General features: G+C 70.8%; 39 protein-coding genes, 3 pseudogenes and 1 riboswitch. Of the genes and pseudogenes, 17 read left to right on the top strand and 25 right to left on the bottom strand.

Annotated elements, in window-relative coordinates; genetic code table 11:
- Positions 1-91: 91 nt before the first annotated feature.
- The 4 genes from ACZ4LX_RS33345 to ACZ4LX_RS33330 all read right to left on the bottom strand — a co-directional run bounded on the left by ACZ4LX_RS33345 (position 92) and on the right by ACZ4LX_RS33330 (position 4,393).
- The gene (locus tag ACZ4LX_RS33345; protein ID WP_467650748.1) at positions 92-1,756 is read right to left on the bottom strand and encodes a peptidoglycan-binding domain-containing protein; all 1,665 of its coding nucleotides are present in this window, start codon (positions 1,754-1,756) and stop codon (positions 92-94) included.
- 54 nt (positions 1,757-1,810) lie between these two features.
- Complete coding sequence (locus tag ACZ4LX_RS33340; protein ID WP_467650747.1) at positions 1,811-3,064, bottom strand: hypothetical protein; 1,254 nt, start codon at positions 3,062-3,064, stop codon at positions 1,811-1,813.
- Positions 3,061-4,152 carry a HesA/MoeB/ThiF family protein gene (locus tag ACZ4LX_RS33335; RefSeq protein WP_467650746.1) on the bottom strand — a complete coding sequence of 364 codons (1,092 nt, stop codon included), beginning with the start codon at positions 4,150-4,152 and terminating at the stop codon, positions 3,061-3,063. Before ACZ4LX_RS33335 ends, ACZ4LX_RS33340 begins: the two co-directional genes overlap by 4 nt.
- 94 nt (positions 4,153-4,246) lie before the next feature.
- Entirely contained in the window at positions 4,247-4,393 is a 147-nt protein-coding gene (locus ACZ4LX_RS33330) for a hypothetical protein (protein ID WP_467650745.1), read from the bottom strand.
- 1,186 nt (positions 4,394-5,579) lie between these two features.
- Between ACZ4LX_RS33330 and ACZ4LX_RS33325 the strand changes: the two genes are divergently transcribed.
- Entirely contained in the window at positions 5,580-6,803 is a 1,224-nt protein-coding gene (locus ACZ4LX_RS33325) for an oxygenase MpaB family protein (protein WP_467650744.1), read from the top strand.
- Positions 6,804-7,118: 315 nt separating this feature from the next.
- Here the strand turns inward: ACZ4LX_RS33325 and ACZ4LX_RS33320 are convergent, their stop codons facing one another.
- Positions 7,119-8,084, bottom strand: coding sequence for a pirin family protein (locus ACZ4LX_RS33320; protein ID WP_467650743.1), 966 nt, complete (start codon positions 8,082-8,084; stop codon positions 7,119-7,121).
- A gap of 141 nt (positions 8,085-8,225) precedes the next feature.
- On the opposite strand from ACZ4LX_RS33320, the gene ACZ4LX_RS33315 reads away from it, so the two are divergent.
- Both ACZ4LX_RS33315 and ACZ4LX_RS33310 read left to right on the top strand, forming a co-directional pair.
- Entirely contained in the window at positions 8,226-8,582 is a 357-nt protein-coding gene (locus tag ACZ4LX_RS33315; RefSeq protein ID WP_467650742.1) for a tetratricopeptide repeat protein, read from the top strand.
- 81 nt (positions 8,583-8,663) lie between these two features.
- Entirely contained in the window at positions 8,664-9,173 is a 510-nt protein-coding gene (locus tag ACZ4LX_RS33310; RefSeq protein WP_467650741.1) for a GNAT family N-acetyltransferase, read from the top strand.
- Between the two features lie 140 nt (positions 9,174-9,313).
- On the opposite strand, the gene ACZ4LX_RS33305 is transcribed toward ACZ4LX_RS33310, so the two are convergent.
- Entirely contained in the window at positions 9,314-10,081 is a 768-nt protein-coding gene (locus tag ACZ4LX_RS33305) for a CbtA family protein (RefSeq protein ID WP_467650740.1), read from the bottom strand.
- 29 nt (positions 10,082-10,110) lie between these two features.
- Positions 10,111-10,326 (bottom strand): CbtB domain-containing protein, encoded by a 216-nt coding sequence (locus ACZ4LX_RS33300; RefSeq protein WP_467650739.1) that lies wholly within the window; start codon positions 10,324-10,326, stop codon positions 10,111-10,113.
- A gap of 45 nt (positions 10,327-10,371) precedes the next feature.
- A riboswitch (adenosylcobalamin (AdoCbl) riboswitch) is annotated at positions 10,372-10,465 on the bottom strand.
- A gap of 123 nt (positions 10,466-10,588) precedes the next feature.
- Here ACZ4LX_RS33300 and ACZ4LX_RS33295 point away from each other — a divergent pair.
- The 3 genes from ACZ4LX_RS33295 to ACZ4LX_RS33285 all read left to right on the top strand — a co-directional run bounded on the left by ACZ4LX_RS33295 (position 10,589) and on the right by ACZ4LX_RS33285 (position 13,047).
- Positions 10,589-11,173, top strand: a complete 585-nt coding sequence (locus ACZ4LX_RS33295) for a histidine phosphatase family protein (protein WP_467650750.1) — start codon at positions 10,589-10,591, stop codon at positions 11,171-11,173.
- Between the two features lie 123 nt (positions 11,174-11,296).
- Positions 11,297-12,556 (top strand): DUF6357 family protein, encoded by a 1,260-nt coding sequence (locus ACZ4LX_RS33290; protein ID WP_467650738.1) that lies wholly within the window; start codon positions 11,297-11,299, stop codon positions 12,554-12,556.
- A 137-nt stretch (positions 12,557-12,693) separates the two neighbouring features.
- Positions 12,694-13,047, top strand: a complete 354-nt coding sequence (locus tag ACZ4LX_RS33285; RefSeq protein ID WP_467650737.1) for an antibiotic biosynthesis monooxygenase family protein — start codon at positions 12,694-12,696, stop codon at positions 13,045-13,047.
- 54 nt (positions 13,048-13,101) lie between these two features.
- Here ACZ4LX_RS33285 and ACZ4LX_RS33280 read toward each other — a convergent pair whose 3' ends face one another.
- From ACZ4LX_RS33280 to ACZ4LX_RS33265, 4 genes are all read right to left on the bottom strand, one after another.
- Positions 13,102-13,626, bottom strand: coding sequence for a GNAT family N-acetyltransferase (locus ACZ4LX_RS33280; protein ID WP_467650736.1), 525 nt, complete (start codon positions 13,624-13,626; stop codon positions 13,102-13,104).
- Positions 13,620-14,105, bottom strand: coding sequence for a rhodanese-like domain-containing protein (locus ACZ4LX_RS33275; RefSeq protein WP_467650735.1), 486 nt, complete (start codon positions 14,103-14,105; stop codon positions 13,620-13,622). The genes ACZ4LX_RS33280 and ACZ4LX_RS33275 overlap by 7 nt, the downstream gene beginning before the upstream one ends.
- Positions 14,106-14,268: 163 nt before the next feature.
- Entirely contained in the window at positions 14,269-15,249 is a 981-nt protein-coding gene (locus tag ACZ4LX_RS33270) for a helix-turn-helix domain-containing protein (protein ID WP_467650734.1), read from the bottom strand.
- A gap of 271 nt (positions 15,250-15,520) precedes the next feature.
- A complete protein-coding gene (locus tag ACZ4LX_RS33265; RefSeq protein WP_467650733.1) occupies positions 15,521-15,709 on the bottom strand; it encodes a hypothetical protein in 189 nt (62 codons plus the stop codon).
- A gap of 138 nt (positions 15,710-15,847) precedes the next feature.
- Between ACZ4LX_RS33265 and ACZ4LX_RS33260 the strand changes: the two are divergent.
- From ACZ4LX_RS33260 to katG, 9 genes and pseudogenes are all read left to right on the top strand, one after another.
- Positions 15,848-16,920, top strand: a pseudogene (locus ACZ4LX_RS33260) (acyl-CoA dehydrogenase family protein).
- 483 nt (positions 16,921-17,403) lie between these two features.
- Entirely contained in the window at positions 17,404-17,913 is a 510-nt protein-coding gene (locus ACZ4LX_RS33255) for an AfsA-related hotdog domain-containing protein (RefSeq protein ID WP_467650732.1), read from the top strand.
- A gap of 502 nt (positions 17,914-18,415) precedes the next feature.
- Complete coding sequence (locus tag ACZ4LX_RS33250; protein WP_467650731.1) at positions 18,416-19,651, top strand: cytochrome P450 family protein; 1,236 nt, start codon at positions 18,416-18,418, stop codon at positions 19,649-19,651.
- Between the two features lie 130 nt (positions 19,652-19,781).
- Positions 19,782-19,928, top strand: coding sequence for a hypothetical protein (locus ACZ4LX_RS33245; RefSeq protein WP_467650730.1), 147 nt, complete (start codon positions 19,782-19,784; stop codon positions 19,926-19,928).
- Positions 19,929-20,582: 654 nt separating this feature from the next.
- Complete coding sequence (locus tag ACZ4LX_RS33240; protein WP_467650729.1) at positions 20,583-21,410, top strand: alpha/beta fold hydrolase; 828 nt, start codon at positions 20,583-20,585, stop codon at positions 21,408-21,410.
- A gap of 228 nt (positions 21,411-21,638) precedes the next feature.
- On the top strand, positions 21,639-22,238 hold the full coding sequence (locus ACZ4LX_RS33235; protein WP_467650728.1) for a sulfite oxidase-like oxidoreductase: 600 nt from the start codon (positions 21,639-21,641) through the stop codon (positions 22,236-22,238).
- 3 nt (positions 22,239-22,241) lie between these two features.
- Positions 22,242-22,950: pseudogene (locus ACZ4LX_RS33230) on the top strand (ferredoxin reductase).
- A 48-nt stretch (positions 22,951-22,998) separates the two neighbouring features.
- Positions 22,999-23,268: a DUF6510 family protein gene (locus ACZ4LX_RS33225; RefSeq protein ID WP_467650727.1), complete on the top strand. Its 270-nt coding sequence runs from the start codon at positions 22,999-23,001 to the stop codon at positions 23,266-23,268.
- 255 nt (positions 23,269-23,523) lie between these two features.
- Positions 23,524-25,749 carry a catalase/peroxidase HPI gene (katG, locus tag ACZ4LX_RS33220; RefSeq protein WP_467650749.1) on the top strand — a complete coding sequence of 742 codons (2,226 nt, stop codon included), beginning with the start codon at positions 23,524-23,526 and terminating at the stop codon, positions 25,747-25,749.
- Positions 25,750-26,129: 380 nt separating this feature from the next.
- Here the strand turns inward: katG and ACZ4LX_RS33215 are convergent.
- From ACZ4LX_RS33215 to ACZ4LX_RS33200, 4 genes and pseudogenes are all read right to left on the bottom strand, one after another.
- A pseudogene (locus ACZ4LX_RS33215) lies at positions 26,130-26,288 on the bottom strand (transposase); the annotation flags it as partial.
- An 84-nt stretch (positions 26,289-26,372) separates the two neighbouring features.
- Positions 26,373-27,641, bottom strand: coding sequence for an MFS transporter (locus tag ACZ4LX_RS33210; RefSeq protein ID WP_467650726.1), 1,269 nt, complete (start codon positions 27,639-27,641; stop codon positions 26,373-26,375).
- 162 nt (positions 27,642-27,803) lie between these two features.
- Complete coding sequence (locus ACZ4LX_RS33205) at positions 27,804-30,608, bottom strand: AAA family ATPase (protein ID WP_467650725.1); 2,805 nt, start codon at positions 30,606-30,608, stop codon at positions 27,804-27,806.
- Positions 30,609-30,732: 124 nt separating this feature from the next.
- A complete protein-coding gene (locus tag ACZ4LX_RS33200) occupies positions 30,733-31,392 on the bottom strand; it encodes a TetR/AcrR family transcriptional regulator (protein WP_467650724.1) in 660 nt (219 codons plus the stop codon).
- A gap of 64 nt (positions 31,393-31,456) precedes the next feature.
- On the opposite strand from ACZ4LX_RS33200, the gene ACZ4LX_RS33195 reads away from it, so the two are divergent.
- A complete protein-coding gene (locus ACZ4LX_RS33195) occupies positions 31,457-32,908 on the top strand; it encodes an MFS transporter (protein WP_467650723.1) in 1,452 nt (483 codons plus the stop codon).
- Between the two features lie 251 nt (positions 32,909-33,159).
- Here the strand turns inward: ACZ4LX_RS33195 and ACZ4LX_RS33190 are convergent, their stop codons facing one another.
- The 10 genes from ACZ4LX_RS33190 to ACZ4LX_RS33145 form a co-directional block, all read right to left on the bottom strand.
- Positions 33,160-33,900 carry a class I SAM-dependent methyltransferase gene (locus ACZ4LX_RS33190; RefSeq protein WP_467650722.1) on the bottom strand — a complete coding sequence of 247 codons (741 nt, stop codon included), beginning with the start codon at positions 33,898-33,900 and terminating at the stop codon, positions 33,160-33,162.
- A complete protein-coding gene (locus tag ACZ4LX_RS33185; RefSeq protein WP_467650721.1) occupies positions 33,897-35,264 on the bottom strand; it encodes a flavodoxin family protein in 1,368 nt (455 codons plus the stop codon). Before ACZ4LX_RS33185 ends, ACZ4LX_RS33190 begins: the two co-directional genes overlap by 4 nt.
- Positions 35,243-35,596 carry a dihydrofolate reductase family protein gene (locus tag ACZ4LX_RS33180; RefSeq protein ID WP_467650720.1) on the bottom strand — a complete coding sequence of 118 codons (354 nt, stop codon included), beginning with the start codon at positions 35,594-35,596 and terminating at the stop codon, positions 35,243-35,245. Before ACZ4LX_RS33180 ends, ACZ4LX_RS33185 begins: the two co-directional genes overlap by 22 nt.
- Positions 35,597-35,853: 257 nt before the next feature.
- Positions 35,854-36,087, bottom strand: a complete 234-nt coding sequence (locus ACZ4LX_RS33175; protein WP_467650719.1) for a hypothetical protein — start codon at positions 36,085-36,087, stop codon at positions 35,854-35,856.
- On the bottom strand, positions 36,084-37,067 hold the full coding sequence (locus ACZ4LX_RS33170; protein WP_467650718.1) for a formylglycine-generating enzyme family protein: 984 nt from the start codon (positions 37,065-37,067) through the stop codon (positions 36,084-36,086). The genes ACZ4LX_RS33175 and ACZ4LX_RS33170 overlap by 4 nt, the downstream gene beginning before the upstream one ends.
- Entirely contained in the window at positions 37,064-38,398 is a 1,335-nt protein-coding gene (locus ACZ4LX_RS33165; protein ID WP_467650717.1) for an SGNH/GDSL hydrolase family protein, read from the bottom strand. The genes ACZ4LX_RS33170 and ACZ4LX_RS33165 overlap by 4 nt, the downstream gene beginning before the upstream one ends.
- Positions 38,395-39,138, bottom strand: coding sequence for an SAM-dependent methyltransferase (locus tag ACZ4LX_RS33160; protein WP_467650716.1), 744 nt, complete (start codon positions 39,136-39,138; stop codon positions 38,395-38,397). The genes ACZ4LX_RS33165 and ACZ4LX_RS33160 overlap by 4 nt, the downstream gene beginning before the upstream one ends.
- Positions 39,139-39,333: 195 nt before the next feature.
- Positions 39,334-41,019: a WD40 repeat domain-containing protein gene (locus ACZ4LX_RS33155; RefSeq protein ID WP_467650715.1), complete on the bottom strand. Its 1,686-nt coding sequence runs from the start codon at positions 41,017-41,019 to the stop codon at positions 39,334-39,336.
- The gene (locus tag ACZ4LX_RS33150; protein WP_467650714.1) at positions 41,016-41,681 is read right to left on the bottom strand and encodes a GTP cyclohydrolase II; all 666 of its coding nucleotides are present in this window, start codon (positions 41,679-41,681) and stop codon (positions 41,016-41,018) included. The genes ACZ4LX_RS33155 and ACZ4LX_RS33150 overlap by 4 nt, the downstream gene beginning before the upstream one ends.
- Positions 41,682-42,466: 785 nt before the next feature.
- Positions 42,467-43,912: a dihydrolipoyl dehydrogenase family protein gene (locus tag ACZ4LX_RS33145; RefSeq protein WP_467650713.1), complete on the bottom strand. Its 1,446-nt coding sequence runs from the start codon at positions 43,910-43,912 to the stop codon at positions 42,467-42,469.
- A gap of 116 nt (positions 43,913-44,028) precedes the next feature.
- Between ACZ4LX_RS33145 and trxA the strand changes: the two genes are divergently transcribed.
- Positions 44,029-44,400, top strand: coding sequence for a thioredoxin (gene trxA, locus ACZ4LX_RS33140; RefSeq protein ID WP_467650712.1), 372 nt, complete (start codon positions 44,029-44,031; stop codon positions 44,398-44,400).
- Positions 44,401-44,539: the final 139 nt, after the last annotated feature.

Genomic DNA, 44,539 nt, shown 5'->3' with positions numbered 1-44,539 from the left:
GGCTCCACACCTACAATCACCACCGCGGACACACCGCGCTCAAGGGCCAACCACCCGCCAGCCGTGTCCCCAACCTCACGGGTCAGTACACCTAGACGTTGTCTCGCACGTCCTGCAGGTACTGCTGGACGAAGGCGTTGAACGCCACTTGCTGGTCCGTCTCCTCCGCCAGGTCGGGGTCGACACCGTCCGGGTCCTCCCGGAAGACGAACTCGGCAAGGCCGTCCGGCTGCATTTCGCCCAGATCCGCCGCGGCGAAGACGTTGTTCAGGTGGGTCATCTCCAGCGCCGTCGCGGTCGCGTCACCCGGCGTCACACTTCCCGCCGTGTCCTCCAGACCGGTGGCGGCCTGGAACTCCGTCAGCGCGCCCGCCATCTCCTCGCTGAACGCCCCGTCGACGGTGATGAGCGGGCCGCCCGTGCTGTCCCGCCAGTCGTCGATCAGGGCCTGGAGGTAGCGCACGTCCTGGTGATCGTTGTCCCCGTCCGGGCCCACGGAGCCCCCCATGGGCGAGTTGAAGACGAGCAGGGCGGGCGCGAGGACGGCGCCGAACAGCTCGGCGGCGATGAGGGCCAGCGCGACGAGGGCGGCGAGGACCGCCGACACGATGATCGCCTTGGCGAACGCCTCCAGCAGCTCTCCGTCGACCTCGACGCAGATCTCGTAGACGACGAGCCCCTTCGCGATCTCCGGTTCGGTGGCACGGCGGTAATGGAGCGCGACGCTGCACGGGACGATGCCGAGGTAGTTCCGCCGGTAGAAGACGATGGACCGGTCGGGATCGAACTGCGTTCCCATTTCGTACTTCACGAAATTGGGGTCCGTCTCGGCCAGGAAGTCCGTCAAGGACAGAAACGTCTCGATCTTGGTCCGGCCGGCCCGCCTCCCGGAGTCGGAGTTGGGCTTGATCTCGTAGAACTCCATGCGTACGCCGGGCTGATGGCTGATGATGTCCGGCACCGCGAACCGCTCGTTCTCGTCGTCCTCCGGATCGACCGGCTTCTTCCGCGTCTCGCAGCTGCCGGAGATGAAGGATCCGTCGAGCGACGGTGTGTGCGTGGCCAGGAAGCTCGCCAGGAAGCGGCAGCGCGTCGTGTCGGACTGCTCGTCGAAGAAGTCCGTCCCGGTGTTGCCCCGGGCGAACTCGTCGCAGCCGCCCTTGCTGAAGCAGTAGTCCAGCTTGACGATCCACTCGACGATCCGGGCGACCTTCGCGGCCGCCCATCGAGGCGCACCGGCCTCACGCGGGGTCCGGCAGACCTTGGCCATGGCAGTCACCTCTCCGTGTCTGCGCTGCCGCCGTCCGTGGCCGACGGCACCCCCGGGACGCGTGAGAATCCACCTCTTTCCACCATATGCGTCCTGCCGCGCACCGACCTCCGGAACCGTCGGAGGCCGGTGCGGGAGGGTGGAGTTGCTGTTCTGGCCGTGGACGACGCCCTTGGCGTCGGAGTCGGCGCCCCGGTCTCCGCGGAGCGAAACGTAGCCGCTGGGCTCCAGGGCGCGGGTGGCGTCAAAGGTGAACCTGTTGCCAGTGGCGTCGTTGACGGCGTAGCCCTTGCGGTCGGCCTCGCGGCCCAGCCCCGACTGCGAACCGCACGCCCGCACCCGAGGGCACATCCACGCCTCACGGGAAATGCCGCTACGGCCGACACGGCCGAGGCCGGACTGACTGTCTCCCGCGCCCACGAGCGAGGGGCAGTGACAGCTGCGTCCGGCCCTGTCCTTGGACAGCGCGGCTCCACCATGCGTCAAGCCTCCGCATATCGACGCAGGGGGCAGATGGGTTCTCCTGCTGCGGACTTGAGCTCAGACCGACGCGGCGGCGCGACGACGGCAGACGCGGCCCAGGAAGCGCCGCAGTCGCGGTCCGTGCTTCTTCGCGAAGGTCCGGAGGAAGATCACCTGGAACGTCCCCTCGGTCACGAGCACCGACAGGCCGTCCATGGTCCGGACGAGGTCGGAGTCCGCGAGTCCGTCCATGGCGGTCGTGGCGGCCGTCGTGAAGATGTTCACGGTCAGCGGGAGCCCGTAGAAGAGGAACAGTGCGAGGCAGATGACAGACCCGATGACCATGAAGCCGGCGTACGCCCGCACCGGCGTGCGTTCGCGCGCCGGCAGCGCCTCGACAGGGTTCACCGGACGGAGACCTTCCTCCCTGGCTCGATGTGTGACCAAGCCGCAGAGGTGGCGGACGTAACTCCAGCTGTCCACGTAGAGGTTCTTGCAGCCCATCAGCTCCTGCACCACGAAGTACATGTCCGTCTTCATGAAGAAGCAGAACTGGTAGACCACCGACACGAGCCTCGCCAGGAGCAGGGCCTGGAACACCCGAGCCTCGAACGAGCCGGCGTCGGCCAGGTTCATCCCGATCGAGCACAGCGCGGCAATGCAGAGGTCGCCGGCCATTCCCGCCAGGTACACCCGGTACCTGACTCGTCGGGGAGCCGCCCACAGGCCGTTGGAGGTGGTCTGCACTGCGAGAAACTGGAGACGGGTCCCGAAGCCGATGCGGGCATGGACCCCGGCCGCGCGCGAAGCCATCAGGTGGAGCGACTCGTGGACGGCGACCGAGGCCGCGAACAGCGCGGCACTCAGCAGCACGTTGGCGGCCGGCGACCCGGTGACGAAGTAGGCGTGGTAGCCCGGCAGCGGCTGCTCGCGCACCACCGCTGCGGCGATGCCAGCCATCAGCAGCCCGGCGACACAGAGGTAGACGGGCAGCCGGAACAGCCACCGGGCGAGTGCCGGACGGAGCCAGGTCCAGCTCTCCGGATTGATCCGGCCGGGCAGGTCGATCCCATTGACCGAGGCGGCGAACTCCAGCTCGATGAGCGTGTCGGCGAACTCCTCCGCCGCTATCCGCTGCCCGCAGGCCTCGTACACGGCCTGTTCGGCCTCCTCAACCGTGTGCCCGGTGCGCAGGGCTTCGATGAAGACCACTGCCTCGCCCGGCACCTCCACGAACTCGTCGCCGTCGCGCCGCCCGACGATCCAGCCGTCCACGTCCTGGCTGATGACGAGCTCGTGAAGGGTGAGCCGATCACCTGCGGCTGCCCTCACCGGTCGGTCCCGCAGTACGTACAGTCCGGCTGCGGCGTGCCACCCATGTAGTACTGGTGCTCGTAGTCGAGGAAGTTGCGATGCAGGATGCGGCCCAGAGTCTGCACCGGCATGCCCAGCAGCAGGTAGAGCGCCTCCAGCGCGATGGAGTTGCCGACCAGCTGGGCCGTCGGCGCGATGACCGGGTTGAATCCCTCAGTCCGCTCCCGCTGGATGGCGGAGCGTCCGATCTCCTCCAGGCGGCGCTTCTCTCCCTTGCTCAGACATGCGAAGCACGCGGTCCGGCCCGGCACGAAGGTCGAGAGGCAGAGCATCGGACCGTTGTAGCAGCCCATGATCCACGGGATGCCCAGTCGGAACGCGACCGCGTTCGAGATGTACTCAAGTCCCTTGGGCCGATCGGCGCAGTGCAGGAAGAGACTGGATCCCGCCACGTTCTGTTCGACGGCGTCCTCGTCCGTCACCATCAGATCGGTGCCACTGATGTCGATGTCGCTGTTGATGCGGCGCAGCCTCTCGACCGCGGCCTCGGCCTTCGGCCGCCCGATGTCGTCCTCACTGAAAAGGATCTGGCGGTTCAGGTTCGATAGCTCGACCTTGTCCCCGTCGACACAGTGGATGGTTCCCACACCCGAGGCGGCCAGACTCGCGGCAGCGGCAGAGCCCACTCCACCGACGCCTATCACGGTGACAGAACTTTCCTTGAGCCTCGACTGAAGAGTGAGCGGACTCGGCCGCGGCGTCCGGTCCACCCAGGAGAGCCAGTTGGTACTCCGGCTGTAACGGTCCACATCCCGCTCGGTGAGGTTGGCCGGGATTTCCGTGCCGGCGTCCTCGACCGATCCGGAACTCAGCAGGAAGTCGAGTACCCGCAGCACACTGCCCTGATCCGCGCGGCCCTCGCGGACCACCTCGTGGACGACCTGCTCACTGGTCCGGGATCCGTCCAAGAGCTGTGCCACCTGCCAGATCAGGCCGGTGGGGTCCTCGACCTCGTAGCCGAGACCGTAGTGGACGCTGCCCATCCACAGCGTGCCGTCGTCCCACCGGATCGGACGGTGCGGAGGCTTGATCTTCGGGAGTCGCACTGGTGCGCCACCAATCTCTCGGGGAGTTCCAGATGTGCCGATGGAGCGGTGCGGGTCAGCCGATGACCGCACCCGCACCGCTCCATCGCCGATATCAGTACTCGGAGCTCGGGTCCTGACGGACTGCCGTGGTCTCCAGGCGATCGAGCTTGCGCACCTTGATCACCATCTTCTCCGCCAGTTCCTGCTCGGCGTCGCGCGGCTTCACAGCCTGCTCCTCGGCCTGCTCCAGCTTCTTCATGTCACTTCCTCCTTCTGCGTTGGTGTGGAGCCAATCTAGGAACGGCAGGCATGCGCGCCCAGCTCGGACCTCATAGGTTGACGGCACGCGGTTGTGGGGACCGTGCCGGCGATGACCACGAGGCCGTGGCGCAGCGGGACGCGCGGAGGCGCCCTCGACACAGGCATCCGCGGCCGCGCAAGTGTCAGTACCTCGACCCCTTGCCGGCGGTGGCCGACAGCCTGGTGGACCTCACCGAGACCGCGTACAGCCTTCGCCGGGCTCGACCGGTCACTCACCCGGAACACCCTGCCCCGCCCGCAGAGCAGCAACCGCGACACGGCGGGCTCGCTCGGCCTGGTCCGGAACAGCCACCGCTTTCGCGCGCCCCCGGCAACCGCACCGGTGCCGACGGCAGGGGTCTCGGACGCCGACGGTCTGCTGCCGCTCGCGGAAGCAGTCGCCGTCGTGCGTGCCGTCCTCGAACCCACCGGCCCCGGAGCCGAGCTCGACGAGCCAGTGGCCGAGCGTTACACCATCGCCCGTCTCCACTCCGATCATTCCCCTTTGGGGGCCGGACGGCCTCTCGTACGTGATCACTCGGAACGGCGGCCTCCCCCCATGCGGTCAGCCTTCGTGCCGAGCATCGTCACGACCGTTGCCGACTGCGGCGATGCTCGCTATGTTAATGAGAAATCACATCAATCCACAGCACCAACAGAAAACATGACGCACAACTCGCTTTAGATACGGTCTAGTTATCACTGATGCGATCTCCCGGGAGGCAGATAAGTCAATGGTCAATCACAGAGGTCTTGAGAGATCGACAGTCGACACGACGCCTGCCGTCGCGAACAAGTGATGGTGCCGCACCACCGAGTGACGTGTCAGGGGCCGCCGACGCACGGCCGGGGCAAGCAGACAGGCTGATCCCGGACCACGGGCCCGGCCACCGATCCCTCCCCCTCAAAAGCCCAGAGGGCTCACGGCAGGCCGCAGCACTCCGCCACCGCCAACCGCCGCACACCCCGGGACCGTACGGGCTTCAGCACTCACGAGGGGCCTCACCGCATGTGCAGGCCGAGCGGGAACCCCCGCACGCCCCGCGAGACCTGTGGACTTCGACCGGACGCGGCAGAGCTCCGCAGAATCTCGGCAACATGCTCGACGGACGCAACAACCAGCACCCACAGAGGAGTTCGATCACATGGACGGGCTGAGCAGACGAAAGATGTTACTGGCCGGCGGAGCCCTCGGCGCCGCCGGAGCACTGAGCATGGCTTCACCCGCAGGGGCCCGGCCCCTGTGGACCTGGCCGCCGGCCGGCTCAGTGGCGGGCGCGGGCGCCGGCGCGGACCCCGAATGGGTGTGGGACGACGAGGCCGACCCGGTCCTGGCAGCCGTCATCGACCGGGGCGACGTGGCCAGGGTCAATGCCGCACTGGCCAAGTGGACCCGTAACGATCAGGCCCTGCCCGCCGAATTACCCTCAGATGTACGGGACTTCATGGAGACGGCCCGTCGGCTCCCGTCCTGGGCGGACCGTACGAAGCTCGACCGCGGTTCCCGGTTCAGCAAGACGAAGGGGATCTACGTCGGGGCACTGTACGGCCTCGGCAGCGGCATGATGAGTACCGCCATCCCCCGCGAGGCGCGCGCGGTGTACTACTCCAAGGGCGGGGCGGACATGAAGGACCGCATCGCCAAGACCGCGAGACTCGGCTACGACATCGGGGACCTGGACGCGTACCAGCCGACGGGCTCGATGATCGTGACGTGCGTGAAGACCCGGATGGTGCACGCCGCCGTACGGCACCTGCTCCCCCAGTCTCCCGGGTGGACGCAGACGAGCGGCGGCCAGACCATACCGATCAGTCAGGCGGACATCCTCGTCACCTGGCACAGCCTGGCCACGTTCGTCATGCAGAGGCTCAAGGACTGGCGCGTGAAAGTCAGCACCGCCGACTCCGACGCCTATCTGCATGTGTGGCAGGTCAGCGCCGCCATGCTCGGCGTGCGGCAGGAGTACATCCCGGCCACATGGGACGCGGCCAACGCCCAGTCCGCCCAGGTCCTCGACCCGATCCTGGCCGCGAGTGACGAGGGGGTGGCACTGACCGAAGTCCTCCTCGACATCGTGGCCGAACTCGATCTCGGCCTCACCCGTCCCCTGATCAGCGCGTTCGCCAGGTACACGCTCGGCGACCGGGTCGGGGACATGATCGGGCTGTCCAAGGAGCCCGTCCTGAAGCCTCTGATCGCAGCCGCCTGGCCCCTGCTGGTCGCCTTCCGCGAGGGACTGATCTCCTTTCCCGTCATACCGTCCGTCGCCTGGACGCTGGAAGAGGCGATCCGCCAGTTCGTCCTGCTCTTCCTCGGCGAGGCCAAGCCGATCGCCATCAGCATCCCGGACACGAACCGCCCGTCCTGACCACCGCTCCCCCGGTGGAAGACGCGCTGCGACGCACCCCGGATCGGGTGGTGGGGGGGGGGGGCGGGCCCGGGGGGCCCCCCCCCCCCCCCCCGCCCCCCCCCCCCCCCCCGGGGGGCCCCCCGGCCCCCCCCCCCCCGGGGGGGGGGGGGGGGGGGGCCCCCCCGCCCCCCCCCCCCCCCCCCACCACCCGACGTCCACGCCGCCCCGCGGTGAGGCATCGCCGACCGCATTCAACTCACAACTGACAAACGGTCAGGAAGTCGGCAAAGGGCAGCATCAGTCCTGGCACACGTGATCGGACAAGGGGGCAGGTCACCGCACGCGACCGCGCGCTTTCAAGGGCACCGGGGGCAGCACCGGAGCCGGGATCGGAGCGCCGTCGTAGCCCCGCACGTTGCCGAACCGGTCGCCGTTCATCCAGTCCTCACGGGCCTTCGCGATGTCGTCCTGGTTCCTGCCCACGAAGTTCCACCACATGACGATCTCCTCCGCGAAGGGCTCACCGCCCAGGAGCATCAGACCCGCGTCGGACTCCGCGCGCAGGGGGAGCTCCGTGCGCCCGCAGCCGAGGTAGAGCATGGAGCCGGGCAGTACGGGGACGCCGTCGACCTCGGCCTCGCCGGACATCGACAGCACGGCGTACTCGAAGTCCGGGTCGAGCGGAAGCCGGGCTTCGGCGCCCCGGCTCAGGGCGAGGTCGGCGCCGACGATCGGGGTGTAGGCGGTACCGGGCGACGTGGCGCCGTCGAGGGTGCCCAGGATCACCGTGGCCGTCAGGCCGGGGGCGGTGACGGTCGGCAGGTCCGTGTGGTGCTGGAAGTGCGGTTCGACGTTGCGGTGGGCATCGGGCAGGGCGACCCAGAGCTGGGCGCCGTGCAGGAGCGACGCGTGCGGCCTGGGGCTCTCCTCCGAGTGACTGATGGCACGGCCGGACGTCATCAGACCGAGTTCGCGCGGGCGGATCGTCTCGAGGCTGCCCAGGCTGTCGCGGTGCAGGACCTCGCCCTCGTGCAGCCAGCTGACCGTCTGCAGGCCCATGTGCGGGTGGGGCGGCACCTGCATCCCGGGCTCGTCGGCGATGTCGTCGGGGCCGTAGTGGTCGACGAAGGCCCAGGCCCCGACCATGCGGCGGCCCAGGTTGGGCAGCAGCCTGCGGACCTCGGTGGACTCGCCGAGCCGGACATGTCGCGGGGTGAGAAGTTCACGTACGGGTTCGGCGACGACGAAGCCCCTGCCTCCGCAGACGGAGAGTGCGGCCTGACGATCGAGATTGCTCATGACGCTCAACCTATTCCCGTGCGACTCCGGGCGGGCGGCACCCACGCCGAATATTTAGTGGAATGTTAAACCATTGATGCGTGTTGGGGGGTGTGGACGCGTACGGGAACAGCCCGGCGGCATCTCGACCGAGGAGATCACATGAGCGACACCTACTACGAGTTCGGTACCGCTGCCGAACGCTGGGACCGTGCGCAGTTCTTCTTCGGCTCGAAGGAGTACACGACCGCGGCCCGGATTCTGGGCGGGCTCGTCGAGGAGGTGCCGGAGCAGGTCGCGCCGCGGCTGCTGCTGGCGCGCTCGTACTACCACTCGGCGCGGCTCGGGCGGGCCGAGGCGGAGCTGCGCGAGGTGCTGGAGCGCGACCCCGTCGAGCAGTACGCGCGGCTGATGCTGGGCCGCACACTGGAGCGCCAGGGCCGACAGGCCGAGGCCGACACACAGCTGCGGATGGCCGCCGCGCTGGCCGGGGACTTCCCGCCGGCCGACGGCGCGTGACCTCGGCGGTCGCCGGGCCCATCGGGCCGCACCCGGAAATCCGGGTGCGGCCCGGCCGCGCCGCGTGATACTTCCCGGGGCATGACCGACCTCGTCACACCACGCCTGCTTCTGTATCCGATGACCGTTGCCGACGCCGGACAGGTGGCCGCGGGCCTGCCGGCCGACGGTGTGCACTGGGCTCCGGGCTATCCCTCACCGGGCGAGATGAGGGCGGCCAGGCGGTTCCTGGACACCTGCGCCGAAGCCGGTGATCCCACTCCCTACGGCCCGTACGGCATACGGCGCCGCGAGGACGGACTGGTGATCGGGGGCGTGGGGTTTCACGGACCGCCCGACGAGAGGGAGCACGTCACGATCGGTTACGGGCTCGTGGAGTCGGTGCACGGCCGTGGGTACGCCTCGGAGGCGCTTCGCGCGCTGCTGCGGTTCGCCCGCGACCGGGGCGTCGTCTGCGTACACGGGGACGCCGACCTCGACAACATCGCCTCCCAGCGCGTCATGACCGCGGCAGGCATGCGCCTGGTGAAGGAGGACACGCAGCTCAGGTACTACAGGACCGACTGGGACGGGTCCGCCCGTCAGGCGTGAGACGGCTCCCGCGCATGCCCGGAGCCCGCCGGACCTCTCCCCGGCGGGCTCCGGGCATGCTGTCGACGCGGTGCACACCCTTCTCCGCGCCCGGCACGCCGTTCAGGTCCCGCGTGCCGGGCCCGTCGTCGCGCCGGGGTTCAGCCCGCGACGGTCGCCGGCAGGTTCGCCGCGCCGTCCGTGACCGCAACCGGTTTCGGCACCAGCAGCCGTTCGGTGAGATATCCGAAGACCAGCCCGAAGGTGGTCCAGAGCGTGACCTGCACCGCGAGCGTGGCCAGCCTGAACTCCCAGAGCAGAGCTGCCGGGAAGTCCTTTCCGACCTCGTTGAACGAGGGAAGGAAGGCGTAGGCCAGCCCGGTCACCAGCACATAGCCCGCGGCTGCGGCGATGGTGGCGTTCCAGTTGCCCAGGCGTGGGGCCAGGCGCTTGCCGAGGATGACGGCGGCCACGGCCAGCAACACGCTGAGCACCACCATCAGGAAGAACAGCGTGGTACGTCGGCCGATGGTGTCCGGGTTGCCGACCGCCGGCGGATTCGCCGGGTACTTCAGGAACGGCACGATGTACACGGTCAGCAAGGCCGCTCCCGCGATCAGCGCAGCCGTCGCCCTCGGGCCGAAGCGGCCCATCCGGCCGAGGGCGTAACAGAAGACGAGCGCGGCGATGCCGCCGACGGCGACGCCGAAGACGAGTACACCGGTGGCCAGGCCGGCGGTGGACTGCATGGTGCGGCTGACGAGTTCCTCGCCGCCGCCGTGGTCATGGCTGTGTGTCTCTTCGAGGGCGATGGCCGCGTCGACACGGGACTCGCCGAGGAAGTAGGCGACGAGCAGTGCGAGAGCACCCGCCACCAGGCCGGCCAGCATGCCGCGGACCAGCAGAGCTCTGACAGATATGGAGTTCATGAGGGATTCCCCTGGATCAGCCGGATGGATCAGTGGCAGGGGAAACCGAGAAGGTGGCGGCCGTCGTGGACCCACTCGTGCACGCCTTCGCCCGAGATGAGCGCGGTGGCGCCCTGCTCGGCGCCGACGAAGTACAGCAGGATCAGCATGACGACGCCGAAGAAGACCGCCCAAGGGGCAATGGTCTTCAGCGAGATGGGGGTGATGGCGGGTACGGCTGTCGCGGGGGCAGCAGTCTGAGCCATGGCAGAACCTCCTGAGGGAACACGCGTCCCGATCGTGGTGCCTGAGACGAAGGTGCTGGGTCTGACTTCCCGTACGGAAACGGGTTCACAGTGGCGCGACCGTGCCGGATTCTCACCGGACTTCCGTCACACCTTCGTCATGTCGTCGCGACGATACCGCCTGGGAGCGGGTGCCGCCATGGTGCCGGTGTGCGGGCCGACGGGCCCCGATGCCATGGTGGGGTTGGCCAAGTGGCCCTGGTTCAGGGAGTTGAGGGCGAGCATGACGGTACGGGTGATGTTGATCTCACCGGCGATGAACGCCGCGCTGCGTGAGGCCCGGTTCGCGGGTGACGCGTCGCTCGACGAGTCCGGCCTCCGGCTGGCGCGTTCCGCGGCGGGCACGTTGCCTGCGGCGGACCGGGCCCTGCACGGACCGTCCCGGCGCTGCACGCTCACCGCCGACGCGCTCGGGGTGCGCTCCCTCCCCGAACTCTCGCTTCACGACTGGGATCTGGGACGCTGGACGGGCGCCCGGCTGGACGAGGTGAGCGCGAGCGAGCCGGAAGGTGTGGCGTCCTGGCTCGCGGATCCCTCCGCCGCACCGCATGATGGCGAGTCCTTGGAGGAACTGTGCGCGCGGGCAGGGGCGTGGCTCGACGAGCTGGACGGCGGTGGCCCGGGACGGGTGCTCGTGGTGGCCGAACCCGCCGTGGTCAGGGCCTCGGTCGTCCATGCGCTGGCCGTTCCGCCTCAGTCGTTCTGGCGGATCGATATCGCACCGCTGACGCTCACGGAGCTCAGCGGCAGGTCGGGGCGGTGGAGCCTGCGGTGCGGCAGGCCACTTGCGCCGGGGCAGGGCGGTTGACATGCCTTGCGCCGGGTCGTCCGTCCGCTTCTCGGCCGAATGCCGCACGGCCGGCCGGTGTCCTGACCGAAGCACCGGACGACCGGCATCCGCTGCTCTCGTCCCATGGGGAAGACTGAGCCCATGAGAGACACCGTTTTCACGCGCGACGGCGGCTGGATCCCGAAGGTGATCCGCGAGGACGGTGAGCTGAGGCTGATGCTCGGTGCCGGGGCCGACGCCAACCATGAACCCCGCACGTTCACCTTCCCGATCGGGGAAGCCCATCTTGCGGTGATCCGGGAGGACCTGGCCAGACACCTGCTGCTGTGGAGTGCGGTCCTTCCCCTGTGCGACGACGCCGGCACCCGGGGCCGGCTCGACGAGACCGCCGCCGTCGCGCTCCTGGATCCGGTCCTCCTCTCCCCGCCCTCGGATGTGGACGCTCTCTTCCGCCGCATCCGGTGGGACAGAAGCCGGCTCATAGCCCATGGGGCTGACATCGGTTCGCTCGAACGCGGTCAGGTCTGTACGGCCATGCGCGCGGCGACAGAGACGTCGAACGGGAAACGAGCTGCGGAGTACCACGCGAACCGCCGTCGCGCCGAGCGCGGAACCGTACTCGGTCCGCTCGACGCCGCGATTCTGAAGTACACGGGCCAGTATCTGCACGGCTCGACGGTTCCCGGACGGATGCCCGGCGCCGTCGACCCCACGCTGCTGTCCGAGGTCATGCGTGTGATCGCCACTGCGGAGCAGGCGTGCGCCGGGATGCGGATCGGCCGCGATCCGCGACGGGGAAAGCACGCCACGGACAAGCGCGACTGGGATCGGATGGCGACGGCGGTCGACGCGGCCGTGCGCCGCGCACATCCCGAGGTCGTCGACGACGCGGTGCGTACCGTGGTCTTCCTGATGTGCTCGGAGGCCGCAGGCCGCTCCAGGAACATGTCCATGGACGATGCCGAGGAGGCTGTCGCCGACCGCACCGGCTTCGGTGAGAGTGCGCGGAAGACGGTCCTGTCGTTCACCGACGACAAAGGCGTCGAGAAGCAGTGGAGCTCGGGCTCCCCTCGCACCGCCGGCGCGGAGTTCTGGGAGTTCGTCGGCGATCGCTCCGCCTCGGACAACAAGGTGTTCACCATCGAGGACGAGAGGATGGGCGAAGGGATCCAGCTCCACTTCTACGCGGACTCCATCGCCCGGATCACCACGGTGCGCGAGGGTGAGAGCGGGTCGGATCCGGAGTACCGGGTCGAGTACAGCCTGGTCGACGGGATCGGCGAGTACCGGAACATGGTGAGCGCCTTCGTTCTCGGCGGCTGCGCCGCACTCGATCAGCACGGTCCCTGGATGCAGAATGCCGACTTCGAACGCGCGCGTCGGGAGCGCGGCGCCAAGTAGCCCCGGCAGGAGCCATCGCCTGCGCCGCCGGAAAACCCGCGTACGAACGGGCACACCAGCCACGCGAGCTCGGCGCCGGCCACAACCGTCGCAAAAGACGCTGGATCGTCCGGCACGTCCCGCCTTACGGTGACGCGATGAGCGAGCAACCGGAAGTGTCCGCCAGGCCCGTCGAAGCCTTTGAACCTCCTTACTACGTTGCTGTCTTCACTGCTGTGCGGTCGCCCGAGCAGGGCGGCTACAGCGAGACGAATGCCCGTATGGAAGACCTGGTGAAGAACGTCCCGGGGTTCCTGGGGATGGATCACGCACAGACTCCTGGCGGTCTGGGCATCACCGTCGGGTACTTCCGGGACGCCGATGCCCTGACCGAGTGGCGGACCAACGCCGAGCACCGTGCGGCGCAGAAGCGCGGACGTGCCGAGTGGTATCGGAGCTACACGCTGCACGTGGCGAAAGTGGAACGGAGCCAAGGATTCACGCGAACGTAGGCCCGCCGCCTCCCGTCCGCCGCCCCGTGGCGCACACCGGCAAGGTCCGGACGGCTACAGCCGGACGGCGTGACCGTCCACGGGCGCTCGGGGCAGGTCTTCTGCCGGGCGAGTGGGGAGTGAGAACCTGATCTTGGACCGGGCTTGGGCCCCCACGTGGTGGTAGAAACAGATGGCATCGGTGTTCCAGTCGGGGGTCTGCCACTGCATCTGTGCGGCGCCGCGGGCTGCTGCCGCGTCCTTCACGGCGTTGAGCAGCGCGCGCCCCCAGCCCTCGCCTCGGTGCGGTTCGGTGACGAACAGGCAGTCCAGGTGCACGTAGTCGGTTGCCTGCCAGGTGGAGAACTCGCGGGAGCAGGTGGCGTAACCAATCAGTTCGCCGCCGCGGTCGACCACGAGACACCACGCTCTCGGATGTACTGAGAACAGCACGGGCTCCAGACGGGTGGCGAGATCAGCGGGCACGGGTTCGGCGCGCTCGAAGGCGGCATGGGCGGCGCACAGGAGAGCTATCGCCGGCAGGTCGGCCGCGATGGCCGGACGGATCACGCCGTCCGGCCGTGCGGTGTCCTTCAGCATGCGCAGGAGATTCCCGAACGCGGGGCGGTCAGGTCGTCGACAGGACGCTGCTCGGCACCGGTGGCGGAGTCGTAGGCGAATCCCTCGCGTACCCAGTACTCGAAGCCGCCGAGCATTTCCTTGACCTGGTGTCCGAGGCGGGCGAAGGCCAGCGCCGCACGGGTCGCGCCGTTGCAGCCGGGGCCCCAGCAGTAGGTGACCACGGTCCGGGCCGGGTCGATCAGGCGCGGCGCCAGGTCGGCGATCCGCGCGGTGGGGATGTGGATGGCGCCGGGGATGTGACCCTGGTCCCAGGCGGCATTGCTGCGGGTGTCGACCACCACGATGCCGGGTGCGCCGGATGCCAGATCGGCGTGGACGTCGGAGACATCCGCCTCGAAGGAGAGACGGGCGGCGTAGTGGGCTGCGGCCTCGGCCGGGGTGGCGGCGGGCACGCTCAGGACAACGCTGGTGATCTCTGCGGAAGCGGTGACGGGCATAGGGCGGGAACCTCTTGTTCTTGCTGGTCGGGACGAGGCCGGGTGGACCGTGTCGGGTGTCCCCCGGCCGGCGACGGCTCCATCCTCCGATCCCTGGGCCCGCCCTACGAGTGGCGTAAACGTCTGAAGTCGCCAAGATTCCGCCAGTCGTACGGCGTGACCCTCAGGGGAGCGCGGAGACGCGGGTGAACGTCTTGCGGTAGGCCGTCGGCGTCGTCCGCATCTGGCGGGTGAAATGGTGCCGGTACGTCGCGGTGCTGTCGAAGCCGACCGCGGCGGAGACCTCGTCGACGGTGCCCTCGCCGGATTCGAGCAGTGGCAGGCTGGCAGCCACTCGCTGGGCGATGACCCAGCGCATGGGGCTCACGCCGTTGCGGCGGCTGAAGTGCCTCAGGTATGAGCGTTCCGACATGCACGCGGCCTGGGCCAGGGCGGACACGGACAGCGGGGTGTGCAGTTGACGCAGTGCCCAGTTCATGCTGTGCGTGACGCCGTCGTCCTCGGGACCGATCTCTCCCACCGCAGCCTCGATGAACTGGGCCTGCCCGCCCTCGCGGTGCGGCGGAACGACGAAGCGGCGCGCCACCGCGTTGGCGACGGACGCGCCGTGATCGGCCCGGACCAGGTAGAGGCACAGGTCGATACCGGCCGCGCTGCCCGCGCTGGTGAGGACATCGCCGTTGTCGACGTACAGCACGTCGGGATCGACTTCGATCCCGGGATGCCGTTCGGTGAGCGCGCGGGCGTAGCGCCAGTGGGTGGTGGCGCTACGGCCCTCCAGCAGCCCGGTCGCGGCCAGCGCGAACGCCCCCGAGCAGATCGACACCAAGCGCGCCCCGCGCGCATGGGCCCGCAGCAGCGCTTCCACCAGGGCGGGCGAGACCTCCGCCCCGACCTTGGCCACCCCCGGCACGATCACCGTGTCCGCCGCGGCCAGCGCATCGAGTCCGTGCTCGACGCGCAGCGTGAACCCACCGACCGCCCGCAGATCCTGGCCGGGCTCCTCGGCGCACACCCGCAGCTCGTACCAGGGCAGGTCTCCCAGCTCCGGCCGGGACAAGCCGAAGACCTCCACCACCACGCCCAGCTCGAAGGGCGCCATTCCATCGAAGGCCAGTGCCGCCACCACGTGCGTTTTCGTCACGGCCATATCTTAATGACCAACAATATCCAGCCACGACAGCGCGGGCGGTGAGATGGGGCGACCGGGCATGGGCGGGCTCAGTTCCTTCTTCTCGGTGCGGCCCCTGGGCCCGGTGCTGTCACCGACGCCTCCGGCGTGTGACGGAGGCCGCGAGCGGGACCAGGGAGAGGGCAACCGGGGGCCAGGAGACGCCGGAGGGTCGTGAAGGCTCATTCGGAGGAACGGGAGAGGCGGTCCGGGGCCGGGGCGGCAGTGACCCGCTCGACACTCGTCAGAGCAGCAGCGTGAGGGTCGCCGGGCCGGTGAGCTGGGCGAGACCGCCCGAGGCGCAGGCGGTCAGGTTGAGCGCCGGTTTGACGATCACGTTGGTGAAGACGGCGCCCTGCCCCAGCCCTGCGGTGACGGTGCCGACGGCGGCCACCACGGTGGCCCCCCGAGGGAGGGAAGGGCGCGGGGCCATGACATCTCCGCTCCGGAGGCCGGACCGTCGTGCCGACCCGTCCCCCGACCGCGTGGACCTCTCCTGATTGCCCTCCTCCTGTCCGGCGAGTGGGTACGGTCGGATCATCCCCGTCGCCCCACCGACCGAGGAGTTCCGATGGAAGGCGATCAGGACCACCCCCTTCTCGTCCGGGCCCGCCGTCTCTCAAAGGATCTACTGGCCCCAGCCGCCCAGAGCGTCGACAGGGACGGCCTCCCCGCCGCCCACCTGGACGCGCTGCGCGCCTCCGGGCTACTGGGGGTGAGCGCTCCGCGGGAGTACGGAGGAGCCGGAGTCCCCGACGCGGTCGCGCGAGAGATCCAGGAGGCCCTGGCCACCGGCTGCTGCACGACCTGGTTCGTACAGGCCCAGCATCAGTCCCCGCTGAGGCTGCTCGCCGCGTCGGACGGTCCGGCGAAGGAGCGGCTGCTTCCGGAGCTGGCGAGCGGCAGGCTGCTGGCGGGAGTCGCGTACGCCCACGTCCGCTCGTTCCCCGGGTCCCGGTGCGGGCCACCGCCGACCGCGGCGGCTGGCGGTTCGACGGCACGGTCCCCTGGTACACCGGCTGGGGGCTGAACGACGTGATGCTGCTGGCCGGAGTCGACGCCGACGGCGAGGTGGTCCTCGCGTTCGCCGGAACCGGCGAGGAAGGGCTGTGTGCGTCGGACCCCCTGCGGCTGGTCGCCGTGTCGTCCTCCCGCACGGTCTCGCTCCGGCTGGACGGCCTGTGGGTGCCGCAGGAGTCCGTCGTCCTGCGAATACCGGGGGAGCGGTGGGCCGGTACGGACCTCGCGCGCGCCTCGAACGTCTCCCCTGCCGTCTTCGGCGTCGCCGAGGCCGCTCTGCGGGTGCTGGAGGCGACCGGCACGGAGGCCGCCATGACCGCGCGCGGACTGCGGACCGAACTGGCCGCGGTCCGCCGGCGCGCCTACGCCCTGGCCGACCATCCCGCACCGGAACACGGTGTTCCCGAGCGCACCGCTCTGCGCCTGCGCGCTCTCGACCTGCTGCGCACGGTGACCACGGCGGCGGTCGTCGCGGGCGGCGGCCGTGCGACGGACCTGGACCACCCGGCGCAACCGCTGGCCAGGGAGAGCCTGTTCATGCTCGTCCAGGGGCAGACGGCGCCGGTCCGCCGGGCCCACCTGGCGTCTCTGACCTCAGGGTCCGGGTCGACCGCTTCGTCCTGATCCCCTCTCTCACCCGAGACCACGGAGGTGCCTCATCATGCAGGAGCAGCCCCGGAGCGCCCGACGACAAGACCCCGACGAAGCGCCGGACGGCCCGGAGCCGGGCACCGAGGTGGCCGCCGCCCTGACCGGTGTGAGGCGCCCCTGCGACGTCCTCCTCGTCCACGACGCCGTGCTGCCGAACGGACTCTCCTTCCGCGTACGGGTTCCCGAGGCGCACGACCTGTTCGGCGACCGGGGCGCCGACAGCCTCCCGGACGACGCCCTTCTGCTCCGTTCGGTGGTGGAGCAGTGCGCCTACGCGACCCTCCAGCACACAGGGCTTCTACGGCCCCGGGAGGTCCCGCTGAACACCTCGTCGAGCAGTCGTGTCCTGACCGGCCCGCCGCTCCAGCCCCTCCCCGGGGGACTGCTGGCGACCTGTCTCGTCGAACAGCTCCGGACCAGCCGGACGGGACGCACCCGGCGGGTGGTCGCTCTTGCGTGCTCCGGTCGCCGGACGGACAGGTGGTGGCGGACGGCGAGACCGGTGCCGGGGTGCTGGAGAACGCCCTCTACCGGAACTGGCGGGGCGCCGGGGTCGTCCGGGCCGGATACCTGCCGCCTCCGAGCGAGCCCCATGCCCCCGCAGGACGGGTCAGGTCCCGGCCTGAGAATCAGGTCCTGGCGCAGGTCGAGCGGGAGGACGGGGGTGGCGCCCATGCCGTGTTGCGCGTGTCCGGGCCGCATCCCTACCTGCTGCCCGCGTCCGCGGACCACGTGACGGGACGGCTGTTCGCGGAGGCAGCCCGGCAGCTCGTGCTCGGTCTGTGCGCACCGCACGGCGGAGTGCGCGCGCTGCACCTGTCCTTCCCCCGGCTGTGCACCCTGGACGCGTCCGTGCGGGTACGCGCCGTTCCATGCGCCGGACCGCAGGCGTCCTCCCGGTGGCGCGTCCTCTTCTCCCAGGCAGGCGCCACGGTGTGCGCCGGGCGCATCGAGGCAGGCGCCTGAGCGACGCGGTCCGGGGAACCCCGCGCCCGGCGATCCCGGGCGTGCGGCGCCTGCGAGCACGAGAACGCGAGTCCGAGGGTCTGGCCGCCCCCTCGGGGCACGCATGCGCAGACATCGGCCGGCGGACCTCCTTCCCGGCATCGAGCCGCGCTTCGCGGACGCGTACAGCGACGACATCCTGCTCATCAGGGCGGCTGAGGAACAGGCGCGCGGACCCGGGACCGACGGGAAGCGGGTCACCCCCGGCAGGTCGGTGCGACCGCCTCCAGTTCGCGCGGGCAACCCGGCGAACGCACCGCGGGCGCCCCTACCGCCTCCCCCCTCTTCCGTACGGAGAACCGTCGTCCATGTCCCGCCGCCGTTTCCTTCCCGTCCGACCGGGCATCACAGGAGCGAGGCAGCCGTGAACCGGCCGGAGCGCCGGGACACCACGACAGACCCGTTGTCGCTCGTCCTGCGGCCACGCCCGGCCGGGGAACGACCAGACCGACCGAGGAGTGCCATGGCGCACGAATCAGATTCCCGGTGCCCGGTGCTGGATGTCTCGGGGGGCTCCCTCCACGCTGAGGCGGCGGCACTGCGGGCCGAGGCGCCCGCCGTACGCGTCCTGTTGCCCGGCGGCGTCATGGCGTGGGCGGTGACCCGGCACAGCGTCATCAAGGCGCTGACCTCCGACCCCCGGGTCTCCCGGGACTTCGTGCGGCACTGGCCCGGACGGAGCGAGGTGCCCGACGGCTGGCCGCTGGCCGCTGTCACCTTTCAGCAGAACTTCCTGAACACCTACGGCGCCGAACACCGCGCACTGCGCGGCCGGGTGGCCCCCTCCTTCTCCCCCAGACGGGTCTCGGCCATGCGTCCGAGCATCGAAGCGGTGGCGGCACGGCTCACGGACGCGTGGGCCGCTCTCGATCCCGGCGAGGCGACCGATCTGCGCGGTACCTACGCGCTGCCGCTCACCATGACAGTGATCTGCGAACTGTTCGGGGTGCCCGAGCACCTGCGGGGGCCCCTGGGTGCGGCCATCGACCGGGCCGCCGACACCGCGGCCTCGCCCGAACAGGCCCTGGCCGTCCACGCCGAGATCGACGCCCGCCTGGACGAACTGGTCGCCCACAAGCGGGCCGACCCCGGCGCCGACCTCACCAGCGACCTCCTGATGAACTCCGAGGGCGGCGACGGCGTCTTCACCGAGGAGACCCTCAAGGGGACGCTCTTCCTGATGATCGGCGCCGGCTACGAGACAGCTGTCCACCTCATCACCAGCGCCGCGCACGCCCTGTTGACCGAGCCGGATGTGCTCCTTCGGATCGAGCAGCGCGAACTGCGCTGGCCGGACGTCGTGGAGGAGACCCTGCGGCTCCAAGGTCCCATCATGTATCTGCCGTTGCGGTACGCCGTCGAGGACATCGACCTGGGCGAGGGGACCGTCGTCCGGAAGGGCGAGGCGATCGCCGTAGCCTTCGCCGCCGCCGGCCGCGACCCGGAGCAACACCCGCAGAATCCGGACGACTTCGATCCTCTCCGCGACGACAAGACGCATCTCGCCTTCGGGCACGGTCCGCACTTCTGCCTGGGTGCCCACCTCGCCCGGCTGGAGGCCGAGGTGGCACTGCGCACCCTCTTCACCCGCTTGCCGGGCCTGGCGCTCGCCGCGCCGGAGCGGACGCCGGACCGGCTGTCCTCCTTCATCCTCAACGGCCTGACCGAACTGCCGGTCGTGCCGGTGCCGCGCCGCTGATCCCCGCTCGGACGGGACGGCCGATGCGGGAGCCGCCGCACGGCGGCTGTGGGAGCGGGTGCTGCGCGGTCGACCGCGGGACCGAACCGCGATCGACGAGTGCGTTCGCGTCATCACAGGGTGCGGGGCGGTGGAGCTCGCCTTGTCGCGGGCCGAGGAGAGGCTGGACCGCGCTTGGGAGGTGCTCGAGCCCCTGCTGCCCGCGTACCCGGTCGTCGCCCTGTTGAGGTCGCTCGGCTTCTACGCGGTCACCCGGGACGCGGAGTTGAACGGCTGACGGGCCGGGCGGCCGGACACGCACCGGCCGCTCACGGAAAGGAGAAGAGAAACGGCTGAGCGGCTGCGGCTGTGCGACCGGGCGGTCGCTGATTCCGGCGATCTGGCGCGACGGCGAGCGGATCGGAGGTGATGCCGTCGAGATGGGGCTGCTGATGTGCAGGCCGGGCCCGTACCTGGTACGGGTCCAGGTACGGCGCGTTGCGATGGGGGCACGACATGGGACAGCGGCCGGGGATCTCGTGGAGGGAGCGGGCGCGGGCTTCCCTGAAGCGGCCTCATTCCCCCGGGTCGTTTCAGGGAAGGGAGTTGAACGGGAGCGGGGTGCGGCACCCCGCGGCGGTGGGCCCGGGCGTCGGACACGAACGGAATCGGCCCCGCACGCCCCGAGGAGGCGTGGGGGCGTTGCGGAACGTGTCGGCCCGCTGTTCAACCTCCTCCGGTCCGATCTGCGGCGGATCCACACCTGCGGGTGAGCTTGCCGAGGCTGTACGGGGGCGGGGCGGCGGCGTGGGGATGCGGGATGTCCCAACGTGTGGACGATGGAAGAAGGGGCTCGTCCGCGGGGTCGTCCAACGGCTCCAGCGCTGCAAGAGCCCATCATCCACGCGGGCCACACAGTGGCGGAAAGCCGCGCGAGCACCAAGGAGTATCCATGCCGGTCTGCACGACCCGTGACGGTGTCGAGATCTTCTACAAGGACTGGGGCCAGGGGCGCCCGGTCGTCTTCATCCACGGCTGGCCGCTCAACGGCGACGCCTGGCAGGACCAGCTGAAGGCCGTGGCCGACGCGGGATACCGCGGAATCGCCCACGACCGGCGCGGTCACGGCCGCTCGACGCCGGTGTACGACGGATACGACTTCGATACCTTCGCCGATGACCTGAACGATCTGATCACCCAGCTCGACCTGCGGGACGTCACTCTGGTCGCGCACTCGATGGGCGGCGGCGAACTGGCACGCTACATCGGTCGGCACGGCACCGAACGCATCAAGTCCGCCGTGCTGCTCTCCGCGGTCCCGCCGCTGATGCTTCAGGGGCCGGACAACCCCGAGGGGGTGCCGCAGAGCGTCTTTGACGACATCAAGAGCGGCATCCTGGCCGAGCGCTCGCAGTTCTGGAAGGACACCGCTGTCGGGTTCTTCGGTGCGAACCGGGACGGGAACAAGGTCACCCAGGGCAACAAGGACGCCTTCTGGTACATGGCGATGGCGCAGACCATCGAGGGCGGGGTCGACTGCGTGGACGCTTTCGCCCGGACGGACTTCCATGAGGACCTGAAGAAGTTCGACGTGCCGACCCTGGTGGTGCACGGAGACGACGACCAGGTCGTCCCGATCGACGCGACCGGACGCAAGTCCGCGAAGCTCATCCCGAACGCCACGCTCAAGGTCTACGAGGGCGGCTCCCACGGCATCGCCCTGGTACCGGGCGACAAGGAGAAGTTCAACAAGGACCTGCTGGACTTCCTGAAGAGCTGACCAGGCCGGCGCTGCCCCTGCCGATGGAGACCGGCAGGGGCAGCGCAGCACTCGTGACCCGGCGGTGGGCGAGTGGGTTCCTGGGGGCGCCGGCTCCGTGCGCGGCCCGCTCTGTCCGGTGACCTGCCGCCGTGTCGCCGCATCCGTCGGCGGCCGATGGAGCTGGGCCCTTGCGAGTGAGCGGCCGCTGTGGCGATGTCCAGGTCGGGATCGTAGAGGTAGGCGCAGATGAGTGGCATTTCTCCGGGCTTCCACGGCCGTACGCACCGGTTCGAGGGGCGGCTTCCGCCGGGGCAGTACCCCACGGAGTCGTTTCCCGTTCTCTCGGCCGGGCCGACTCCCCAGGTCCGCACCGAGGACTGGTCCTTCACGGTTTCGGCGGAGGACGGGCGGACCCGCCGCTGGGACTGGGCCACCATGATGGCGCTTCCTCAGGAGGACGTGACCGTCGACATCCACTGCGTCACCCGGTGGTCGAAGTTCGACACCGCATGGCGCGGGGTATCGCTGGACACTCTCCTCGCCGATGTGGAGACCGCGGCGGACTTCGCCGTGGCCCACAGCGAGGGCGGCTACACCACCAATCTGCCGCTGGAAGACCTCCAGGAGGGCAAGGCGTGGCTCGTACACACCTACGACGGATTCCAGCTGTCGCCCGAACACGGCGGGCCGGTACGTCTGCTGGTCCCGCACCTGTACTTCTGGAAGTCCGCGAAATGGATCACCGGGCTCACCCTCACTCCGCAGGACGAACCGGGCTTCTGGGAGTCGGTGGGGTACCACAACTACGGCGACCCCTGGCGCGAGCAGCGGGCCTGGAGCGACTGACACATGAGTGCGTGGTGGAGGGCCCGCCTCGTCGGGCGTGACGAGCAGTCCCCGACGGGACGCACGCTGCGGTTCGATGTCCCCCAGTGGCCCGGGCACCTCGCCGGCCAGCACGTGGACGTGCGGCTGAGCGCGGACGACGGCTACCAGGCCGTGCGCAGCTACTCCCTGGCCGCGCCCGCCCTGGGGACCGGTATCGAGCTGGGTGTGCAGGCCGTCCCGGGCGGCGAGGTCTCCCCCTACCTTGCGCAGGATCTGCCGGTGGGCGCCGAGGTAGAGGTGAGAGGCCCGCTGGGCGGGTGGTTCGTGTGGCGGGCCGAGCAGGACGATCCGGTCCTGCTGGTGGCGGGAGGCTGCGGCATCGTGCCCCTGATGGCCATGATCCGTAGCCACCGCATGGAAGGATCCGCCGCGCCGATGCGGCTGCTCTACTCGGTCCGCGACCCCGGTCAGGTCTGGTACCGCGACGAACTGGCCCCGGATGCCGATCCGTCGACGGCTTCGCGCATCGTCTGCACCCGCCGAGGCCCGGCCGGCTCGTCCCGGCCCCCCGGGCGGATCACCGCCGACGACCTGCTCCCGGCCGAGCACACCGCACTCGGCTCGGTTGTCCTTCGTCTGCGGACCTACCGGCTTCGTGGAACACGCCGCCGGTCTCCTCATCCGCGCCGGTTACGCCTCCGAGCGCATCCGAACCGAGCGCTTCGGCTGACCACCACCACCTCAGCTGCCGCACGCAGCCTCTCCCCCTGGAGAACACGTGACCTCCCCCTCGCATCGCGACGGCAACGCTCTTGCCGGGCCCCTCTCGCAGATCTTCGCCGGGGACCCGACGATCGCATGGCGGCGCTGCCCGCACTGCGGGCTGACCGGCTCGCTCGCGCAACTGCGCGTCTACGGGCCGGACCCCGGGCTCACCGGGCGCTGCCCCGGCTGCGAGGCCCTGGCCCTGCGCCTGGTCGAACAGCCCGAACACCTCTGGCTGCAACTGGGCACGGGGCAGGGAGCCTTCCGCTTCCCACGCCTTTGAGGAACCAGATCGCGCGATCTTCGACAGCCCGGCTCCTGGATGAGTGGGCTGGTCCTCCTGTCCCCGGACGGGGCCGTCATGCCGAACCGTCGAACGTGCCCGGTCCGGTCTCCTCGCAGCCCGCTCCCGGCCCGGTGCCGCGAGAGGTGACGGCCGGGGCGACCGGTCCGACCGGCACATGAGCACGCTCCCAGCCGGATGTCCCCCTCTCGTCAGAAAGGTCTCCTCGTGCACGAAGAGCGCGTACCAGCCGACATGAAGTCGCTGCCCGACAACACGGACCCGGCGGCCGAGGGCTGCCCCGTCCAGCAGGCTGCCGCCGATCCGATCAAGGGCGACGGCATCCGTCAGTGGTGGCCGAACCGCCTCAACCTCGAGGTCCTGCGACGGCACGAGCGCTCGAGCGATCCCTGCGGCGAAGGATTCGACTACGCCGAGGCGTTCAGCGCCCTCGACCTGGGCGCGGTCAAACAGGACATCGCGCAGACGCTGACGACGTCCCGGACCTGGTGGCCCGCCGACTACGGGCACTACGGTCCGTTCATCATCAGGATGGCGTGGCACCTGTCGGGCACCTACCGGGCCACCGACGGCCGCGGCGGCAACGGAGCCGGTCTCCAGCGCTTCGCCCCCGTCGGCAGCTGGCCGGACAACGTCAACCTCGACAAGGCCCGCCGACTGCTGTGGCCGGTGAAGCAGAAGTACGGGCGAGCGCTGTCCTGGGCCGACCTGATGGTGCTCTCGGGCAACGTCGCACTGGAGTCGATGGGCCTGGAAACCGTCGGCTTCGGTGGCGGCCGAGAGGAGGTGTGGGGCCCCGACGAGGCGGTCTACTGGGGGCCGGAGACGAACTGGCTCACCGACGAGCGGCATAAGGACGACGGCGAGCTGCTCACCCCGCTGGCCGCCGACACCATGGGCCTGATCTACGTCAACCCCGAAGGACCGCGGGGAAACCCCGATCCGATGGCGTCCGCCACCGACATCCGCGAGACCTTCGCCCGCATGGCGATGAACGACGAGGAGACCGTCGCCCTCTGCGCCGGCGGTCACACGTTCGGCAAGACCCACGGCGCGTCCGGCGCCGACAGCCTCGGACCCGAACCCGAAGCAGCTCCGATCGAGCAGCAGGGCCTCGGCTGGAAGAGCTCCTTCAGAACAGGCAAGGGCAACGACACCACCACCAGCGGCCTGGAAGTGATCTGGACCGATACCCCGACCAGCTGGGACAACCGCTACTTCGAGATCCTCCTCGGCTACGAGTGGGAACTCACCGCCAGTCCGGGCGGTGCCCACCAGTGGCGCCCGAAGAACGGTGCCGGCGAGGGCACCGTGCCCGACCCTCACGACCCCACGGCGCGACGTACGCCGGCCATGCTCACCACCGACGTGGCGATGCGTGTGGACCCCGACTACGCACGGATCTGCCGCCGCTTCCTCGACCACCCCGACGAGTTCGCCGACGCCTTCGCCCGCGCCTGGTTCAAACTGACCCACCGCGACATGGGCCCCGTCGCCCGTTACCTGGGGCCCGAGGTACCCGCGGAGCATCTGCTGTGGCAGGACCCCCTGCCCGTTCCCGTCGACGCGCCGCTCGACGCCACCGCCGTCGACGGGCTGAAGTCCACGATCCTGGCGTCCGGCCTGCCGGTCGCCGACCTGGTGTGGCTCGCATGGGCGTCCGCTTCCACCTTCCGGCGCAGTGACAAGCGCGGCGGCGCGAACGGTGCCCGCATCCGTCTGGAACCCCAGAACGGCTGGAGCGTCAACGAGCCGCACCGGCTGAACTCCCTGCTGGCACAGCTGGAGAGCATCCGCGAGACGTTCAGCTCCTCCCGGCCCGCAGGCCATGGCATCTCCATGGCCGACCTCATCGTCCTGGCCGGTACGGCGGCCGTCGAGAAGGCCGCCGCCGACGGCGGCCACGGGCTCCAGGTCGTCTTCACCCCGGGCCGGGTCGACGCCACTCAGGAACAGACCGAGGTGGACGGCCTCGCCTATCTGGAACCCGTCGCTGACGGCTTCCGCAATCATCTGGGCAAGGACGACACCCTCCCGGCCGAACACCGTCTCGTCGACCGGGCCGATCTGCTCGGGCTCACCCCCAAGGAGATGACCGTTCTGGTGGGCGGCCTGCGCGTGCTCGGCGCCACGTACCAGAAGTCGGCCATGGGCGTCCTCACCGACACCCCTGGAATCCTGACCAACGACTACTTCGTCAACCTCCTCGACCAGGACCTGGCCTGGACCCCCACCCCCCACGACCCGGAAGTCTTCGAAGGCAGGGACACCGCCACCGGGAAACCGCGCTGGACCGGCAGCCGCACCGACCTCGTCTTCGGCTCCAACGCCGAACTCCGCGCCCTCGCCGAAATCTACGCGGGCGCCGACGGGAAACACCAGTTCGCCCAGGACTTCGCCGTTGCCTGGACCAAAGTGATGGACCTGGACCGCTTCGACATCCGCCACCATGACGTGTGACGCCAGGAATTGACGCCTCATCACGTTGAATCCTCACGTTGAAGCGGCCCACGGGCCAGCCATCAACGACGCGGCAGCGATGGCCGGCCTCATCGATGGGCTCCGCGCCACCACTCACCGGATGGACGCCCCGCCCCTGGCCGCCGCTACCGGGAGCCGGCGTCGGCCCCGCACCGCTCCGGGCCGGGCCGGCGCCGGGACCGTCCTGCACCCCGTTGTCCGGCTTCAACGGCGGCTGCTGCCACCGGTACGTGTCCGGCAACCGCCGTCAAAGCCAGACATTACGAGGGTGGGCGCGCTGGATCAACGGAATCGGGCCGGGCCGGCCGTCGGGTCCTGGGGAGCGGTGACCACACCTGGATAGCGCCCGTGTCGGGACGGCGTGGGGGGGTGTCCTTGCGGACCCACGTGCGCAGCGTCTCCCCGGTGATCCCCGGATCCGCGGCCACCGCCGCATACCTGCGCTTCCCGCCGGACGCGCGGTACAGCCCGACGGCGTCCTTCCGGAACTCTTCCGGGTACGGAGATCTGCGTCTCAACTGGACATCTCTTCCTGGACCATCAAGATCTATGGTCGGGAGTCCATGCCAGGGGATCAGCCTCACTCGGGGGTTCGCTGTCCGTCACCGCGCCACAGCGGTGACCGTACGAGCCTTGCCCGCGGTGAGGGCGACCGTGATCTGGACGACGCAGGTGATCAGCAGGACGGCCAGTGGCGCGGCCCAGGTGCCGGTGACATCGTGCAGCGCGCCCGCGCCCAGGGGGCCCAGAACGCCGATCAGGTAGCCGATGCCCTGCCCCATGGCGGAGAGGGCGGCGGTCGTCGGGGCGTCCGGGGAGCGCAGGGCGAACAGGCTGATCGCGAGGGCGAACCCGGCGCCGAGACCGAGGCCGAGAACGGCCGCCGACGGCCAGAGCAGGGCCTTCGGCCCCAGCACGACCCCGACGAGGCCGCACGCCGTCAGGCAGGCGACGGCCACCCCGGCCGACCGCTGGTCCGTAAGGCGCCGCCCGGCTGCGGCCAGCGCCCAGGCGCCCAGCACCCCCACGGCGTTGCACAGGGACAGGGCGAGCCCGGCGGACGTCGCGCTCAGGCCGCGGTCCTGCCAGATGGTCGGCAGCCAGCCGAAGACCGTGTACGACAGGAGCGCCTGCGCGCCGAAGAACATGGTCACCTGCCAGGCCAGCGGGTTGCGCCACAGCCCCGTACGTCTCCCGTCGGAAGGCTGCGCCGCCGGGGTCTCCGGCCCCGGCGGGGCCTCCTTGATGTGTGGCTCCCTGCCGAGGGTGGACAGCACCACCACGGTCGTCAGCACCGACAGCGGGACGACGAGGATCAGCAGCGGTGTCCGCCAGGACGACCCGGTCACCTCGGCGAGCGGCACCGCCACCGCCGGGCCACCCGCGGCGCCGAAGGTGAGGGCGCCGGAGTAGAACGCGGACACCCTGGGCACGGACTGCGGGAACCGCCGCTTGATGAGGCCCGGTATCAGCACGTTGGCTATGCCGATCGGCGCTGCGACCAGCACGGTTCCCACGAACAGTGCGACGGGCCCGGTGCCGCTCCGCACGAGTGCGCCGACGGTGAGGACGACGAGCGAGAGTGTCAGCAGGGCGCGCAGGGAGTAGCCGCGGCCGAGTCTCGGGGCGACGAACGCGAAGAGGCCGAGACACAGCACCGGCAGGGAGGTGAGCAGACCCACCGCCGTCTCGCTGAGGCGCAGTTCGGCTCGCAGTGGATTGAGCAACGGGGCGACGGAGGTGATGGGCGACCGGAGGTTGAGTGCGAGCAGGGTCAGTGCGACGAGCAGCAACGGCCTGCTGAGGGAGGGGGCTCGCGGAGCGGGGGCGCGGTCCGCTTCGCGTGGGAAGGAGGGGGAGCCCAGGGGCATGGCAACCGTCCGATCTGCGTGTGAGCGTTGACATCTTCATGGCGCTTCAAGGTGTGCTGCATCGGTCTGTTGAGTGCGCCGGGCCGCAGCGGGTGGACGGGGAGAGCGCCCCTTCGGAGCACCGGAAGGCAGCCGTGTGCACCACGGCTCGGCACCCCCGTTTCACGAGGCCGTCTGGAGCGTCTGCGAGGGAGGCGCGCCGCACAGCGGGGGTGCTGTGCTGCCGAGGCGGTGGCCTGGCGCGGAGAGGCTGTCGGTGACGGCGGCGGGGAGGTCACTGCGGCCGGCGACGGAGAGTTTGCGGTAGACGCGGCTGAGGTGGAGTTCGACGGTGCGCCGGGTGACGTAGAAGCGGTCGGCTATTTCGCGGTTCGTCAGGCCCTCGGCGGCCAGCAGGGCCGTGCGGTACTCCGCCGGGGTGAGGGCGTCAAGGCCGGTCTCGGCGCCGCGCCGGGGGCGGGCGCCGGCCGAGGCGAGGTCGTCGTGCAGCGCGTCGACGAGTGCCCGGGCCCCGCACTTCTCGGCGAGGGCGAGGGCGGCGCGGAGTTGTTCGCGGGCATCGCGGACCTTACGCAGGCGCCGTAACTCCTGGCCCAGGGAGCGCAGGACGCGGGCGTGCTCCAGCCACGCCCCGGAGCCTTGGAGCAGGCCGGCCGCCTCGGACAGCAGGGGGATGTTCTGCCCGCCCTGGGTGACCTGGGCGAGCGTGTGCAGGGCGACAGCGACGGCGTGCGGGGCGCCCCAGGCGCGGGCCGCCTCCAGCTCCTCGCGGGCCAGCCGCTCGGCTGTGCCGAGGTCGCCCGCCTGGGCGTGCAGGACGGCGGCGGCCGCGCGCCAGGGGTAGCGGCCGTGGTGGTGGACACCTCGCAGAAGTCGCCCGCACTCCTCGAGATCGGAGAGAGCAGCCCCGGTGTGGCCCAGCGCCGCGTGCAGCCGCCCCCGGTGCAGCAGCAGGTCGGGCAGGGCGGCCTCGGGCAGGGCGGCCAGGGCCAGGTCACCGAGAAGCATCTGGCGTGCCTCGTCGAGGTCGCCGATCTCCACGAGGACGCCCCCGAGCCAGCAGCGGGCCAGGGCGCTGCCGAGCCAAGGCGCTGCGGGTCCGTCCGCGAGGACGGTGCGCGCGGCGCGGGCCGCCTCGCGCAGCCGTCCGGCCCGGTGGCAGTGCACGGCCAGGGTGGCCTCGGCCAGGGCCGCCATGGTGCGCCCGCCCTCCTGTCGGGCCGTGGCGGCCAGCGCGCGGCAGACGTCCAGCGCCTCGTCGTGCTCTCCGGCGTCGCACAGCACCTGAGTGAGCAGCAGCCGGAACGGGGTGGTGGGCACGTCCGCAGGGCCGGAGGGCTCGCCGAGTCCGGCACGGGCGCGCCGGACGGCTTCCTCGTGCTGTCGGGCGGCGAGCGCGGACAGCGTCGCCTGGGCGCAGCGCACCCAGGGAGTCCGAGCGGCGGCCGGGGCGAACAGGACGGGCAGCGGGGCGCGGCCCGCTCCGCCGACCAGTGTGAGCACGCCGAACACGGCGATGACTCCGGCGACCGGTTCCTGGGCGGGGTCGAGGGGGCCGAGGTCGGCGAGCGCGGCCCGCAGAGTGCGCTGGGCGCCCTCCAAGTCGCCGTCGAGGGCGGTGGCCAGGGCAAGGTTGACCACGACGACGACGGCGGCGGTGCCGCCGCCGCGCGGCCGGCCGAGGGCGCGCAGCCGGCTGACCGCGACGGCCGGCGAGCCGACGGCGAGTTCGACGCCGCTGAGCCGGCGCAGCAGTTCGGACCGCTCGTCGGGTCCGCCCTCCAGGGCGCACCGCTCCTGGAGGGCGCGGGCCTCCTCCAGGTCGTGACGGGACAGGGCCGCGCAGGCGGATTCGAACAGCAGCCGATACGCCCAGCGTTCACCGATGCGAGGGGCACGGCGCAGGTGTGGGAGGACTTCGCGTGCGGGGGCGCCCAGAGCGTGCAGGGCGTGGGCCGCCGTCGCGTGCAGGCGGGCGCGTTCGCTGGGTGGCAGGGCGGCGAGGAAGGAGACCGGCAGCATCGGCTGGGCGAAGACAGCCCCCTCGCCGTTCTCCTGCAGGACGCCACAGCGCACGAGGGTATGGAGCATGTCAGCGGCCTCGGTTCGGGGGATGCCGACGAGTTCGGCGACGAGGGCCGGGGCGGCGGCCCGGCCGGTGACGGCGACGGCTTCCAGGACCCGGCCGATCCCGGAGAAACGTTCCTCGAAACGAGCGACGACGGTCTCGGCGACCTCCACCGAACCGAGGGCGGCGATCTGGTCACTGGTCGGTTCGCCGGCCGTGCCGACGCGCCTGAGTTCGCGCAGCAGAGCCTGCGTCAGCAGCGGGTTGCCACCGGTAGCCCGGTGACAGGCGTGCACCAGAGTCTTGGCGACAGGGCGTCCGAGGGAGGAGGCCAGCAGGTAGCCGACGGCGTCCGGGTCCAGGCCTGCCAGCACAGTGCGCTGGTGGAAGTCGGAGACGACCCGGGCGAGGGCGCCCCTCCTGTCCCCCCGCGGATCCTCCCGGGGCGGGATCAGGCCCAGGGCGAGCGTGCCGAGCAGCGCCACCGGAAGCCCCTCCAGCCGGGCCATCAGCCGCTCCAGCCAGTGCAACGAGCACTGGTCGGCCCAGTGCAGGTCGTCCACCGCGAGCAGCAGCGGCTTGCCCGGGGCGAGCGAGCCGACGAGCCGGTCGAGCCAGCCCTCGGCGAGTTCACCGGAGAGCGGTTCCCCCGGGGCCCCGGGCACCGGGGCGCCGCGCAGCTGACGCAGCACGGCGTGCGTCAGGGCGGTACCGGAGGGTCTTGCGCGGGTGGAGATCGTCTCGAATCCGTGCGTGCGGGCAGTCCTGACGGCGGCCCGCATCAGATACGACTTGCCGGATCCGATGCCACCTTCGATCAGGAGACTTGCTCCCGCACCGGACGCGGCGGAGGCCAGCACCCTTTGCACGTCGGACACTTCACTGTCGCGGCTGAGCACACGAACCCCCTTGTCGTCCCGTTGACCCCGGAAGGGTGGTGACTCCCGCGCCCCGCGTAACGCCGTACGCGGTCCGGGCGGCGCGGCCGGGCGCCCCGTTGTCCAGCCGGGGACGCTGACGGATTCAGAGGCTGTCCACGGCCCCGTGGTTGCTGCGCCACTGCGAGGTGGCCACGCCCGTGAGGACGACCTCCACGACCTCCTCCGCGAGGGTCGGCGTGAGCGGCAGGTGGCCGAAGAGCACTCGGTAGTAGGCAGTGGAGGCCAGCATGTCGAGCAGCAGGTCGATGTCGGCGTCGGCACGGATGTCACCGCGCCGGATGCCGCGACGCAGAGCTGCGGCCGTGGCGGCGCGGCGCGGGTGGAACAGCTCGTTCAGGAACTCCGATTCCAGTTCCGGGTCGTCTGCGAGGTCCGCGATCAACGCGGGCAGCGCGCGGCGCCCGACGGTGGTGGTGAAGGCGTGGCTCAGAGTGCTGATCCCGGTGATGAGGTCGCAGTGGGTGCAACCGGTGTCGGGGGTGGGTGAGGAACCCATCGTCTGTACGAGCGTGCTGACCACGAGGTGCTGCCGGGAGCGCCAACGGCGGCGCAGGGTCGGCTTGCTGGTGCCGGCGCGGGCGGCGACCGCCTCCAGCGTGAACCGGCCGTAGCCGACCTCGTTGAGGATCTCCAGCACGGTGTTCCGTACGGCGGTGTCGATGCGTTCGTCGCGGGGGCGGCCTCGTGGGCGCTGTGCCGTGAACGAAGCCTCGCTTTCCGTGCCCTGTGGTGTGTTCATCATGCTCCCAGTACCTTTATGATTCCGTTCCGCGTCGAAAAGTAATTCTCTCACACGAGGTGACCTCATGTCCCAGCACACAGACGAGTTACCGGAGAACCGGGGCAGGCCCATCGAATCGGAGGGAGCGCAGCCGAAACAGACAGAGAGCGTCTTCTCCGGTCCCTACCGGACGCTCAGTCTCGGCGTGATCCTTTCCGTGGGGATGGTCGCGTTCGAGTCCCTCGGTGTCGCCACCGTCCTGCCCGACATCGCCCGGGACCTGGACGGACTTGGTGCCTACGGGTGGGGTCTGTCGGCGCTGATGCTTGCGAACATCATCGGCACCGTACTCGCCGGGCGGACCGCCGACCTGCGTGGCCCGTGGGCCCCCGCCGCGGTGGGCATGGCCGTTTTCGCGGCGGGCTGCGCGCTGGCCGGCGCGGCCGGCTCCTGGCCGCTGTTCCTGGCGGGCCGCTTCCTCCAGGGCCTGGGCGTGGGCGCCGTGATGGCCATGGCCTACACGGTGATCGGCCTGGCCTACCCCGAACACCTGCGGGCGAGGATGTTCGCTCTGCTCTCCTCGGCCTGGACGATCCCGTCGCTGATCGGCCCGGTCCTGGCGGGCACCCTGTCCGACAGCACCACCTGGCGTGCGGTGTTCCTGCTGATGCTGCCGATTGTGGCGGTTGCCGCGGTGCTCGCACTGCCCGGTCTGCGCCGCCTCGAACGCCCGCGGGGCGAACGAACGGCCTCCCCGGCCGGGCCGTGGTGGAGAGGCCCGCTGGCCAACTCCGTGATGCTGACGGTAGGAACCGGCGTGCTGCTCCAGGCGCTGCTGCTGGAGAACCTGGTCCTGCTCGTCGTCCTCGCGGCAGCCGGTGCCGCGGTCGCCGTTCCGGCACTGCGCCGGGTCACCCCTGAGGGAACCCTGACGGCGCGCGCCGGACTGGGCGCCGGTGTGGTGATCCGAGGTCTGCTGTGCGGGGCGTACTTCGGCAGCGAGGCCTATCTGCCGCTGGGCCTGCAGGAACTGCGCGGGCAGAGTGCGTGGGCGGCCGGTCTCGGCCTGTCGGCAGGCGCCATCACCTGGGTGGTGGGTTCGGCCTGGCAGGCCAAGCGGGACGCCGGCCCGGGCGGGCGGAGCGCAAGCGTGTCCCTCGGCTTCGCCGTCCTGCTGGCCGGTGTGGGCCTGATCACCCTGGCGATCCTGGCCGACGCCCTTCCGGCGTGGCTCGCGGTCGTGGGCTGGGCCATCGGCGGTCTCGGCATGGGCGTCGCGTTCAACGCCGCTACCACCGACACGCTGGAGCAGACCCCGGCCGAGCGCCAGGGCGAGATGAGCGGGGCGCTCCAGCTCGCGCAGACTCTCGCCACCGGTGTGCTCGCCGGTCTCGGCGGCGCGGCCCTCGCCATCTCCGAGCACTACGACGCGGGCACCCGGGTCGCGCTCGGCTCCTTGTTCGCCTTTACGGCACTGCTCGCCCTGATCGGCGTCGTGCTCGCACGGCGCCTGCGGGCCCCGGCCGCTGCCGGGTGACGAGCCGCCCGGCCGGGTCGCGGCTGCCGGGAAGTCCCCCGAGGCTGCTCCATCGCATCAGGTAGTCGAGGGGAGATCCTCGTGCTTCTGGGCGTCTTCCAGTCCGGGCGTTCGAGGAGTCCGAGGATCTGCCGGCTGATAGTCCGCTTCAGGCACCGCTGTGTGCCGCCGGGAGGTCCGGACCTCCCCGCGGCACACCGGAAGGCTCGGCCGGCCACAACGGCCGGGCGAGGCTTCCGGAGCTCCGGCCGTCAGACGGCCGTGCAGTGGAGCATGGTCAGCGGCGGGTTGTCCAGGAAGTCCGCCCAGTACTCCTCGCCCCGCTCTCTCAAGCCCTCCTCCGACACGTGCAACGGCACCCATGTCACATCGCGGAAACCCGCCCGGGTGAGGCTCTGCTCGTACACCTCGCGGTACGGATACGAGGTGACGAACTCGACGGGCGGGTCGAGCTGGGCGACGATCCGGACCCGGGGACCGATCGGGCCGGGAGCCACGAGCTCGTACGTGAAGCCGTACTTGGCCATGGACGGACCGTCGAAGCGGTAGTCAGGCGCCTGGGTCAGCACGAAGAAGCGGGCGCCGGGTGTCAGGCTGCGGCGCAGCGCCCGGCACATGCCCTCCATCTCAGCGGCGTCCTCTGCGTAGTTGAGCAGGTACACAGCGCTCGCCACGTCGAACGGCCGTTCAGGGACCGGCAGGTCGGTGGCGTCGGCGACCGTATAGCGCACCCCGAGCGGGGAGAGCTCCTCGATCGCGCGGGCGGCGGCGACCATCTCGGTGGAGATGTCCACGCCGAGTACCTCGGCGGAGCCCAGGCGTTTGATCCGACGGCTGTAGAACCCGGTTCCGCAGGCCAGGTCGAGCACCGACTTCCCGCGCACGTCGCCGAGCATCGCGAGGAAGCTCGGGCACTCCGCCCAGCGGGCCATCGGCAGCGACTTGAAGCCCTCGTAGGCCTCGCCGATCCCGTCGTACTGCTGCACGCTCATGCCTTGCTCCCTGTGAATGTCGGCGGTCCGGCAGGACCGGCCGGGGCGGGGGTCGCGCCGGGTGGACACGGGGCCCGGCGCAGCAGGTCGCCCGCAAGGACGGTGCGCCGGCCCTGGTGGGCCGCGGCGGCCATGGTCTCCGGAGTGGGCAGGTCGCCCGCGGTGCCGGAGTGCGAGGTGCCGTACGGGTTGCCGCCCGCCGCCTCGATCGCCGGGTCGGTGTAGCCGGGGGGTACGAGCACCGCGCCTGTGTGCAGCAGCACGTGACCGAGGTCGAGGAGGGCCGTCTCGGCGCCCGCGTGCGGTGTCGGGACGGTGGCGAAGCCGCCGACCGGCTTGCCCCACAGAGGGCCTCGGCCGCCGCCCGCGTGCTCCAGCGCCTGGACGAACTCCAGCAGCGGCGCGGCCAGCGCGCCGAGGCGGACGGGCGCCCCGAACAGCACCGCATCCGCCCACTCGACGTCCTCGGCCGCGGCAGGCGAGGACGTGGGCCCCAGCCGTCCCGCGCCCCGCACCCCACTGCCGGGGTCCACCCGCCGCAGCCGCACTTCGGCGCCCACGGCACGCGCGGCCCCAGCCACCTCCTGCGCGAGGGCCCGGGTGGCGGCGTCGTCGCCGTGGTACACGACGGTGAGCCGGACGGGCCGGTGGACGGTGCCGGGAAGCCCGGCGCGCACGGCGGCGGTCCCCGTCCCGCCCGGCCAGGGCACCTGCACGGCGGTGCCGGAGAGGGCCGTTGCCGGCGCCGGCAGCTCCGTCCGGCGCTCCGGGAGGGCGGTCGGCCCGGGTGGCGACGGCGGAGGTGACACCGGACGGGCGCGAGCCGTGAGGCCGGCCAGCCGGCGCCCCAGGGCACGTGCGGCAGCGCACTCGTACGGGGCCGGTTCGCCCCGGCTGTTGTCGGCGGCCAGCCCGTACGGCGTTCCGCCCGCCATCCGAGTGACCGGGTCGGCCGGATCGGAGCCGACTACCCAACAGCCCCAGTGGTACAGGGTGTGGTGCAGGGCTGTCAGGGTCGCCTCCCGGCCGCCGTGGCGCTGCGTGGACACAGTGATACCGGTCGCCACTCGGTCGGCGAGCAGGCCCTGGCGCCACAGCGGCGAGGTCGACTCCAGGAACCGTTTGAAAGGTGAGGACACAGTGCCGTAATAGGTCGGGCCGGCCAGTACCAGCCCGTCCGCCCACACCACGTCCTCCGGCTCGGCCACCCGTTCCGGCCACTCCGGGCGGACCGTTCCGTCGTCCTCGACCCGCAGCAGCAGCACCTCGGCTCCGGTCTCCCGCGCCCCCTCGGCGGCCAGCGCCGCCAAGGTGCGCACAGTCCCGCGCCGGCTGTGGTAGATCACGGCGATCCGGTGGCCCATGACACGCCCCCTTCCTCAGCGCCCGACAGATCCTGTGTGCGCGGCAGCAGCCGTACGTCGTCGCCGATGCGGGTCACCTCGCCCCGGCGCAGACGCAGACCCCCCATGAGGGTGAGGGCTCCGAAAACGTCGAGGACGGGGCGGACGGTGGCGCCCGGCAGCAGGGGGGCCGCATAGGCGACGACGCGGTCCGGCAGCCCTCGGGTGACGAAGGACGCGGCGAGGCGGGCGCCGCCCTCCAGCAGGACCGGCGGGACCTGGAGCCGGTGATCCACCGGGAGGTACCGTCCCAAGCCGCCGTCCGGCCGTCCGACGTCGAGCCGAACTTCCATGCGACGCAGGGTCTTCCCCGGCGTACGGCGGTGAGCCGCAGTTCGTCGCCGCGCCCGGCCTCGGCGCGCAGCACGCTGCCGACGACGTCGGCCCCGGCCTCCCGAAGCCGCTGGGCACCGCCCGTCGCGGTCGGGCCGGGGTCCGGCACCGCGTACACGACCCGGGCGCCCCCGGCCCAGCGCCTCGGCGCACGGACCGGTGCGGCCCGTGTGTGCGCACGGCGCCGGTGTGACCATGGCGGTCCCGCCCCGCGCCGTTACCCGGCCACGGCCAGCGCCTCGGCCTCCGCGTGCGGCTGCCCGGCGCCCAGGTGGAATCCCTCGCCCACCACCATGCCGTCCGCGCCGAGGATCACGCAGCCGGCAGCGGGGCCGGGGCTGGTCCGCCCCGGCGCGGCCCCGGCGATCTCGATGGCACGGCGCATCGCGGCTTCCTCGGCGGCGGGCGCCGGCCGCACGGCCGGACCGCCTCCGGTCGTCCGGCCCGTCACGGCGTCTCCGCGAGGCGGAAGCCCATGGCGTAGATGTCTCGTTCGTACCAGCCGTGACGGCGGCGGGTGCGGGCGAGGTCGCCGAAGCGCGTGAAACTGCCGCCGCGGGCGACTCGGTAGGTGCCCCGGGTGACGGCGAGGTCGTCGGCGACTGCGCTTCCGCCGGGGTAGGGGAGGTAGTCATCGGCGGTGTACTCCTCGACGTTGCCCGCCATGTCGTACAGCCCGAAGGGCGAACGCCCGGCCGGGTACACGCCGATCGGGGTGGTGGCCAGCGGTCCTGACTCGACGGTGTTGGCGTGCTCGGGCTCGAACTCCTCGCCCCACGGGAACTCCCGTCCCTCAGGTCCGGCAGCGGCGTACTCCCACTCCGCCTCGGTGGGCAGCCGGAAGGTGCGGGCGGTGCGGGCGGCGAGCCATGCGGCGTAGGCGTCGGCAGCCTCGGGCGACACGGTCCACACGGGGTGGTTGCCGAGCCCCTGCGGGTAGATGCCGAAGCGCCAGGAGGTCGGCAGCACAGTGGAGCCGGTGTCCTCCAGAAAGAGCCGGTACTCGGCGTTGGTGACCGGGTGCAGTGCGATGCGGAAGGCGGACAGCTCCACCTCGTACTCGGGGCATTCCTTGGCGATCCAGTCCTCGATCACCCCGGCATGCCGCCAGCCCGCGGTGACCCGGCCGACTCCGCTCTCTGCCAGTCCGAGCCGGACGCGACCGGCGGGGACGTCGGCCATGGGCGGGTCGTCGGGGCGGATGCGCGGATCGCCGATCAGGCCGAGGACGGTGCCCGCCGCGCACCGGCGCGCGAAGGACAGCTCGGGGTCCTCGGCGACGGCGACGAGAGTCTCCGCGGGCAGGGAGAGCAGGTCACGGTGGTCGCGCAGGGGCCAGGGGCCGGTGCGGGTCATGAAGGAGTCGGCCAGCCCCATCGCGGCGCGGTCGGAGAGGGTGTTGGGGTTGGCCATCACCGGTGTGTCGGTCACGGGGTCCTCTCTTCGGAGCTCGGGACGGGCGTCGTCGGGGCACATGCGGTCAGCGGTGCGGTGGGCACAGCGTCGGCCACCGCGCGGTAGCCGACGTCGTTCAGGTGTATGTGATCGCCGGAGTCGTAGGCGGTGCGCACCCGCTGGAGGTCGGCGGGGTCGCGCACGGCCGCGTCGAAGTCCGCCACGGCGTCGAACTCCGGGGAGTCGCGCAGCGCGGCGTTGAGGGCGACGCGCTCCGTCTCGGCCTTGGCCGTCCACAGCGGCGAGTCCTTGAAGGGGGTGAGGGTTCCCACGACGACGGGGATCCCGCGGCCGTGCAGCCGGCCGGCCAGGGTGCGCAGCCCGTCCAGGACCTCCTCGGCGCTCGCGTAGGGGGCGAGTTGGAGGTCGTTGATGCCTTCGTAGAACACGGCGGCGCACACCCCGGGCTGGTCCAGGACGTCCCGGTCGAGCCGGCCGAGCGCGCTGGTGCCGCGCTGCGGGCGCTCGGTCTCGGTGCCGTCGCGCAGAACGCGGTTGCCGCCGAGGCCCTTGTTGAGGACGCCGATGCCCTTCGTCGCGGGGGCAGCGGCCAGGCGGCGGGCCAAGGCGTCGGTCCAGCGGCCGTTGCCGTTCAGGGTGGAACCGGAGCCATCGGTCTGCGAGTCGCCGAGCGCGACGACGGTGCCGCGCGTGTCCGTGCCGCGCACATCGACGCCGGTCAGGAAGAACCAGGAGGACTCGGCACGGGTGAAGGCCGCCGCACCCTGTTCGCCGGTGTGGTCGCCGGGTTCGGACAGGTGATTGGTCTGCTGGGCCAACCAGTGCCAGGTGGCGGGTCCGGTCGGCTCGGGCAGGTACACGCTCACCAGCAGATCGGAGTCCGCGGGCACGTCGTACGGCAGCGGGTCGCTGACGGTCTGCGCCCCGGCGGCCACGGTGGTACCTGAGCCGCCCTCGAATGTGACCGGTCGCAGGCTGCCGGGCACGGCCACCGCCGAATCGGACGACTCGGCCCGTCCCACCGTGCCCCGGCCGAGCACCAGCGGCCCGGTCCCGTGCGCGTTGGATATCCTGAGCCGCACCTCGTCGCCGCCGATCGTGGTGTGCACGACCATCCGTACGGTGCGGTCCGCCAGCCCCGCCTGCGAGATCCCGTCCGGGGCGGCCGGCGCGGGCGCGGTGCCCCAGGCACCGGCCCAGTCCCTCCCACCGGGCTGCGCGGCGGCCGGGTGGGTGCTCCCCAGCAGGACCCCGCTCAGCAGCGCCCCGGCGACCGCACCGGTGAGCGGCCCACGGCGCTTCCACCGGGCGGGGGCCGATACACCTGGCCCACGAGTGTCGCTCATCGGCGCCCGGACCCGGGCGTGGCCGTGCCAGAGGCCTCGGACGTCGCGGATGTGTCCGTGGCATGGTAGGTGCCCACCAGGTAGTGGAGGCCGGCCGTGCCTCGGGGAATCAGCAGGACCTCCGCGGGTGTGAAGCCGTGCGCGGTGATCATGCCGGTGAGTTCCTCCTCGGTGAACTCGCGGTACAGGCGCCGCGCACCGTTGGCGTAGAGGCTGCCGGTTCCGGCCGCCGAAGCGAAGACAGAGACCGTGAACAGGCCTTCGGGACAGAGGAGTTCATGGACACGGTCCAGGTAGTGGCCGTATTCGTCGGGGTGTTGATGGTGGAAGCAGCCGTTGTCGAGGACGGCGTCGTACACGGCCGTGCCGGAGAGGTCTGACAGCGAGCAGGCGTCGAAGCGGGCACGTCCCTCGGTGCGTGCGCTCAGCGCGGCCCACTCGGGGGACTCGATGAGATCGATACCGGTGACCCGGCAGCCCGCGTCGGCCAGGATCGCAGCGTCGCGGCCGTGTCCGGTGCCGATGTCGAGGACGTGCGGCACGTCAGCGCGGTCGCCGAGGGCTCCGAGCAGCAGGCGGGGGGCTTCGCGCATGGCGCTCTCGGCGGTCCACACGTCACGGCCATTTACGTAGTGGTCCTGGAAGTCGGCGCGCAGCACGTCCGCGTACGCCGACTCGTCGAGTTGCGGGGCGGCTGCGGGGGTGACGGAGTACCGGTCGGCTATGTGGTGACTGGGCACGTGATGAAGTCCTGTCGTGTGAGGCGGACACGCAGTGGCCGGGGGCGGGAGAGCCGGGCCGGGCACACGAAGGCGCCGGAGAGGACCAACTGTTCCGGCGCCTTCGTGCGGAGCACTTTCGGAAGGGGGCATCTTCAGGCATGCCTGAGAGGGGGGCTTTCGAGTGAACGGCCCTGCCCCGACCCGGCGAATGGCTCAGCCGGCGACCGTGTAGACCTGCCCGTCGTACGAACCCGCGACGAAGAGCTTGCGGCCCGCGTCGTAGGCGAGGGAGGAGATGCCCGAGGTGGTGGGCCGGTCGACAGCGGTCCAGCGGCCGTCGGCCCGGTCGTAGACCGCGACGTGGCCGTCGTAACTGCCGGCCGCGATCAGGCGGCCGTCGGTGTCGGCGGCCACGCACTTGATGGAGTGTGTGTGAGGCGTGTCCACCACCTCGGCGATGCGGTCAGGGCTCCAGATCCGCAGTTTCAGGTCGCGGCTGACGCTGGCGAACCAGCCGTCGCCGAGGCCCGTACAGCCATTGGCGATCTTGTCGTGAGCGTCCTCGACGGTGGCGACCTTCTCCAGTGTGGAGACGCGGAACCAGGTCGCGGAGGCGTCGGCGGCGACGGAGAACAGGAAGTCGCCGGAGACCACGACATCCTTGACCGCGTTGACATTCAGCTTCAGGTCCCGGACGTGTTCGACAGTGTCGCCGGTCAGCTTCAGCAGCAGCCCCTCGCCGGTGTAGGCGCCGATCACCGCGTAGCTCGCACCGTCGCGCTCGAAGGCGACGCCGCAGTTCAACGGGGAGCGGTGCTGGTAGAGCTCGCGGCCGGTGAGCGCGTCGAAGACCTTGCCGAGCTGACCACCGGAGAGCACCAGGCCGCCGAGCGGTGTGAGGAAGTTGCACAGGCTGCCGGTCTCGGCGACCGGTTCGCCGTCGCGGCGCACCACGCCCGCGTCGCCGACGGTGAGTAGGGAGCCGCCGCGTCCGGGCAGGACGGCGTTGACGCCTCCGGTGGCCGGTACGACGGCGGTGTCCCAGGTGCGCGCCTGATAGTCGTAGCCGCGGTACGTGGCGCCGAAAGTGGCGAACACCAGGCGGGTGCCACCCGCGAAGGCGCAGGAGCGGGGCCAGACGTCGTGCGGCAGGGCCGTCGTGTCGCGGGCCTCGGGGAAGCCGGCGGAGACGTCCCACAGCCGCATGGTGCGGTCGTAGGAGAGGCTCACCAGGAGGTGGCGGGCGTCGTCGAGGACGAGACGCTTGATGCCCGCGTCGTGCGCGGGGACCGTAGTGCGCTCGGTGGGCCCGACGACGATGATCTGGCCCTCGTCGTTGCCGGCGAAGATGATGCCGGAGGAGGAGATGGCGACGGTGTCGGTCTCCACACCGTCCAGGTCCAGGTCGCCGATCATCCCGCCGGTCGCCAGCGACCAGCGCTTGATGGTGCCGTCGTCGCTGGATGAGATCAACTCGTCGACGCCGCGGGCCCACTCCACGGAGATGACGTCGGCGGTGTGCCCCTCGAAGCGGTACAGCAGTCGGCCGGTGAAGTCGTACACCCGCACCCGATGGTCCCGGGAGGCGGTGGCGACGAGTTCCTTGGACGGGTGGAAGACGGACATTTCCACGTCGTCCTCCTGGTCCCCGAGAACCGCGACGAGCCGCAGGCCCGGCACGGTCCACAGGCGGGCTGTGTAGTCGCTGGACGACGTCAGCAGATACTGTCCGTCCGGCGCGAACTGACACTGGTTGGCCAGATGGTCGTGGAACGATCGGGACACCGCCCGGCCGGTGCCCTGGTCCCAGCAGATGACCTGGTTGTCGTAGCCGGCCGTGGCCACGTACTCGTCCCGCCAAGCGGCGATTCCGCTGATGGGTCCACGATGCTGAATCATATGGACTCTCCCAGAATTTCGATGGTGTGTCCGCCCAGCTCTGCCTTGACCCGCAGGTAGTTCTCGTTGCGTTCATTCCGGTGGACGCCTGTGGGCATAACCTCCTCCACAGCAATGCCATAGTCCTCCAACTGCTTCACCTTGTCAGGGTTGTTGGTGCGCAGCCGAATCGACGGTACGTCGAGCGCTTTCAGCATCTGCACGGCCACGTAGTAGTCGCGCATATCGTCCGAGAAGTTCAGCTCCCGGTTCGCGGCGAACGTGTCCAGACCCTGATCCTGGAGGCGGTAGGCGTCGAGTTTGTTGTACAGCCCGATGCCGCGCCCTTCCTGACGGAGATACAGCAGGATTCCACCCTCCTCGGCGAACTGGTCCACGACTTCGGCGAGTTGTGGACCACAGTCGCAACGGGCGGAACCGAACACATCTCCCGTAAGGCATTCCGAATGCACTCGCACGAGGGGTACGGCGCCTGCGGCCGGGAACACGACAGCGATGTGTTCCCGGCCGTCGGTGAGCCCGGAAAAGCTGATCATTTCGGCGACCCGCCACGAACCGTCGGCCCTTAGAACCGGCACCTCGACCCGCGTTCGGATCGTTGCCTCGGTGGTGAGCGAACCGGTGCTCGATTGCTGCGTCTTGTCGCTGGACGTGCTCAACATTGGTCGTCCTTCCGCTGTGACGGCGTGATTACGTAATCACGCCGTCACCACTGCGCACAGTACGGACGGACCGAGACACCCTCCGAACCATTTTCCGCCCGGCACCGAGACAGGAACGTGTGCGCTCCCGGACCAGCGAACCCCGGGTCCGGACTGCCGGGGGCCGGCCGCGCTCGCGCAGGCCAACCGGAGCGCGGTCGCGCGCCAAGCCGACGCCGACCGCCGGACTTCGGCACACGCCGCCGAGGCCGGCCGCCGCGGAACCCGCACCGAGCCGCGGCTGAGGCTGATCCTTTGGAGTGGACACCCGACCATGGATCTTGATGGTCCAGGCAGGGATGTCAAGGCGGGACGCAACTCTCCGTACCCGGGGGAGTTCCGGAAGGACGCCGTCGCGCTGTACCGCCGCAAGCGCGTCACGCGCTTGATGTGCGTCAGCCAGATCGCCGGCCGTCGTCTGCGGCGGAAGAAGCAGAAGAAGCGGAACACGATCGCGGACAGACGGTGCCGCCCGCACCGGACCTGATGATGCGTGACTTCAACGCCACGGCGTTGCACGCCGGGTGGTGCGGCGTCATCTCAGTACGTTGCTGCCTTCCGCGACGGAGCGCCGTTGATCCCGAGTCGCCCGTGCACACTGCCCGCAGAAGATCAGGCCCGCAAGCAAGTGAGCAGGGTTGCGGCTGACATCCGGGAGAGACGACGGGCGCCGGTGCGGCAACGTCCGCAACCGTGGTAGGCACGTTCGATCGCTCTCTTCGCCATACCGCACACGCCTCCGCCGTCTAGTTTTGACTGCGGTACGCCTCCAGCAGCCGGAGCCAGATCTCGCTGATCGTCGGATACGCGGGAACCGCATGCCAGAGACGGCTGATCGGGACCTCCCCCGCCACCGCGACCGTCGCCGAGTGCAGCAGTTCGCCGATGCCCGGACCCACGAAGGTGACGCCCAGCAGGATCTCCCGGTCCAGATCGACGATCATGCGGGCACGGCCCCGGTAGCCGTCCGCGTACAGACCGGAACCGGCCACCGCCGCGAGGTCGTGGTCGACGGCCCGGACCCGGTGGCCGGCCTGCTCCGCCTCGGCCAGGGTGAGGCCGACCGAAGCGGCCTCCGGGTCGGTGAAGACGACCTGCGGGACGGCCGAGTGATCGGCGGTGGCCGCGTGCGCGCCCCAGCGGTCCGTTTCCATCAGAGGGGCCTCCTGGGCACGGGCTGCGATCGCCGCGCCCGCGATGCGCGCCTGGTACTTGCCCTGGTGGGTGAGGAGCGCCCGGTGGTTCACGTCGCCGACGGCGTAGAGCCACGGGGTCCCCTCGACCCGGCAGCTGTCGTCGACGGTGAGCCAGGACCCCGGTTTCAGGCCGACCGTCTCCAGCCCCAGGTCGTCGGTGCGCGGGGCGCGGCCGGTGGCGAAGAGGATCTCGTCGGCCTCGATCTGCCGGCCGTCGTCGAGTGCGACGGTGACCGGTCCGTCCGGTGCGGAGCGCTGTACGGAGGTGACCGAGACACCCGTGCGGATGTCGGCACCGGCCTCCGTCAGCGCTTCGGCGACCAGTTCGCCGGCGAAGGGCTCCATGCGGGGCAGCAGCCCCTTGCCCCGGACCAGCATGGTGACCCGTGCGCCCAGGGCACCCCACACGGTGGCCATCTCCACGCCGACCACTCCCCCGCCGACGACGGCGAGGCGGCCGGGCACTTCCTTGGCGCTCGTCGCCTCACGGCTGGTCCAGGGGCGGGATCCGTCGATGCCCGGCAGATCGGGGACGACGGCCCGGCTGCCCGTGCACACGGCCACCGCGTGCCTGGCCGTGAGCCGGTGCTCCGTGCCGTCGGGCGCCGCCACGGTGACTGCCTTGGGGCCCGTCAGCCTGCCGTGGCCGCGAAAGACGTCGGCCCCGATCCCGTCCAGCCAGGCGACCTGGCCGTCGTCCTTCCAGTGCGAGGCGTACGCGTCCCGGTGCGCGAGCACGGCGGCGGTGTCGAGCGGGCCCTGGACAGCGGCTGCGAGACCCGGGACGCGGCGGGCGTCGGCACGGGCGACGACGGGGCGCAGCAGGGCCTTGCTCGGCATGCAGGCCCAGTACGAACATTCACCGCCGATGAGCTCGGACTCCACGATCGCGGTGCTCAGCCCGGCGGCCCTGGCACGGTCCGCCACGTTCTCACCCACCGGACCCGCTCCGATGACCACGACGTCGTACGCGACAGGCTCCACAGCATGTGTCATGAGCCCATTCTGGTCATGGGTGTGCGCGGCGGCCACATGGGCAGGCGGAATAGCGCAAGCACGGTCATCGTTGTCCCGGGACACGTCCGAACGGGCACAGGAAGAGGTAGCAGAGCATGAGCACCGTAGAGCTCACCAAGGAAAACTTCGATGAGGTCGTCAGCGACAACGAGTTCGTGCTGATCGACTTCTGGGCTTCCTGGTGTGGCCCGTGCCGGCAGTTCGCCCCGGTCTACGACGCGGCGTCCGAGCGTCATGCGGACCTGGTCTTCGCCAAGGTCGACACGGAGGCCCAGCAGGAGCTTGCGTCGGCGTTCGAGATCCGTTCAATCCCGACGCTGATGATCGTCCGGGACAACGTGGCCGTCTTCTCGCAGCCTGGCGCGCTGCCCGAGGCCGCTCTGGAGGACGTGATCGGCCAGGCCAGGAAGCTGGACATGGACGAGGTCCGCAAGTCCATCGAGGACCAGAAGAAGGAACAGAAGTAGGCGGGACCGACGCCTGACCCGCGGCGGGGCCCGGCCGCCACCGCGACGCTGTTGGTTAATTCGGGCCTGGCTGCTTCGCCCCGTCGTATGCGGCGGGGCGAAGTGCTGCCAGGGGGCTGGTGCGGGTGCGTGCATGGGG

This window comes from Streptomyces sp. NPDC026062 (assembly GCF_055568375.1).
The sequence above is the reverse complement of the archived record's forward strand: the minus strand, read 5'-3'. Positions and strand labels throughout refer to the sequence as shown.

Excerpts from the sequence above, each read along its gene's own strand:
- ACZ4LX_RS33330 (WP_467650745.1), bottom strand. The coding sequence starts at position 4,393 with ATGAAGAAGCTGGAGCAGGCCGAGGAGCAGGCTGTGAAGCCGCGCGAC.
- ACZ4LX_RS33325 (WP_467650744.1), top strand. The coding sequence starts at position 5,580 with ATGGACGGGCTGAGCAGACGAAAGATGTTACTGGCCGGCGGAGCCCTC.
- ACZ4LX_RS33320 (WP_467650743.1), bottom strand. The coding sequence starts at position 8,084 with ATGAGCAATCTCGATCGTCAGGCCGCACTCTCCGTCTGCGGAGGCAGG.
- ACZ4LX_RS33315 (WP_467650742.1), top strand. The coding sequence starts at position 8,226 with ATGAGCGACACCTACTACGAGTTCGGTACCGCTGCCGAACGCTGGGAC.
- ACZ4LX_RS33310 (WP_467650741.1), top strand. The coding sequence starts at position 8,664 with ATGACCGACCTCGTCACACCACGCCTGCTTCTGTATCCGATGACCGTT.
- ACZ4LX_RS33305 (WP_467650740.1), bottom strand. The coding sequence starts at position 10,081 with ATGAACTCCATATCTGTCAGAGCTCTGCTGGTCCGCGGCATGCTGGCC.
- ACZ4LX_RS33300 (WP_467650739.1), bottom strand. The coding sequence starts at position 10,326 with ATGGCTCAGACTGCTGCCCCCGCGACAGCCGTACCCGCCATCACCCCC.
- ACZ4LX_RS33295 (WP_467650750.1), top strand. The coding sequence starts at position 10,589 with ATGACGGTACGGGTGATGTTGATCTCACCGGCGATGAACGCCGCGCTG.
- ACZ4LX_RS33290 (WP_467650738.1), top strand. The coding sequence starts at position 11,297 with ATGAGAGACACCGTTTTCACGCGCGACGGCGGCTGGATCCCGAAGGTG.
- ACZ4LX_RS33285 (WP_467650737.1), top strand. The coding sequence starts at position 12,694 with ATGAGCGAGCAACCGGAAGTGTCCGCCAGGCCCGTCGAAGCCTTTGAA.
- ACZ4LX_RS33280 (WP_467650736.1), bottom strand. The coding sequence starts at position 13,626 with ATGCTGAAGGACACCGCACGGCCGGACGGCGTGATCCGTCCGGCCATC.
- ACZ4LX_RS33275 (WP_467650735.1), bottom strand. The coding sequence starts at position 14,105 with ATGCCCGTCACCGCTTCCGCAGAGATCACCAGCGTTGTCCTGAGCGTG.
- ACZ4LX_RS33265 (WP_467650733.1), bottom strand. The coding sequence starts at position 15,709 with ATGGCCCCGCGCCCTTCCCTCCCTCGGGGGGCCACCGTGGTGGCCGCC.
- ACZ4LX_RS33250 (WP_467650731.1), top strand. The coding sequence starts at position 18,416 with ATGGCGCACGAATCAGATTCCCGGTGCCCGGTGCTGGATGTCTCGGGG.
- ACZ4LX_RS33240 (WP_467650729.1), top strand. The coding sequence starts at position 20,583 with ATGCCGGTCTGCACGACCCGTGACGGTGTCGAGATCTTCTACAAGGAC.
- ACZ4LX_RS33235 (WP_467650728.1), top strand. The coding sequence starts at position 21,639 with ATGAGTGGCATTTCTCCGGGCTTCCACGGCCGTACGCACCGGTTCGAG.
- katG (WP_467650749.1), top strand. The coding sequence starts at position 23,524 with ATGAAGTCGCTGCCCGACAACACGGACCCGGCGGCCGAGGGCTGCCCC.
- ACZ4LX_RS33210 (WP_467650726.1), bottom strand. The coding sequence starts at position 27,641 with ATGCCCCTGGGCTCCCCCTCCTTCCCACGCGAAGCGGACCGCGCCCCC.
- ACZ4LX_RS33200 (WP_467650724.1), bottom strand. The coding sequence starts at position 31,392 with ATGATGAACACACCACAGGGCACGGAAAGCGAGGCTTCGTTCACGGCA.
- ACZ4LX_RS33195 (WP_467650723.1), top strand. The coding sequence starts at position 31,457 with ATGTCCCAGCACACAGACGAGTTACCGGAGAACCGGGGCAGGCCCATC.
- ACZ4LX_RS33190 (WP_467650722.1), bottom strand. The coding sequence starts at position 33,900 with ATGAGCGTGCAGCAGTACGACGGGATCGGCGAGGCCTACGAGGGCTTC.
- ACZ4LX_RS33185 (WP_467650721.1), bottom strand. The coding sequence starts at position 35,264 with ATGGGCCACCGGATCGCCGTGATCTACCACAGCCGGCGCGGGACTGTG.
- ACZ4LX_RS33180 (WP_467650720.1), bottom strand. The coding sequence starts at position 35,596 with ATGGAAGTTCGGCTCGACGTCGGACGGCCGGACGGCGGCTTGGGACGG.
- ACZ4LX_RS33165 (WP_467650717.1), bottom strand. The coding sequence starts at position 38,398 with ATGAGCGACACTCGTGGGCCAGGTGTATCGGCCCCCGCCCGGTGGAAG.
- ACZ4LX_RS33155 (WP_467650715.1), bottom strand. The coding sequence starts at position 41,019 with ATGATTCAGCATCGTGGACCCATCAGCGGAATCGCCGCTTGGCGGGAC.
- ACZ4LX_RS33150 (WP_467650714.1), bottom strand. The coding sequence starts at position 41,681 with ATGTTGAGCACGTCCAGCGACAAGACGCAGCAATCGAGCACCGGTTCG.
- ACZ4LX_RS33145 (WP_467650713.1), bottom strand. The coding sequence starts at position 43,912 with ATGACACATGCTGTGGAGCCTGTCGCGTACGACGTCGTGGTCATCGGA.
- trxA (WP_467650712.1), top strand. The coding sequence starts at position 44,029 with ATGAGCACCGTAGAGCTCACCAAGGAAAACTTCGATGAGGTCGTCAGC.